Annotated in this window: 45 protein-coding genes and 1 pseudogene; 18 read left to right on the top strand and 28 right to left on the bottom strand. The window is 59.7% G+C overall.

The window, feature by feature from the left end; all coding sequences use genetic code 11:
• On the top strand, window positions 1-704 hold a 704-nt coding region (locus tag G113_RS03760), incomplete at its 5' end, for an RT0821/Lpp0805 family surface protein (protein WP_236611713.1).
• Between the two features lie 3 nt (window positions 705-707).
• Here the strand turns inward: G113_RS03760 and G113_RS03755 are convergent.
• On the bottom strand, window positions 708-1,346 hold the full coding sequence (locus G113_RS03755) for a YtjB family periplasmic protein (protein ID WP_040318873.1): 639 nt from the start codon (window positions 1,344-1,346) through the stop codon (window positions 708-710).
• A 118-nt stretch (window positions 1,347-1,464) separates the two neighbouring features.
• Between G113_RS03755 and serB the strand changes: the two genes are divergently transcribed.
• Together serB and G113_RS03745 are read left to right on the top strand one after the other, a co-directional pair.
• Window positions 1,465-2,490, top strand: coding sequence for a phosphoserine phosphatase SerB (gene serB / locus G113_RS03750; RefSeq protein ID WP_005893710.1), 1,026 nt, complete (start codon window positions 1,465-1,467; stop codon window positions 2,488-2,490).
• Complete coding sequence (locus G113_RS03745) at window positions 2,490-3,401, top strand: alpha/beta fold hydrolase (protein ID WP_005893708.1); 912 nt, start codon at window positions 2,490-2,492, stop codon at window positions 3,399-3,401. Before serB ends, G113_RS03745 begins: the two co-directional genes overlap by 1 nt.
• A 122-nt stretch (window positions 3,402-3,523) precedes the next feature.
• Here the strand turns inward: G113_RS03745 and G113_RS03740 are convergent.
• A pseudogene (locus G113_RS03740) lies at window positions 3,524-5,916 on the bottom strand (PilZ domain-containing protein).
• A gap of 100 nt (window positions 5,917-6,016) precedes the next feature.
• Between G113_RS03740 and radA the strand changes: the two are divergent.
• Entirely contained in the window at window positions 6,017-7,381 is a 1,365-nt protein-coding gene (gene radA, locus G113_RS03735) for a DNA repair protein RadA (RefSeq protein ID WP_005893706.1), read from the top strand.
• A 74-nt stretch (window positions 7,382-7,455) separates the two neighbouring features.
• Here the strand turns inward: radA and G113_RS03730 are convergent, their stop codons facing one another.
• Window positions 7,456-7,836 (bottom strand): PilZ domain-containing protein, encoded by a 381-nt coding sequence (locus G113_RS03730; RefSeq protein ID WP_005893704.1) that lies wholly within the window; start codon window positions 7,834-7,836, stop codon window positions 7,456-7,458.
• Window positions 7,837-7,921: 85 nt separating this feature from the next.
• Complete coding sequence (locus tag G113_RS03725; protein WP_005893701.1) at window positions 7,922-8,407, bottom strand: Rsd/AlgQ family anti-sigma factor; 486 nt, start codon at window positions 8,405-8,407, stop codon at window positions 7,922-7,924.
• 337 nt (window positions 8,408-8,744) lie between these two features.
• Between G113_RS03725 and hupA the strand changes: the two genes are divergently transcribed.
• Both hupA and G113_RS03715 read left to right on the top strand, forming a co-directional pair.
• On the top strand, window positions 8,745-9,017 hold the full coding sequence (gene hupA, locus G113_RS03720) for a nucleoid-associated protein HU-alpha (RefSeq protein ID WP_005305063.1): 273 nt from the start codon (window positions 8,745-8,747) through the stop codon (window positions 9,015-9,017).
• Window positions 9,018-9,119: 102 nt separating this feature from the next.
• Window positions 9,120-9,545 carry a hypothetical protein gene (locus tag G113_RS03715; protein WP_005893686.1) on the top strand — a complete coding sequence of 142 codons (426 nt, stop codon included), beginning with the start codon at window positions 9,120-9,122 and terminating at the stop codon, window positions 9,543-9,545.
• A gap of 70 nt (window positions 9,546-9,615) precedes the next feature.
• On the opposite strand, the gene G113_RS03710 is transcribed toward G113_RS03715, so the two are convergent.
• The 5 genes from G113_RS03710 to G113_RS03690 form a co-directional block, all read right to left on the bottom strand.
• A complete protein-coding gene (locus G113_RS03710; RefSeq protein WP_005893685.1) occupies window positions 9,616-10,032 on the bottom strand; it encodes a DUF4426 domain-containing protein in 417 nt (138 codons plus the stop codon).
• A 21-nt stretch (window positions 10,033-10,053) separates the two neighbouring features.
• On the bottom strand, window positions 10,054-10,356 hold the full coding sequence (yggU, locus tag G113_RS03705) for a DUF167 family protein YggU (protein WP_005893684.1): 303 nt from the start codon (window positions 10,354-10,356) through the stop codon (window positions 10,054-10,056).
• On the bottom strand, window positions 10,356-10,907 hold the full coding sequence (locus tag G113_RS03700; protein ID WP_005893683.1) for a YggT family protein: 552 nt from the start codon (window positions 10,905-10,907) through the stop codon (window positions 10,356-10,358). Before G113_RS03700 ends, yggU begins: the two co-directional genes overlap by 1 nt.
• 13 nt (window positions 10,908-10,920) lie before the next feature.
• Window positions 10,921-11,745, bottom strand: a complete 825-nt coding sequence (gene proC, locus G113_RS03695; protein ID WP_005893682.1) for a pyrroline-5-carboxylate reductase — start codon at window positions 11,743-11,745, stop codon at window positions 10,921-10,923.
• Between the two features lie 109 nt (window positions 11,746-11,854).
• The gene (locus tag G113_RS03690; RefSeq protein WP_005893680.1) at window positions 11,855-12,556 is read right to left on the bottom strand and encodes a YggS family pyridoxal phosphate-dependent enzyme; all 702 of its coding nucleotides are present in this window, start codon (window positions 12,554-12,556) and stop codon (window positions 11,855-11,857) included.
• A 39-nt stretch (window positions 12,557-12,595) separates the two neighbouring features.
• Here G113_RS03690 and tapT point away from each other — a divergent pair, with 39 nt between their 5' ends.
• Genes tapT through yaaA form a run of 3 tightly spaced genes read left to right on the top strand, consistent with a single transcriptional unit; the run spans window position 12,596 to window position 15,555 of the window.
• A complete protein-coding gene (gene tapT, locus G113_RS03685; protein WP_005893678.1) occupies window positions 12,596-13,630 on the top strand; it encodes a type IVa pilus ATPase TapT in 1,035 nt (344 codons plus the stop codon).
• 8 nt (window positions 13,631-13,638) lie between these two features.
• A complete protein-coding gene (locus tag G113_RS03680) occupies window positions 13,639-14,748 on the top strand; it encodes a PilT/PilU family type 4a pilus ATPase (RefSeq protein WP_005893676.1) in 1,110 nt (369 codons plus the stop codon).
• A 33-nt stretch (window positions 14,749-14,781) separates the two neighbouring features.
• A complete protein-coding gene (gene yaaA / locus G113_RS03675) occupies window positions 14,782-15,555 on the top strand; it encodes a peroxide stress protein YaaA (RefSeq protein WP_005893675.1) in 774 nt (257 codons plus the stop codon).
• A gap of 221 nt (window positions 15,556-15,776) precedes the next feature.
• On the opposite strand, the gene srmB is transcribed toward yaaA, so the two are convergent.
• Window positions 15,777-17,000, bottom strand: coding sequence for an ATP-dependent RNA helicase SrmB (gene srmB, locus G113_RS03670; protein ID WP_005893674.1), 1,224 nt, complete (start codon window positions 16,998-17,000; stop codon window positions 15,777-15,779).
• Between the two features lie 119 nt (window positions 17,001-17,119).
• On the opposite strand from srmB, the gene G113_RS03665 reads away from it, so the two are divergent.
• Both G113_RS03665 and brnQ read left to right on the top strand, forming a co-directional pair.
• Entirely contained in the window at window positions 17,120-17,830 is a 711-nt protein-coding gene (locus G113_RS03665; RefSeq protein WP_005893672.1) for a tRNA1(Val) (adenine(37)-N6)-methyltransferase, read from the top strand.
• 190 nt (window positions 17,831-18,020) lie between these two features.
• The gene (gene brnQ / locus G113_RS03660) at window positions 18,021-19,331 is read left to right on the top strand and encodes a branched-chain amino acid transport system II carrier protein (protein WP_040318879.1); all 1,311 of its coding nucleotides are present in this window, start codon (window positions 18,021-18,023) and stop codon (window positions 19,329-19,331) included.
• Window positions 19,332-19,420: 89 nt separating this feature from the next.
• On the opposite strand, the gene G113_RS03655 is transcribed toward brnQ, so the two are convergent.
• From G113_RS03655 to ytfQ, 10 genes are all read right to left on the bottom strand, one after another.
• Window positions 19,421-19,768: an AzlD domain-containing protein gene (locus G113_RS03655; protein WP_005893667.1), complete on the bottom strand. Its 348-nt coding sequence runs from the start codon at window positions 19,766-19,768 to the stop codon at window positions 19,421-19,423.
• Window positions 19,761-20,492, bottom strand: coding sequence for an AzlC family ABC transporter permease (locus tag G113_RS03650; protein WP_005893666.1), 732 nt, complete (start codon window positions 20,490-20,492; stop codon window positions 19,761-19,763). Before G113_RS03650 ends, G113_RS03655 begins: the two co-directional genes overlap by 8 nt.
• Complete coding sequence (locus G113_RS03645; protein WP_005893665.1) at window positions 20,489-21,019, bottom strand: helix-turn-helix domain-containing protein; 531 nt, start codon at window positions 21,017-21,019, stop codon at window positions 20,489-20,491. Before G113_RS03645 ends, G113_RS03650 begins: the two co-directional genes overlap by 4 nt.
• Before the next feature lie 175 nt (window positions 21,020-21,194).
• A complete protein-coding gene (locus G113_RS03640; protein WP_005893664.1) occupies window positions 21,195-21,419 on the bottom strand; it encodes a hypothetical protein in 225 nt (74 codons plus the stop codon).
• Between the two features lie 5 nt (window positions 21,420-21,424).
• Window positions 21,425-21,886: a chemotaxis protein CheX gene (locus G113_RS03635; RefSeq protein ID WP_005893663.1), complete on the bottom strand. Its 462-nt coding sequence runs from the start codon at window positions 21,884-21,886 to the stop codon at window positions 21,425-21,427.
• Window positions 21,876-22,334, bottom strand: a complete 459-nt coding sequence (gene zur / locus G113_RS03630) for a zinc uptake transcriptional repressor Zur (RefSeq protein WP_005893662.1) — start codon at window positions 22,332-22,334, stop codon at window positions 21,876-21,878. Before zur ends, G113_RS03635 begins: the two co-directional genes overlap by 11 nt.
• 165 nt (window positions 22,335-22,499) lie before the next feature.
• Entirely contained in the window at window positions 22,500-23,513 is a 1,014-nt protein-coding gene (gene yjfF, locus G113_RS03625; protein ID WP_005893660.1) for a galactofuranose ABC transporter, permease protein YjfF, read from the bottom strand.
• A complete protein-coding gene (ytfT, locus tag G113_RS03620) occupies window positions 23,506-24,522 on the bottom strand; it encodes a galactofuranose ABC transporter, ATP-binding protein YtfT (protein ID WP_005893657.1) in 1,017 nt (338 codons plus the stop codon). The genes yjfF and ytfT overlap by 8 nt, the downstream gene beginning before the upstream one ends.
• Before the next feature lie 8 nt (window positions 24,523-24,530).
• Complete coding sequence (locus G113_RS03615; RefSeq protein WP_005893655.1) at window positions 24,531-26,033, bottom strand: sugar ABC transporter ATP-binding protein; 1,503 nt, start codon at window positions 26,031-26,033, stop codon at window positions 24,531-24,533.
• A gap of 90 nt (window positions 26,034-26,123) precedes the next feature.
• Window positions 26,124-27,083 carry a galactofuranose ABC transporter, galactofuranose-binding protein YtfQ gene (gene ytfQ / locus G113_RS03610; protein WP_005893653.1) on the bottom strand — a complete coding sequence of 320 codons (960 nt, stop codon included), beginning with the start codon at window positions 27,081-27,083 and terminating at the stop codon, window positions 26,124-26,126.
• Window positions 27,084-27,635: 552 nt separating this feature from the next.
• On the opposite strand from ytfQ, the gene dusA reads away from it, so the two are divergent.
• Window positions 27,636-28,619, top strand: coding sequence for a tRNA dihydrouridine(20/20a) synthase DusA (dusA, locus tag G113_RS03605; RefSeq protein WP_040318876.1), 984 nt, complete (start codon window positions 27,636-27,638; stop codon window positions 28,617-28,619).
• Window positions 28,620-28,621: 2 nt separating this feature from the next.
• On the top strand, window positions 28,622-28,777 hold the full coding sequence (locus G113_RS21445; protein WP_005893651.1) for a hypothetical protein: 156 nt from the start codon (window positions 28,622-28,624) through the stop codon (window positions 28,775-28,777).
• Between the two features lie 130 nt (window positions 28,778-28,907).
• Here G113_RS21445 and G113_RS03600 read toward each other — a convergent pair whose 3' ends face one another.
• Together G113_RS03600 and G113_RS03595 are read right to left on the bottom strand one after the other, a co-directional pair.
• On the bottom strand, window positions 28,908-29,234 hold the full coding sequence (locus G113_RS03600) for a hypothetical protein (protein ID WP_040318872.1): 327 nt from the start codon (window positions 29,232-29,234) through the stop codon (window positions 28,908-28,910).
• A 147-nt stretch (window positions 29,235-29,381) separates the two neighbouring features.
• A complete protein-coding gene (locus G113_RS03595) occupies window positions 29,382-30,986 on the bottom strand; it encodes a peptide ABC transporter substrate-binding protein (RefSeq protein WP_005893649.1) in 1,605 nt (534 codons plus the stop codon).
• 163 nt (window positions 30,987-31,149) lie between these two features.
• Between G113_RS03595 and G113_RS03590 the strand changes: the two genes are divergently transcribed.
• On the top strand, window positions 31,150-31,851 hold the full coding sequence (locus G113_RS03590; protein WP_040318871.1) for a ParB-like protein: 702 nt from the start codon (window positions 31,150-31,152) through the stop codon (window positions 31,849-31,851).
• Between the two features lie 91 nt (window positions 31,852-31,942).
• Here the strand turns inward: G113_RS03590 and G113_RS03585 are convergent, their stop codons facing one another.
• The 5 genes from G113_RS03585 to G113_RS03565 form a co-directional block, all read right to left on the bottom strand.
• Entirely contained in the window at window positions 31,943-33,346 is a 1,404-nt protein-coding gene (locus tag G113_RS03585; protein WP_005893643.1) for a TRAP transporter large permease, read from the bottom strand.
• 5 nt (window positions 33,347-33,351) lie between these two features.
• Entirely contained in the window at window positions 33,352-33,888 is a 537-nt protein-coding gene (locus G113_RS03580) for a TRAP transporter small permease (RefSeq protein ID WP_005893642.1), read from the bottom strand.
• Between the two features lie 56 nt (window positions 33,889-33,944).
• Window positions 33,945-34,931 (bottom strand): TRAP transporter substrate-binding protein, encoded by a 987-nt coding sequence (locus G113_RS03575; protein WP_005893640.1) that lies wholly within the window; start codon window positions 34,929-34,931, stop codon window positions 33,945-33,947.
• Window positions 34,932-35,272: 341 nt separating this feature from the next.
• Window positions 35,273-36,631: a sigma-54-dependent transcriptional regulator gene (locus G113_RS03570; RefSeq protein ID WP_005893639.1), complete on the bottom strand. Its 1,359-nt coding sequence runs from the start codon at window positions 36,629-36,631 to the stop codon at window positions 35,273-35,275.
• An 88-nt stretch (window positions 36,632-36,719) separates the two neighbouring features.
• Complete coding sequence (locus tag G113_RS03565) at window positions 36,720-38,498, bottom strand: ATP-binding protein (protein ID WP_152435940.1); 1,779 nt, start codon at window positions 38,496-38,498, stop codon at window positions 36,720-36,722.
• Between the two features lie 171 nt (window positions 38,499-38,669).
• On the opposite strand from G113_RS03565, the gene G113_RS03560 reads away from it, so the two are divergent.
• Window positions 38,670-39,146: a DUF2753 family protein gene (locus tag G113_RS03560; protein ID WP_005893637.1), complete on the top strand. Its 477-nt coding sequence runs from the start codon at window positions 38,670-38,672 to the stop codon at window positions 39,144-39,146.
• A 39-nt stretch (window positions 39,147-39,185) separates the two neighbouring features.
• On the opposite strand, the gene G113_RS03555 is transcribed toward G113_RS03560, so the two are convergent.
• A complete protein-coding gene (locus G113_RS03555; RefSeq protein ID WP_005893636.1) occupies window positions 39,186-39,935 on the bottom strand; it encodes an enoyl-CoA hydratase-related protein in 750 nt (249 codons plus the stop codon).
• An 89-nt stretch (window positions 39,936-40,024) separates the two neighbouring features.
• Between G113_RS03555 and G113_RS03550 the strand changes: the two genes are divergently transcribed.
• The 3 genes from G113_RS03550 to G113_RS03540 all read left to right on the top strand — a co-directional run.
• Window positions 40,025-40,468 carry a copper chaperone PCu(A)C gene (locus G113_RS03550; RefSeq protein ID WP_005893633.1) on the top strand — a complete coding sequence of 148 codons (444 nt, stop codon included), beginning with the start codon at window positions 40,025-40,027 and terminating at the stop codon, window positions 40,466-40,468.
• 99 nt (window positions 40,469-40,567) lie between these two features.
• Window positions 40,568-41,197 carry a TIGR04219 family outer membrane beta-barrel protein gene (locus G113_RS03545; protein ID WP_005893630.1) on the top strand — a complete coding sequence of 210 codons (630 nt, stop codon included), beginning with the start codon at window positions 40,568-40,570 and terminating at the stop codon, window positions 41,195-41,197.
• 23 nt (window positions 41,198-41,220) lie between these two features.
• The coding region (locus G113_RS03540) for an SDR family NAD(P)-dependent oxidoreductase (RefSeq protein WP_005893629.1) at window positions 41,221-41,880 on the top strand (660 nt) is incomplete at its 3' end.

Below are 41,880 nucleotides of genomic sequence, written 5' to 3'. Positions count from 1 at the left end.
TGGATGGCAGACACCAGCCGAGAGCACAGCAACACCGGCCAGCGCATCCTCAGGTAACGAAACCGCACGCGGTGCAGCGCAGGGCGGCAGTGCCTCACAAGGCCCAGCACAGGGAGGCGGTAAAATTCAATGAGGGTTGGGGCAGCGTCAGAGCGAGAGACAAGGCTGGACGCCCAGTCAACACCCATGTGCAGGATCATCCGCTCGACGGCAACCACAAGGTCAACAATCGCCACGTCGACAACCGCCGCGACATCAAAGGCAACAATGTGGTCATCAACAACAATCACAATCACATAGTGGTGCCGCCCAATAGACGCAGGGTCTATCACGATGTGGTGGTGGTGCGCCCCTATGGTCACTGGTATGGCGGTTATGGCAGCTACTATGACGACAATGATGCCTGGAAATGGCTGGCCTTCACTGCCATCACATTGAAAATACTCGATAACATCAATGAGGAGCAGCAGCGGGAACACGAGGCGGCCCAAGTCAAGGCGACCACTGCTCCCCTGAATCAGCCTATCACCTGGAATGATGGCAACGCCTCAGGCTCGGTGACCGCAGTGCGGGACGGCACCAGCAACAATGGCCGCTACTGCCGCGAGTTCCAGCAGAGCATCACTGTGGGCGGCAAGAAAGAAGATGCGTTTGGCACGGCATGCCAGAATCCGGATGGAGCCTGGGAAATAGTGTCAGACTGATCGTCAACTTAGCCCGGGAGGGGGATCGTTGGCACCGGGAGCGCTCACAGGGGCGCTCTTCTTTTTGTGCTTTCGTACCCGCATATAGTTGCGCCGTACCCCGTAGGAGATGAGCAATCCCGCCATCAGCATCACCAGCAGCATCAGCCGCTGCTTCTCCTGATTGACCTTGAGCTGGTTGTCTTGCTTGGCCAGCATCTGCTGCTCTTCCAGCGTGATCCTCAGATAGCCGAGGGTCTTGTCACCGTCGAGGATCTCCTCGACATAGGGCAGGCGTCCCTTGCCCTGGTTCGGTGGCGTGGCGTTATCCGTCCCGATGGGGAGCAGGCTGTCGATAGGAAGCGCATTGTCCGATTGGGCCAAGGGGACGCCACGGGCATCATAGAGGGTGACATCGAGGATCTCGGGGGATTGAGCCAGCTCCTGGGCGAGGCGTTCCAGCTCATTCTCGTTGTCCTCCTTCAGCCAGCGGCGCATGTCGCGGCTGGCATAGCTGACCAGAGCCTGGGCCCGGGTGCGCGCCTCGTCATGCAAGGCCGCCTGACTGGCACTTTGCATGTGGATCAGCAAAGCCAGGACCCAGGCGCCGAGGGCGACTCCGGCGCCGAGACTCAGCAGGCGTTTGACGGGCATATGACGCAAGGGGGCTCTCCTGATTGCGGGTGCTGGCGGGATCTTGGCGCTTGCCTGTATAAAAAGCAATAAGCTACTCTGGCCCGCACTGCTTATCCCCCCGACATCCAAGGAAGGTTCTTCGCTCATGTTGTTGTCCAACTTACCTCAAGCCCCTACCGATTGGGCCGCCCAGCTCGCCTCGTTTCCCCTGTGGGATCTGCGTCTCGATAGCCTGCATGGCACCACCCATCCCTTAACGGGGGGCTGGCTGGTACTGTTCGGCCATGACCTTGGCGCCCGGCACCTGCAACAACTGGCACCCCTGTTGGCGCTGGAGGGGATACCGGCCTGCCTCTATCCTGTGGCCCGTATTGCCGGTGTGCCCTTGTTGCTGATAGGCACCGACAGCTTTTCCACCGTCCTGGCCGATATCATCCGAAGTGAAACCTGGACCATAGACATCTGTCATCTGGCAGCCTTGCCTAGCCTCACCGAGCCGGGTCTGCTGGTGATGGACATGGATTCCACCGCTATACAGATGGAGTGTATCGACGAGATTGCCCGCCTGGCCGGGGTGGGGGAGCAGGTGGCTGCCGTCACCGCCGCCGCCATGCAGGGTAAGCTGGAGTTTGCCGACAGCCTGCGCAGCCGGGTGGCGCTGCTGGCCGGGGCCCCGGTCAGCATACTGGATGACGTCGCCGTGAACATGCCCTGGATGCCGGGGCTCAAGTTGATGGTTGATACTCTCAAGCAGGCAGGCTGGACGCTGGCCATCGCATCGGGCGGCTTCACTCGTTTCGCCGGTGAGTTGCAAGGGGCCCTGGGCCTGGATGCGATCTTTGCCAACGAGCTGGCAGTCGCGGATGGCAAGCTGACCGGTCAAGTGGCCGGGGCAATCGTGGATGCGCAGGCCAAGGCACGGGTGCTCAGCCAGCTTGCTGCCGAGTGCGGTATCGCCCCCTCCCAGACGGTAGCTGTGGGGGATGGCGCCAACGATCTCAAGATGATGGCGGTAGCCGGGCTCGGGATTGCCATTCACGCCAAGCCGCTGGTGCGCGCCCAGGCGAGTGCCTGTCTGGATCATCACGATCTGGAGGGGGTCATCTGTCTGCTGGGGGCACGTGCCTGTGCCGACACTCGCTGGAGTGGCTCCACACCAAGGCTGTCATGATGGAACTGCTCCAACACTCTCACTTCGTCTCTTGCGGAGAGCACAAGCTGCACCTGCGCCAGATAGGCCCCACGCTGGTCACCCAGGCCGAGCCTGTGCTCATGGTGCATGGGGCCATCGAGAATGGCCGTATTTTTTACACCGAGTCGGGCAAGGGGCTGGCCTGCTTCCTGGCCCGGCACGGGTATCAGGTCTACGTGGCCGATTTTCGCGGCCGTGGTCGGAGTGAGCCTAGTATCGCCAAGGTCCAGGATCATGGTCAGCATGAACTTATCACCGAGGACTTGCCTGCCTTGCAGGCCTGGATAAGGGCCCGTCACCCCGGTCACAAGGTACACTGGGTGGCGCACTCCTGGGGCGGGGTCCTGATGGCCTCGACCCTGGTCCGTTTTCCCGAGCAGGCGGCGGGGGTTGCGAGCCTGCTGTTCTTTGGCAGCAAGCGCGGCATCTCTGTCCATAGTCCGGAGCGCTGGTTCAAGGTCGATCTTATCTGGAATCGGCTGGCCCCCTGGCTGGCTCGACGCCGTGGTTTTCTGGCGGCGCGCCGCTTGAAGATAGGTGCCGACGATGAGCCGCTGCGCTATCTGGAGGAGACGATCCCCTGGGTCAAGTGTGGCCCCTGGCAGGATCCCTATGATGGCTTTGCCTATGATGAGGCGGCCGAGCGGGTCGCCTGGCCACCCCTATGGCTCATCTCGGCCAAGGCGGACCGGGTGCTGGGTCATCCCGAGGACGTGTATCGTTTCGGTGCAGAATTGGGGATCCGAGCCCAGCCCCGTCACACCCGGCTTGGCCGGGACAGGGGAAATCGGCTCGATTACGACCACATCAACATGCTGACGGCGCCCCAGGCCATCGAGGATCACTTTCCCGAGGTCCTCCGTTGGCTGGATCACCCGCCTGCCGGCTGAGCGGCGTGTTTACGCGGACAATGGGATGCAGATAAGAAAGAACGCCCCAAACATAAAACGCGGATCAGTTAGCTGATCCGCGTTCTCTTATCTCATCTTAACGCGGGCGCCTGGGCCCCGCACTATCCTGCTTGACCAGGATCCAGCCCCAGACGCAGCAAGGTGGCCTGGGTGGTGTCGGTCAGCTCGCCGACCCCGACCACGCTCCACAGCTCATCTTCCAGCCGCTTGGCCTTATGAATGGCGAACTTGGCGATGTAGTCCAGTTCGCTGGCGATGAAGTTGGTGTCCGGCCGACCGGTACGCGACAATCCCATCTGCACCGAGTAGAACTCCCCCTTCAGTCTGGCGTGGCGAATAAAGTCCCGCTTGGCACCAATGTCTACTAGTGTGCGGGTCGCCACACTGTGGAATTGCGGCGCACCATTGGCCAACCGTTGCCAGCTGATGTAGATCTCGACCTCCTTGGGCAAATCTTCCCGCGCCATGGCACGCAGGGGATCCAGCAACAGCTGGCGCAACAGATCGCCTTGTAGCAGAGGGTAGAGATTACCCCTGCTCGGGGGCTTCGGCGCAGGCTTGCAGCAGGCGAGCCAGGGAGCGGTGCCGCGGTGCCAGCGCCAGGGTCGCTGGTTTGATGCTGTTTTTGCCCTTGTTGATATAGATAGGGTTGCTGAACACGTGGTGGCTGTAGATGTTGCGCAGGGCACGGGCCAGGCCACGATACCGACGCAGCCCCTGTGCCGTTTTCAGCTTGGTGCGATTGCTCTCGATCAGCAGGCTGAAAAACTGGCGACCACTGTGGCGCTCCGGCTCTCCCTCGATGCAGAGATGCAGCACAGTTCGGCTCTGATTGAGGTTGACCAGTCGATAGCGCAAAGTCTGCAGATCCAGCTGCTTGGTGAGGGGTTGCAGCCTGGGCAGGGAAACCGTGACCAGATCGCCCTTGCTGCCGGGGAAGGGGCTTTCCAGTTCGACTTGCATGCCGTGGGCTGAGATGTCACGGGTCCAGCCGACACAGGCTTGTTCGTCCAGGCGCAGGGCGACCGCGGTTTTGTGCAGGTAGCGGGCCTCGCGCCTGAGCTGGACATAGTGCAGCGTCTCTACTTCGAAGAGGGGAGGGGTTGCCTCGTGGCCGAAGCGCTGCAAGGCATTGGCATTGTGCTGCCCCTGGGGTTGGGCCATGTATTCATCCCGCACCGATTCGCTCGGGATCTCCTGCAACAGCCCGACATAGCCGAGTCGCTCCAGCCTGGCATGCAGCAGCTTGTCCTGGCTCAAGGGAAGCTCCTGGGTCGGCAGACTACTGATGTCTGCCTCGGTCAGGGTGCAGGGGTCGAGGGAGAACTTGTAAACCCGGAAGCTGGGCCTCTTGGCGGCCACCTGAAAGAAGAGGTCGCGCAGTCCGCTTTCGACCAGTTCCTCGGCGGTGGCAGAGAAGAAATAGAGGTGGCTGCGTACCGCGTGGGTGAAGCTGTAGATCAGGGTCTCGCGGCACTCATCACCACTGGGCAGCAGAGCGCTCAAGCGATGGGGTGGGAACAGGCCCGCCAGGGTCCCTTGATTCTTCTCGTCACGCCAATATTCGAGCAGGTGCAGGTTGTTCTCGCTCTTGAGCACCACCTCGAGCCTGGGCGGCTCCCCCTGACTCTCTTTGCTGAAAAAGAGTGGCAAGCCACTCATCCGTGGCAGGAAGAACTGCTCGTAACCCTTGATGATGGCCGCCGACAGCAGGTGATCCACGCTGACTCTATAACGGCCCTTGTTGTTGTCGATAAAGCGGGCCAAGTACTCATCGAAGGGGGCATTCTCCTCCTCACGTACCAGACGCAGCCAATACCTCTCATCACGGCTCTCCTGACCCAGGATGCGATAACCTATCCCTGTGGCGAGGCAGGGGTGGGGGGACTCCTTGTCCAGGCCATGGAAGTACACCAGCACCTTATCCCCGGACTCGAAACGTGGCAGATAGGGCACCGAGACCCGGATACCGCCGATGGAGAGGTCCGAACTCTTTGCGCTGAGCCGCTCACCGCTGACCAGCGCCAGCTCAAGGGGAGAACTGAAGTGCATCCTGTCCTGGCTGCGGCCCACATAGCTGGCGAAGGTGATGAGATTGACATCGAGTTGACGCAGCTGGCCCGGCTGATGCTGGCTTGGCGGCAGGCTCCGGCTGTGGGCCTTGCGCTGCCACTCCTGCATCGCCTCGTAGACCCCCAGGGTATAGCGATCTCGGTAGAGATAGCAGTGGGACTGGAACTGGGCGATCGCCTCATCCGGCATGAAGTCGGGTGACTCCGGCAAACTCAAACACCCGGCAGGCCTGCGGCCAGTCGCTGCGCATGTCGAGCACCCGGCGGCTGTCGGCGCCACGCCGATTGAGCTCCATCTTCAGTAGAAAGCGGGTGTTGCTGCTCTGTTCCGCAGTGAGACGCAAGAAGAGCTCTTCAAAATCGGCTTCCCGCTGCAGGGTAATGAGTTGATCTATCAGTGGTTGCTGTTGGGCTAGGTCCATGTGTTCCTGCTACGGAAAGTCAATTTTCCGGTTCCGGGTTTGATCTGTCGGGCTGAACCGAGTATATCAAGCAGGCATTCATCCTGTCCCCGAGTTATCCATGGCCAAAAATAAAACAGCTTACGTCTGCTCCGAGTGTGGCGCCGCCTTCAGCCGCTGGCAGGGCCAGTGCGGCGAGTGCAAGGAGTGGAACACCATCACAGAGGTGCGTCTTGGCACCGCGACCCCAGGCACAGGGGCCCGCTACGGCGGCTATGCCGGTGCCGTCGGCAGCAAGGTACAAACTCTGGCCGAGATCGCCACCACCGAGATCCCCCGTTTTAGCTCGGGTTTCAAGGAGCTGGATCGGGTATTGGGGGGCGGCGTAGTGCCGGGATCGGCGGTATTGATCGGTGGCAGTCCTGGGGCGGGCAAGTCGACCCTGCTGCTGCAAACCATGTGCGGTCTGGCGGAGCGGATGAAGACCCTCTATGTCACAGGGGAAGAGTCCTTGCAGCAGGTTGCGATGCGGGCCAGCCGCCTCGGCCTGCCCACCGACAAGCTGCGTATGCTGTCCGAGACCAGCGTTGAGCAGATCTGCCTCATCGCCCAGCAGGAGCAGCCTCAGTTGATGGTGATCGACTCCATCCAGGTGATGCATGTGGCGGACGTGCAATCCGCACCGGGATCTGTCTCTCAGGTACGAGAGTCTGCCGCGCTCCTGACCCGCTATGCCAAGCAGAACCATGTGGCCATCTTCATGGTGGGTCACGTCACCAAAGATGGCACCCTGGCGGGCCCCAAGGTACTCGAACACTGCATCGACTGCTCCATCATGCTCGATGGTGGCCACGATTCGCGTTTTCGCACCCTGCGCTCCCACAAGAACCGCTTCGGCGCCGTCAATGAACTCGGTGTGTTCGCCATGACGGGGCAGGGAATGAGGGAAGTAAGCAACCCTTCCGCCATCTTCCTGAACCGGGGGGAAGAACAGGCCCCTGGTTCTATCGTCATGGTTATCTGGGAGGGAACAAGGCCGTTGCTGGTGGAGCTGCAGGCGCTGGTGGATTACTCTCAGCTCTCCAACCCGCGTCGGGTAGCCGTCGGTATGGATCACAACCGTCTTGCCATGTTGCTGGCCGTGCTGCACCGTCATGGCGGGTTGCAGATGGCGGATCAGGATGTCTTCATCAACGTGGTGGGCGGCGTCAAGGTCGAGGAGACCAGTGCGGATCTGGCCCTGCTGCTGGCCATGGTGTCGAGTTTTCGCGATCAGGCCCTTCCCAAGGATCTGGTGGTGTTCGGCGAGGTGGGACTCTCTGGCGAGATCCGGCCAGTCCCCTCAGGTCAGGAGAGGCTGCAAGAGGCGGTCAAACACGGTTTTCGCCGTGCCATAGTGCCCTTTGCCAATGCCCCCAAACACCCTATCGAGGGGATGGAAGTGGTGCCGGTCAAGAAGCTGGCGGATGCGTTGGAAGCGCTCTGAGTGAACGAAGAGATGAAAAGAGGGCACCTGATGCCCTCTTTTCATCTGCGCAGCTGCACCTTGACTCTTGGGGGTCAGGGGTGGGGGTGGGCCAGGTGTTCGGCCAGCAACTGCTCCAGCTCCCGGTGCAGCAGGGCCTCATCGCCGACATTGAGTTCGATCATGCGCTTGAGGTGGCTGGCGCTGTCGATGTCGATGTGATGGCAGTAAAACCCAAGTCGCTGGTCATCCTCATGACTCAGTTCTACGGCCATGGTCAGCACTATGTCACTGTCGGCCAAGGAAAAACTCAGTTGATAGTCCCGATCCTGGCCTGGATGCCAGTTGGCGGGACGATCCAGCAGGGCCCCCTGCAAGGAGACATCGACCAGCTGGGTCGTCCAAGTGTGTGAGCCCTGACTCAGGTTGGCCTGGGCTGCATAGAGTACGCGTGAGAAGCGGCGACGCTCTGTCATTATCAATTCCTGCCTTGTGGTATCCCGCGCCTGAGTGTAATCCACTCTACCTGTCTTGAATTTGCGCTGGCTCCGATATTGCTACTCAGCCTGGCTGAGAGCTCAGGGTTTCGACCACGTGCAAGGCGGTGATCAACCTGTCTTCGTACTTGAACCTGTCTTCCAGTACCGGCCCCAGCTTGTTGAGGTCTTCATCCAGACTCAAGAGCTGGGCTTCGTCGGCATCGCTGTACTTGTCGTTGAACTCGAGGGCAAACTCGGTGCAACTGCGAATATGGGGATAGATGCGTTTGGCTAACTCCAGGCTGTCGCCGCTGGCTTGCTCGAAGGCGTTGACGACATGGTGATAGATCTCGAAGTGGCCGGCACTGACATAGTCGACCAGCTGTTCGCAAAATTGCTGTAGTTCGGGACAACCGGGTAGGCAGCGCTGCTGTTTGCTGCGTGAGGGGCTGAGCCCGGCAAGACGGATATATTCAACCAGCAGGGCTTGCCTTGCCTCGAGCCAGTCATCGATCGCCTTGTGCTTTCCTGCCAGCGCGTCTTTGGTCTTTTCCAGTTCAGTTAACATAGTCCCTCCATGGGGCATTAGCTGGGAGCACTCTGGCTCCGGCCTCCTGAGTGACGACAGCAACGGCCATCAGGAAAGTAGATCTAAGCTCGACCTCAATGTAAGGATATTGTTACCTCATCCGGGGGGACTGTGACAAGCACCTTCCATGGTCTGCTCATCTTTGGTGCTGCTGTGGTCAGAATAAGCCGTACCCTGACTGGTTCTGTGACTTTTTTCGCACTTCTTGATGAAAAGCCCAGCATTTGAGTCCAGCGTCGGGATAAAGCCTTTGCCTGAGTCTTTTTTTTTGCATAGAGTGACCAAGTGCTAAATGCCCGATCATAAAGGAAATGTTATGAACAAAGCTCAACTTGTCGATGCAATTGCCGCCAAAGCGGATCTGAGCAAAGCTCAGGCTAAAGTGGCCCTGGAAGAGATCATCAACGGTATCACCCAGAGCCTGAAAGAAGGTGATGCAGTCCAGTTGGTAGGTTTTGGTACCTTCAAGGTGAACCATCGCGCTGGCCGTACCGGTCGCAACCCGCAAACCGGTAAAGAGATCCAGATTGCTGCCGCGAATGTGCCCTCCTTTGTGGCTGGCAAGGCGCTCAAAGACGCCGTCAAGTAATCTCCCAAAACCCGGCGCTCGCCGGGTTTTTTCTTCCCGCTGTCACCGCTTTTCGTTTCGGATACACTCAAGTTATACAGTTCGCTGTAGTGGAGGTAGACGATGGAACAGAAAAACGCCATTCGGCAGGTCGCCGTCCCCTGGGCTCCGTCCCGTCAACTTCCCCCGGGTCTTGTCGTCGCCGAACTGCATCAGGATATCTGGGGTGACTCATTGACCGTGGTGCTTGGTCGCGCCCGCAGCATCGACTTGCCTCCTCTGGCCCTGTGTCGCGTGCACTTTCGCCATATCCTGGCGGTGCGGGTGATGGAAGATTGCGATCTGGCAGAGGGAAAAGAGAGTCATAGCATCGAGGAGCAGATCCAGCTCATCACGCCGTCGTGCTTTGCCAGCTGGTTTCATCAAGAGTCCGATGGTCTGCATCTGGATGACGACATTCAGCACTACCGTATCTCGACCTGGGACTATTGCGCCGATGTACTCACCTCACATTCCCCCGAGTTGCAGTTCGTCGATCCCGAGCCTTGATGGCAGGAGCTCGATAGAAAAAGGGGCATAAACGGATGCCCCTTTTTGTCTATGATGTGCAACCAGCTGGTCAGTCTACGTAGAAGGTCTGCTGGAACTTGAGGATCTCGTGCCGACCGTCCGCCATGATGTTGATGGTGAACTGGTAGGTATCTTCATTGCGATAAGGCAGTACCGCCAGATAGTAGATGGCTTCCCCCTCCTTCACTTGCTGGAAGTTGAGGGTGCGAATGGTGCCGATCAGGTTCTTAGCCTCACCGGTCAGACCCGCCGCCAGCGCCTTGCCGTTCTTGTCCTGCACCGCAACGTTGATAATGCCGTTGTAACGGCTGCGCTCCAGTCCGTAAGCCTTGGCGACCTCGGGGGTCAGGAAACTGGAGTTGAAGGCGTTGTAGTGAACCTGCCAAGGGCCGAGCGCCTGCATCTGCTCCGCGTGCAGCGGTAGCGTCATCAGGAGGGCCAGCAGGCAACCCCATGCTGTTTTCATCGTGTCATCCTTCTCATCGAATTAGCTTGGGATCGCAAGGAGCAGGGCGGCTATTTCGGCCGGGATCTGCCTGGGCGTATCGATCGCCACCGTCTTGTGTCGACCCAGTTCGCCCCGCAGCAGTTGTACCTGCCCCTTTGCGACCCTGAATTGCTTGGCCAGAAACTTGATGAGATGGGCATTGGCCTGCCCATCGACCGGCGGTGCCGTAATGGCCACTTTCAGCTCCTCACCATGCAGACCCACTATCTGATCCCGGCTCGCCTTGGGTTGAATGACCAGGTGCAGCACCAGGGCGTCATCCTGCCAGGCGACGGCAGGCATTAGATCATCCACCACAGCTGACCAAACAGATCACCTAACAGATAGTTTATGGCCTGCAGGCCAATAAAGGCGACCAGTACGGAGAGATCCAGGCCGCCGAGTGCTGGCAAGATGCGGCGAATGGGGGCCAGGAAGGGCTCGGTGAGCTGATGCATCACGTATTCGATGGGGTTGCGACCCTGGCTGACCCAACTCAGGATGGCGCGGATCAACAGGATCCAGAAGATCATGGAGCCTGCTTTCTTCAGCACGGTCAGCAGGGCAAACAGGCCCAGGGTCAGCCAATCGGCGACCATGACGTTCATGGTCTTGAGCAGGGCCAGCTTGGCGAAGGCTATCAGCAGTGCCAATACCACCGAGGCGAGATCCAGGCTACCCAGACTCGGGATGAGCCGGCGCATGGGCACGACCAGCGGGTTGGTCAGCTTGACCACCATCTGGCTCATGGGGTTGTAGAAGTCGGCCCGCGCCCACTGCAGCCAGACGCGCAGCAGTACCACCATGAGGTAGAGATCGAAGACGGTGTTAATCAAAAAGTAAGCAGTGTTCATCTGGACTCCTGGTTTAGAAGAGGTTTTCCATCTCGGCGGCGCGGGTAACGGCGGCCTGCATGGCGTTGGCGGTGAGCGGCAGCAAGCCTTGCTCCTGGAAAGTGCGTACGGCCTCGGCCGTTGTACCACCTTTGCTGGTCACCTGTTCACGCAGGCTTTGCAGCGACAGCTGAGGATTCTGTTCCACCATGGCTGCGGCACCAAGGGCTGTCTGCTGCACCAGCAAACGAGCCTGCTCCGGACTAAAGCCCATGGCCTCGGCCTGTTCGGCAATGGCCTGCATAAACAGGAAGAAGTAGGCAGGGGCACTGCCGGCGGCGGCGATGACGCCATTGATACCAGACTCCTGTTCGACCCAGAGGGTCTTGCCGACCGCTTGCATCAACTGCTCGGCATAGTGGCGATCCTCTGCGTCTATGCCAGCCGGGGCATAGAGGCCCGTCATACCCAGCCCCAACAGAGAAGGGGTGTTGGGCATGGTGCGGATGATTCGGGTATGACCGCCGGCCATTTCGCTCAGGCGCTCGACTCGGATGCCGGCCGCGATGGAGATGAGCAGCTTGCCGCCCAATGAGCCCAATTCGCTGACCAGGCCCGCCAGCATGGCAGCCATCAGTTGCGGCTTGACCGCCAGTACTATGACGTCACTCATTCTGGCGACCTCGGCGTTATCCTGGCTGATGCCGATCCCAAATTGTTGGGCCAGCGCATCGAGTTTGGGGCGACTGGGGTTGGCGGCCAGGATCCTATCTGCCGGATAACCCGATTGATGGAGCCCGGCAATGATACTGCGGCTCATGTTGCCCGCCCCGATAAAAGCGATGGTTCTGTGTTGCATCAAGCTCTCCTGCTGATGATGTCTGTGGGCCTGCCGCAGCAATGAGCCCCATTTTGGCTCATGTGACCAGGCGCCAGGCCCTCTTGCGAGTGATGTGCCAGGGCGCCTGTCAGGGGTAATCGCGGGCACCGAAGATGGCGGTACCAACCCTCACTATGGTACTGCCGTGCAAGATGGCGAGATCCAAATCTTCCGTCATGCCCATCGAGAGGGTATCTACAGTGGGGTATTGTTGCGCAAGCCGGGTGAACAGAGCCTGCATACGCAGCATCTGCTGCGCCAATATGTCGTGATCTTGAGTGTGCTGTGGAATGGCCATCAGACCACGCAACACCAGACGTTCTGATTGATTGACCAGCTGAGCCAGCCGGAAAATCTCTTGTTCTGACGTACCGGATTTGCTGCTCTCTCCGCTAATATTGATTTGCAGACAGATATTTAGCGGCGCAAGCTGCGCCGGTCGCTGTCGGGAGAGCCGCTCGATCAGCTTGTCGCGATCGATGCTTTGGACCCAATCGAAATGCTCTGCCACCTGCTTGGACTTGTTCGACTGCAAGGGGCCGATAAAGTGCCATTCTATATCGGCATAGCCCGTCTGGTCGCGCAGGGAGTCTATCTTGGTGCAGGCTTCCTGGGCGTAGGATTCACCGAAGCAGCGCTGTCCGGCATCATAGGCATCCTGGATGGCCGCGAGGGGTTTGGTCTTGCTGACGGCGAGCAGGCGGATCAGGTTCGGATCCCGTCCGGCCGAGTCGGCGGCCAGCTGAATGCGTTTCCTGACCTGAATAAGCTGTTGGGAAATCTGGCTCATATTTCGTTAACGATCTTGTGATGGGAGAATGACAAGTCTATGGATATCACAGAGTTATTGGCCTTTAGTGTAAAACATAATGCCTCGGATCTACATCTCTCGGCCGGGGTCCCACCGATGATCAGGGTTGATGGCGAGGTGCGCAAGATCAATTTGCCAGCCCTGGATCAGCGGGAAGTACACGCCCTTATCTATGACATCATGAACGACCATCAACGCAAGGAGCTGGAAGAGCATTTCGAGGTCGATTTCTCGTTCGAGGTGCCCAACATGGCACGTTTTCGGGTCAACGCCTTCCAGCAATCCCGTGGCGCTGGCGCCGTATTCCGCACCATCCCCAGTACAGTGTTGAGTCTGGAAGAGCTCGATGCCCCCGATATTTTCCAGAAGATAGCTGAGTATCCGCGCGGTCTGGTGCTGGTGACCGGGCCAACCGGTTCGGGCAAGTCCACCACGCTGGCGGCGATGGTCAATTACATCAACGAGAACTTCCATCACCATATCCTCACCATCGAAGACCCCATCGAATTCGTCCATGAGAACAAACGCTGCCTGGTCAACCAGCGTGAGGTGCACCGGGATACCAAGAGCTTCTCTAATGCCTTGCGCTCGGCACTGCGGGAAGATCCGGACATCATTCTGGTGGGTGAGATGCGCGACCTCGAGACCATTCGCCTTGCCATGACGGCAGCCGAGACAGGTCATCTGGTGTTCGGCACCTTGCATACCTCGTCGGCGGCCAAGACCATAGACCGCATCATTGACGTCTTTCCCGGCGCGGAAAAAGACATGGTGCGATCCATGCTGTCCGAATCCCTGCGGGCCGTCATCTCCCAGACGCTGCTCAAGCGGATCGGCGGCGGGCGGGTGGCGGCTCACGAGATCATGCTGGGCATACCTGCGGTGCGCAATCTCATCCGCGAAGACAAGGTGGCCCAGCTCTACTCCGTGATCCAGACCGGCATGATACACGGCATGCAAACCATGGATCAGAGCCTCAAGCAGCTGGTGAGCCGCGGCACAGTGGCCTCCCTGGATGCCAAGGCCAAGGCGGTGGACCCCAACTCTATCTAGGAGCGATTATGAAACTCGAGGCGTTGTTGGCACATCTGGTGGAACGACAAGGTTCGGATCTGTTCGTCACAGTGGGCAGTCGCCCCATCGTCAAGGTGGATGGACGCCTCTCTCCGGTGGAGGAGACTGTGCTCGATGAGGCGCAGACTCTGGCACTGATCCGGGAGACGCTGAGCCCGGAGCGCCTTGAGCATTTCATGATGACCCAGGAGGCGAACTACGCCATTCACAGGCCGGACCTTGGGCGTTTTCGGGTCAGTGCCTTCTGGCAGCAGGCCTTGCCTGGCATGGTATTACGGCGTATCGAGACGCGGATCCCGACCTTCGAGGAGCTGGGGCTTCCCGACATCCTCAAAGAGATCGGTATGGCCAAGCGGGGGCTGGTGCTGTTTGTCGGGGCGACGGGGACCGGCAAGACGACCACCCAGGCGGCCATGATAGGATTTCGCAACCAGCACAGCACTGGCCACATCTTGACGGTGGAAGACCCGGTGGAGTTCGTGCATCAGCATGGCCACTGCCTCATCACCCAGCGGGAGGTGGGCATAGATACCGCTTCGTTCGATGCCGCGCTCAAGAGTTCGCTGCGCCAGGCTCCGGACGTGATCCTGATCGGCGAGATCCGCAGTTCAGAGACCATGGAGTTCGCACTGCAGTTTGCCGAGACGGGTCATCTCTGCCTCGCCACCCTGCACGCCAACAACGCCAACCAGGCCATAGACCGTATCTTGCACCTGGTGCCGACCGAGAAGCACCGCCAGCTGCTGTTTGATCTCTCCTTCAACCTGCGCGGCATCATAGCTCAGCAGCTGCTGCCGGCCCTCGACGGCCAGCGGCGTTGCCCTGTGTTCGAGGTGATGCTCAATACCCCCATCATCACCGACATCATCCGCAAGGGGGAGTTGCACAGGCTCAAGGAGGTGATGACCAAATCGCCCGAGCTGGGCATGCAGACCTTTGATCAGGGGTTGTTTCAGCTGTTCATGGCCGGTCGCATCGGCTTTGACGAGGCGCTGGCCCATGCGGATTCCGCCAACGATCTGCGCCTGCAGATCAAGTTGTCGGGCAAGGGTGACCGGGATTCTGGTACGCTGGAGGGCGTGACTGTGGATGAATAGGGGCCTGGGCCCCTCCCTTGAGATAGGACCGTTATGCTGATTGTGGTTTCCCCGGCCAAGACGCTGGATTTCGAGTCGCCGCTGGCGACCCCCCGTTTTACCCAACCCGAATTGCTGGATCACTCCGCCCGCCTTATCGAGCGGGCCCGGCAACTGAGCCCGGACCAGATAGCGAGCCTGATGAAGATCAGCGACAAGCTCTCCGGCCTCAATGCCGCCCGCTTTGCCGACTGGCAACCCCATTTCACTCCGGCCAATGCGCGCCAGGCCATTCTGGCATTCAAGGGCGATGTGTATACCGGTCTGGCAGCAGAAGATTTCGAGGAGGGAGACTTCGAGTTTGCACAAGCGCATTTACGCATGCTGTCCGGTCTGTACGGCGTACTGCGCCCCCTGGATCTGATGATGGCGTATCGCCTCGAAATGGGGATCCGGCTAGACAACGAGCGGGGCAAGGATCTTTATCAGTTCTGGGGAGAGATCATCACCAAGCAGCTCAATGGTGCTTTGGCCGCGCAGGGGGATAACGTGCTCATCAACCTGGCGTCTGACGAGTACTTCAAGTCGGTGCGTCCCAAGGTGCTCAATGGCCAGATAGTGACACCCGTCTTCAAGGATGAGAAGAACGGCCAGTTCAAGATCATCAGCTTCTATGCCAAGAAGGCGCGAGGCATGATGGCCCGCTACATCATCAAACACCGCCTGACCCGGGTCGAACAGCTGACCGGTTTCGATAGCAATGGCTACCGCTTCGTGGCCGATGAGTCGGACGAACGTACCCTGATGTTCAAACGTTCGGAAAATTAATTGAATTAAGGGGGAACCAATCATTAGACCCCGGGTCTTAATATGTGAATCCTCTGTTGTAAGCACTTTTTATTAGCCGACGTCTATGCGTCGGCTTTTTTCTTGTCTGTGGGTCACCCATCGCGTATGTGGCTGGATCTGAATCGGCAATATCCCCAGCCATCGGTAAGCGGATAGACAAGCGGCCATCCGAAGATGGCCGCTGGGAAGCTGGCGCTGGATTATTTCTTTTTCTTCTTCGCCGATTTCTTCTTGGCATCCTTGGGCTTTTTCTTTTTCACTGGCACCCGAGCTTCTTTGTGCTTGGGGCGCAGTTCGTCGATCACCCGGCGCTTGAGGCGCTCTTCGGTGTAGCGTTCAATTTTGGCGACGATGGCCATGTCATGGGCTTCAACCAGACTGATGGCGCAACCACGGTTGCCCGCGCGGCCGGTACGGCCGATACGGTGTACATAGACGTCGGTGCCGTAGGGCATGTCGTAGTTGATGACATGGCTGACGTTGGGCAAGTCTATGCCGCGGGCGGCGACGTCGGTGGCGATGAGGAAGGGGACTTCGCCCGCGTGGAATTTGCGGATCGACTCGATGCGCTTGCTCTGTTCCATCTCGCCACGGATCCAGGCACAGGAAATGCCGGCCGCCTGCAACTGGCCAGAGAGTTCGGCCAGGCGCTCGCGGGTGCGCACGAAGACGATGGCCTTCTGGGTTTCCGGATCTTTTAGAATGTGGATCAGCAGCGCCAGCTTGTGGTTGGCGTCATCGGCCAGATGCACCCACTGGGTGATGGGACGGCGCTCGCTGCGCGGCGGCTCGGCATGCAGCTCGACCGGATCCTTGAGGATCTCGTTGGCAAACTTGGTGAGACCGGCCCCTTCCAGAGTGGCGGAGAAGAGCATGCTGTGTTTGCGATAGCGCGCCTCTTCGACGATGCGATTTACATCCTTGATGAAGCCCATGTCCAGCATGCGATCTGCTTCATCGAGCACCAGGATCTCGATGTCGTGCCCCTCGAACTCTTCCCGCTCAATGTATTCGAGCAGGCGTCCCGGGGTGGCGACCACGATGTCGGTGGTCTTGGTCAGGGCAGGCAGCTGCTCGTCATGACTGACACCACCGATGATGGTCTCGATACTGATGTGAGTGTGCACCGCCAGGGCCTTGGCGTGGGCCGTGATCTGCAACGCCAGCTCGCGAGTCGGGGTGAGGATCAGCATGCGGCAGGGGCCCGGCTTGCGGCGCGGGAAGTCGAGCAGGTGCTGCAGGGCTGGCAGCAGGAATGCGGCAGTCTTGCCGGTACCGGTCGGTGCCGAGGCCAGGATGTCACGACCCTCCAGTGCGGGTTCCAGCACCATCTGCTGAATGGTGGTTGGACGGGTAAACCCCATCTCGGCCAGGGCCCGGTTGAGGGCGGGATTCAGGTCGAAATCATCAAAGGATTGGCTCATGGCAATGCTCGGTCATTAAGGAAACGGCAGATTATAGGCGATTATGTCGTCGTCTCCTATGGCTGGCGGCGGGAACTGGCTATAATCGCCGACCCTTTTTTCCCAGAGCAGGGGGCCATATGGTCCGGAGCCGTGGTTTTACCTTCAAACAGTTTCATATCGACCATGACCGCTGCGCCATGAAGGTGGGCACGGATGGCATATTGCTCGGTGCCTGGGCTCCGCTCGACGGGGTGCGGCGGGTGCTGGATATCGGCAGTGGTAGCGGCCTTATCGCCCTGATGCTGGCCCAGCGCAGTGGCCCTGATTGCGAGATAACCGGGGTAGAGCTCGACAGGGACGCCGTGACTCAGGCGCGGCATAATGTACTGTCCTCGCCCTGGTCTGCCCGGGTGCGGATGGAGGAAGGCGCCATACAGCTGCATGAAGCGGAACCCTATGACCTCATCGTCTCCAACCCCCCCTATTTTGGGGCCGGCCAGACGTTTGCGGATCCCGCCAGGGCTCAGGCCAGGCACAGGGGGGCGCTCGATAGTCAGGACCTGCTCGATACCTGTGCTCGTCTGCTTGCACCCCGGGGACGGGTTGCACTGGTGCTGCCGACGGCGTTGGCTGATGAAATAATATCCATTTTGCCGAACTATGATCTGCATGAACTTTGTTATGTAGCTGTTATCACCAAAGATGGAAAAGCGGCAAATCGTGTTTTACTGCTGCTAAGCAGAGAATTAAACAGGTATGAGCGAGATGAAATTGTGATCCATTCTGCTGATGGAGGCTATTCCAACAGATATGTCCAACTGACGGCCTCCTTCTATTTGAAGATGTAAATTTCGTCTTGAACTATTTTTCCACATCATTATGCTGACACTTAAATGAGCACCCGCGCCAGACCAGCTAAAACCACTGGTTATGATGAAAAAACAGGCGGGGCTCCTTTTTTTGCCCAGGGAAAACCTAGGCAATGACCAATAGAAAAACTATAACAAGCAATAGTTTACAAGACAGACGAGGTTGAACTTGACGAAATCACTGACATTGTCCGATGTACTCGGATTAGGCTTTATGACCTTCGCCTTCTATCTGGGCGCCGGTAACATCATTTTCCCGCCCCTGGCGGGCTTCCTCGCTGGCGAGAACATGACCCTGGCCATGTTTGGCTTCCTGGTCACCGCCGTTGGCTTGCCGCTGATCACCATCCTGGCCGTTGCCAAGGCCGGTAACGGCTGGGCTGGCATGACCAAGTTGCTGCCAGCCGGCATTGCCACTGCGCTGGCGGTTGCCATCTACATCATCATAGGCCCGGCTTTTGCCGCTCCCCGTACTGGTCTGGTTGCATACGAGATGGGCCTCAAGCCTTTCTTGGGTGAGATGGGTGCGCAAGGGTTGATGGTCTATACCATCATCTTCTTCGGTGTTGCCATTCTGGTCTCCCTCAACCAGGGTCGGTTGATGGATGCCATCGGCAAGTTCCTGACCCCGCTGCTGATGCTGTTGCTGATCGTCTTGGCGGTCGGTGTATTTGTTGCGCCCCAAGGCACCATGCCGAGCGCTGTTGCCGACTACCAGCAAGATGCCTTCGTCAAGGGGATCCTGGAGGGTTACAACACCATGGATACCCTGGCATCGCTGATGCTTGGCGCCTTGATCGTCGATATTCTGCGCAAGAAGGGCATTCATGATTACCAGAGCCAGTTCAAGTATCTGGCCATCGCTGGCATCATCTCTGCCATCGGTCTGTCCGTGGTCTATATCTCCTTGTTCCAACTGGGTAATACAGCAGGCGGTGTCGCCATGGATGCCAGCAACGGTGGCGCCATTGTCAGTGCCTATGTGCTGAGCCTGTTTGGCCACCCTGGGCAGTTCATCCTGGCTGGTATCATTACTCTGGCCTGCTTCACCACGGCAGTGGGTCTGATCTCCGCCTGTGCCGACTTCTTCCACAACCTCACCGGCATGAGCTACCGCAAGCTGGTGGTCATTCTGGGAGCGGCCTGCGCCCTGGTGGCCAACGTGGGTCTGGCCCAGCTGATCAGCCTTTCCATCCCTGTGCTGGTGGCTATCTACCCGGTCGCGGTTGCCCTGGTGCTGGTGACCTTCCTGAAGAGTTACTTCGGTCGTCCGCGTCTGACATTCCGTCTGGTGCTGACCGTGGCCTTTGTGTTCGGTTGCCTGGATGGCTTGGGTGCCGCAGGCATGAAGATGGATGCCTTCGCCTTCCTGCCGCTGTTTGACAAGGGACTGGCCTGGTTGTTGCCAACCCTGGTTGCCTGTGGCCTGGGAGTCATGGCACGGGGTAACGCGAGCCAAGTGAGCGACGCTACCGCCTGATCCCGACCGTTTCTCCGTTTGAAAGAGCCAGCAGCCATTGCTGGCTCTTTTTATTGGGGGTCTGATCAGCCGCCTTTCGCTCCTTCTCTCTATCGATAGAGAGTGGCCAGTATCTCGACGACGCCGTACATGGCCACGCCGGCAAACACGGGCCAGCCCAGGGAGCGGGTGCGATACCAGACAGCCAGGGTCAGCGCCCCGCCGAGCAGGGTAGCCAGCCAGGAGGTGAAGGTGAGGGTGGCCGGGACCACGGAGACGCCGAACATGGCCGCTATCATGGCCGGGCCCAGCACCCTGAGCCAGATCGGCATGGATTCGACGCTCTCCTGATTGTCGCGGCGATCCAGGTGTCGCTGCATCCAGAGCAGGGGCAGCATTCGCAGCAAGAAGGTGCCTGCCGCCGCGGCGAGCATTGCGAGCCAGAGGGCGCTATCCATGTTGTGTTTCTCCCGTCTTCGAGTTGGCTTCCATCAGGTAGAAGAGGATGGCGCCGCAGATGGCCGCCAGGGGAATGGCCGCGTTGGCAAAGCCCATCATCTTGAGCAGCATGGCCCCCAGGATGGCGCTACCCAGGGTCAGTGACCACTGGCGTGAGGTAAAGCGTGGCGCCAGCAGCACCAGGAACAGGGCAGGGAGTGCGAAGGGCATCACCTCGCCGAGCAGGGGCCAGCGCGCTGTCAGTTGACCGCCCGCGATGGCCCCGAGGGCCGTGCCCCCAATCCAGCTGGCCCAGGCGAGCAGCATGGCCCCCGTGAACCAGCCCAGGCGCTCTGCCGGTGCCAGCTGCGGCAGGCGAGTGTGGGCCAGGGCGAAGATCTGATCCGTCAGGCCGTGCATCAGCCATGGCCACCACCGGCTGCGGGGCAGATAGGGGGCCAGATTCGGTCCATAGACCAGGTGGCGGGCATTGATCAGCAGGGTCATGACCACCACCAGCCAGAGCGGTGCCCCCGAGGCCACCATGGCCACGAACAGGAACTGCGATGCCCCTGCATAGATGAGGGTGGAGACGATCACGGCTTCCCATGGGCTGAAGCTGGCCTGGATGGCGATCAGGCCGAAGGAGATGGCGACCGGGATATAGCCTCCCAGCAGGGGTACTGCCTCGAGCAGCCCCCTGACGAAGGGGCGCTTGTCGCGAGTCTTGATTTCCTGGGTCATTTGGCGTTCCCCTTGCTTGCATAGACGATGGTGACCAGCAGGGTGACCCAGGTCTCCCCGGCGCGATAGAGATGGGGCTGATCGGCGGGGAAGGTGTGGCTCTCCCCCGGTTTCAGCAGCCTGATGTTCCCTTCCGTGCCCACCTCAAGCTGGCCGCTGATGATGGTGATGGATTCGGACGACCCTGGTGAGTGAGGCTCGGCGCGTCGCTGTGCGTGGGGGGCGCAGGACATCCAGTAGACATCCACATGGGGGTCATCCGTGCCCTGATCGATCAGCCTGACCTGCATGCCGTCGTCGAAGACGGGGGCGCAGATGGGGGCTACCAGGTTACCGAACGGCACATTGAGCTGAATGGCGATGCGCCAGACGGTATCCAGGGTGGGGTTGCCGCACCCCTGCTCCAGGCGCGACAGATTTGACTTGGCGATGCCGGCATCCTGGGCCAGTTGGGAGAGAGACAGGCCCCGGGCCAGCCGCAACGCCTGGAGGTGGCGTCCCAGGGTATCGAGAAGGGGTTTATCCATGACAGGTTCCTGTTCGTTATATAGAACGTTCCATATATTGAACGTTCTATATAACGAACGATAAGATGTCAAATGCTTTGGCGCGGCCATCCCCATCTGGGAGAGGCAAGGGGGCGGGGCTTTCGAAATGAGAGAGACCGGCATGGGCCGGCCTCTTTTTGTCAGCGGTACGCGTTCAGAGCGGGTCGGTGGCGGGCTTGCCCGCCAGACCATACCAGTGGAACTGAGTCTCACCGGCGTGCCAGGAGAAAGTGGCCCAAGGGTGCTTGCTCTCCCAGCGTGGGAAGCTGATGTCCACCTTGTTATCCTGGTAGCGATAGATGGAGGTGCTGAGCTCGATATCCGAGAGGATCAGCAGCAGGATCCAACCGATAAGAAACCACTTCAACAGTGTCCACATGGTCGTTACTCGAAGCAGATTTCGATGGTGGCCCGGCCATACTCGGACTCGAAAGGCATCATGATCTTGCTGCCATCCGCCTTGTGAGTGATGGTGTGATTCGGGCCTGAAACGATCACCGGGGTGGCCATGTCGAACTCATAACCTTTTTCGCCCAGCATCCGCTTGGCGCCACCTGTGACCATGTTGGTTATCTCGCCGACCATGTCGGTGATCTCTTCATTGATATGGGTCGGGGCTTCCCCCAGCATGCGGCGCATGATCTCAAGCGCCAGTCCCTTCTCGAAGCTGATGGAGAGTGACCCCCGAGTCTGGGGACCTACCATGCCGATGAGGCCTGAGACATCACCGCGGGCCAGCTCATCAGTCTTGCGCTTGGGTTTACCCGGAGTCAGCTCGAGCTGGGCCATGGTAGAGAGCACATTGAGCAGGGAAATCAGGAACGGATTGACAAAATCAGCCTTCATGTTGACTTCCTACAGGAGGCGCGCAGCGAACGCATTGCCCGTGGGCCTCGATGGTTTTGTTGGTAATAATAAAGCCGTGCTGACGAGCCTGCTCGGAGAATGCATGGTCGATGGCATCATCATGCAACTCGACCACATCACCGCAGCGATCGCAGATCAGCAGCTGCATGGGGTGGGCATGGCCGAAATGGCAACAGAAGATGAAGGCATTGAGGGACTCCACCTTGTGGGCAAATCCCTGCTCGAGCAGGAAATCCAGGGCTCGGTAGACGGTTGGCGGCTTGGCATTGGCTTCAGTTTTTTGCAACTGGGCCAGCAGGTCATAGGCGCTGATGGCGTTGCCATGGGCGGCCAGCAGACGAAATACCTGGCGTCGGGTCGGAGTAAAGCGGATGCCCCGTTGTTGGCAGAGACGCTCGGCTGCTTGTAGGAGTTGGTCTTGATTCATGATCACGTTAATGCCCTGTATCGTCTGCGGATACTAACATAGGGGCTCTTGGCGCGTGGCGTCAAAATTGATTTTGTGATGGCTGCCACGTCCTGACGCTGACACTGCCAGCGCCACACTGATGACCTGTGGCAGATTCAACTGGCGCAGGTCATCAGGGGGTCATCAGTCACTGGCGTCGGCAGCAGGGGCTTTTCGGGTGAACGGACTCGGTTTGTTGGCTTTCCGGTGCTCCGAAAACAGGATCAACATGCGTTGCAAGCCAATGAAGCTGAACAGCAATACCCCGATGATGATCTTGGTCCACCAGGAGCTGAGGGTGCCGTCGAAGTTGATATAGGTCTGGATCAGGCCCTGGATAAGGACGCCAAACAGCGAGCCAAACACGGTGCCCACACCGCCACTGAGCAGGGTGCCGCCTATCACCACGGCGGCGATGGCATCGAGCTCGACGCCGACGGCTGCCAGTGGATAGCCTGCCGAGGTGTAGAGCGCAAAGACTATGCCCGCCAGGGTGGCCAGGGTGGTGGAGAGCAGATAAATGCGGATCGTGGTCTGGCGCACCGGGATCCCCATCAGGGCCGCCGAGGCTGCATTGCCGCCGATGGCATAGACATTGTTGCCAAAGCGGGTGCGGTGGGCGAGCAACATGCCAAGCAAGACCACGGCCAGCATGATCAGGGCGAGCAGGCTCAAGCGTCCGCCGCCGGCCAGCTTCCATGAGAGACCGGACAGATAGGTGAAGGTCGGGTGATCGATGGGCAGGGACTGCTCCGAGATGAGAAAGCTGGCCCCTCGCAGAAAGAACATGCCCGCCAGGGTGATGATGAAGGCGGGGATCTTGAGGGTATCAATCAGCCAGCCCATACAGGCACCAAAAGCGGCGCCCAGCAGCAGGATCAGGGGAATGGCCAGATAAGGGCTGACCCCCAGATCGCCGATGAGCTTGGCCAGCAAGACCCCGGTGAAGGCGATCACGGCGCCGACCGAGAGGTCTATGCCGCCAGAGAGGATGACGAAGGTCATGCCTACCGCCACTATCCCGAGAAAGGCATTGTCCGTCAGTATGTTGCAGATGATGCGAGTGGACAGAAAGGCGGGGAAGGCGAGCAGACACACCAGATAGCCCACCACAAATACCAGGATGGTCACCATCAGGGGGAGGTTGCGTTTAAACATGGCGAGGCCCTCGCTGGAACAGGTGGCCGAGGGAGGGGGATTGCATGATGAGCACGGTCAGCACCACGATGGCTTTGACGATCTGATTCCACTGCGGCTGATAGCCGGAGAGCAGGATCCCCGTGTTGACTCCCTGAATGATTAAGATGCCCACTAGGGAAAGGGCGAGATTGAAGCGCCCGCCCATCAGCGAAGTACCCCCAATCACCACCGCCAGTATGGCGTCCATTTCCAGCCAGAGGCCGGCATTGTTGGCATCTGCCCCCTTGATGTCTGCCGCGACTATCATGCCGGCAACGGCAGCCAGCATGCCGCTGACGAGATAGGTGGATATCACCACCATGGCCGTGTTCAGGCCCGCATTCTTGGCTGCCTTGATGTTGATCCCCACTGCCTCGATGAAGAGCCCGAGGGCGGTGCGTTTGGTCAGCAACCAGATCAGCAGCGCCGCCATCAGAGTGATGACCACGGGGGTGGGCAGATAGCCGAAGGAGCCGCTGCCGAGCCAGGCCAGGGCCTCGTTGTTGAAGGTGATGATCTGCCCCTCGGTGATGAGTTGGGCAATGCCACGGCCCGCCACCATCAGGATCAGGGTTGCGACTATGGGCTGGATCTGGAAGATGGCCACCAGAATGCCATTCCACAGGCCGCACAGCAGACCGACGCCGATCACGGAGCAGAGAATGACGGGGATGCTGTGACCGCTGGCGGCCATGCTCGCCATGGTTGCTCCACTGATTGCCATCACGGCCCCGACGGAGAGGTCGATGCCGCCCGTGGCAATGACCAGGGTCATGCCAAGGGAGAGCAGGGCAACCGGGGCGCAGCGGTTGAGGATGTCGATCAGGCTGCCAAAGAGGCGCCCATCCTGAATGTGGACGTTAAAAAAGTTGTCGGCGACCAGGGCATTGATCAGCAGCACGCAGAGCAGGGCGCCGCATTGGGCCGTACCGGTTGGCAGGCGCTTGTGCGTTCTCTTGCTGGGCAGCGGGAGTATGGATGACGTCATATCGAGCCTCACATGGCGATGGCGGTCATGATGGCGGGCACGGAGAGTTGATCCGTCGCCAGTTCTGCCACCTGCTTTCTGTCTCGTAATACGATCACCCGATCGGCATACCCCACCAACTCCTCCAGCTCGGACGAGATGACCAGCAGGGCCAGGCCATTGGCGCAGAGTGACTCAATCAGACGGATGATCTCGGCATGGGCCCCCACATCTATGCCCCGGGTGGGCTCGTCCAGGATCAGAAATTGCGGCTTGGTCAGCAGCCAGCGGGCCAGCAGCACCTTCTGCTGATTGCCCCCGGACAGATACTGAATGGGTTGCTCCGGCCCCGGGGTCTTGATCGCCAGCTGTTCGATGAAGCGTGCCGTGATATCGTCCTGCTCCTTGCGAGAGAGGGGGCGCAGCCAGCCGCGCTGGGCTTGCAGGGCCAGCACTATGTTTTCTCGCACCGAGGCCGAGGCGATGATGCCGGCGTTTTTGCGATCCTCCGGGCAAAAGCCAAACCCATGGGCGGAAGCGCTGCGAGCGGAGCGGATCGAGACGACCTTATCCCGCACCCTGCACTCGCCACTGTCTGTTGCCTGAATGCCAAAGAGCAGCTCTGCGGTTTCGGTGCGACCGGAGCCGAGCAGACCGGCCAAGCCGACTATCTCCCCCGGCATCACTGCCAGGTCGAAGGGGGCCACCACCCCCTTCTTGCCATAATTTTTGAATGAAACCATAGGCTTGTTGCTACGCAGAGTCTTGCCGGCACGCTGGAGAGCGTTGTCTGCCAGCTCGTGGCCCAGCATCATCTTGACCAGTTCCAGCTGTGGCAGCGCGGCGGTCGGATGTGTCCCGACCAATTCGCCATTGCGCAGCACTGTGATGCGGTCGCTGACCTCATACACCTGATCGAGAAAATGGGTAATGAAAATCAGGCTGACCCCTCTCTCCCTGAGGTCGCGCATGATGGCAAACAGCATCTGCACCTCACTGGTATCCAGGCTTGCCGTCGGCTCATCGAGGATCAGGATCTTGACCGATTGGGAGATGGCTCGCGCGATGGCGACAATCTGCTGCATGGCAACCGAGTAGTGCCCCAGCGGCAGCGAGACATCCATCTCGAAGCCGTAGCTGGCCATGATGGCGCTGGCTTGCCTGGCCATGGTGGCACGGTCGATGAGGCCGAACCGCCGGGGTTCGTGGCCGATGAACAGATTGTCGGTCACCGACATGTTGGGCAGCAGATTGACCTCCTGGTAGACGGTGCCAATCCCCAGGCGCTGGGCGTGGGCCGTATCCGTGGGGATTATCTGGTGGCCGTCGAGCAGGATGCGTCCGGCATCGAGTGGATAGACGCCGGTGAGGGCCTTGACCAGGGTCGATTTGCCCGCCCCATTCTCGCCAAGCAGGGCCATTATCTCCCCTCGTCTGAGGGAGAAATCGACCTTGTGCAGTGCCCTGACTCCCGGAAAGGCTTTGCAAATTCCGATGGCGTTCAATACTGCGGTGTCATTGTTCTCTGGCATGGAAATATGTGCTCCAACATAAAGCGCCATATAAGGTGCGATGCTTATATGGCGCCCTATAAAAATAACCACATCATCATGCTGGTCGTATTAATAACCCATGCTCTTTTTCATCTCGAGCTGAGCCTGTGCGCTGTCAGGTTGGAACAGAATTGATTTGGTCTTGATGTTCTTTGGCGGCATGCTGCCATCTTTTTTATAGGCGAGCAGTGCATCAAAGGCGGGGCCAGCCATATTGGGGGTCAATTCAACCGAAGCATTGGTTTCGCCAGCTATCATGGCCTTGAATATATCTGGTACGCCATCGATGGAAACAATTTTGATATCTTTACCCGGTTTCAGTCCGGCCTCTTTAATGGCCTGAATGGCGCCTATCGCCATGTCGTCATTATGGGCATAGACGGCGCAGATATTCTTGCCATTGCTCTCGGCTTTGATGAAGCTCTCCATGACCTCCTTACCCTTGCTGCGGGTAAAGTCGCCGGACTGGGTGCGGATGATCTTGATGGTCGGCACCGCCGCTACCGCATCGAGGAAACCTTTCTTCCTGTCTAGGGCCACGCTGGCACCGACAGTGCCTTGTAATTCAACGACATTGCAGGCCTGGCCATTGAGCTGCTTGATAAGCCACTCGGCCGCTACGGCCCCTTCATGCACGCTGTCTGCCGCCACGCCCGTCATGAAGAGGGAGTCGTCCTTGGTCGTGATATTTCTATCAAGCAAAAAGACGGGGATCTCTGCCTCTTTCGCCTCCTGAAGAACAGGGTCCCAGCCGGTCTGGACGACGGGGGCAATAAAAATGGCATCCACACCCTGTGCAATAAAAGAACGAATTGCCTTGATCTGGTTCTCTTGTTTTTGCTGGGCATCGGCAATTTTCAGTGTAATGCCACGTTTTTCTGCTTCACTCTTGGCGACGGAGGTTTCTGCCGCGCGCCAGCCTGATTCGGATCCAATTTGTGAAAACCCCACCGTCATGTTGGCAGAATACACAGTACCCGAGAGTAGAATGGCACTAATGACCCCAGCCAGCTTTATCTTCTTATACATATGACACTCCTTTGCTATGCGCTATGAAATAAACAGGGTTGGGTTATTTGTTATTGTGAAACTCAAGGGTAGAGACTCCCTGAATTGGTGACGGGAGGTGGCTCACAGAAAATTTTCAGCAGCATAATCCTTCATACAAACAGCAGGTAAGTTCATATATCCAGCAGGCCCCCCTTTGATTTGTTTGCATATTAATTCCAACCGCCGACCATGTTGTCCACACTGGGCCTGCCAGCATGACGACGGCAGGGAGAAGGGGCATCTGGGCTGGCCGCCTCTTCGACGCCCTTCTCCATCTGCCCAAAGCGGGCCTTCCCCTGTATACTCTCACCTCTTCAAGGCACCCAAGGGTGCGCCAAAAGAGCGCAAGCCAGCTTTTGCTGGCTTCGTTCGTTGCATGGATACGCCGTCAGTCGCGACGCCTGGCGCCTGAATCGCTCCTTTGGGTGAGCTGCAGATATAGATACATCACTGGATATGCCGTACATGACTCAGCAACAGCACAATGATCAACACCCTCGTTCAGCTAGCCTGGCAGAGCCTGCCAAGGCGCTGACAGCCCAACGGTTTTCCATTGCGCCCATGCTGGACTGGACCGACCGGCACTGCCGTTACTTTCACCGCCTGATGAGCCGCCAGACCCTGCTCTATACCGAGATGGTCACCACGGGGGCCATCATTCACGGCAAGGGTGATTATCTGGGTTATAGCGAGCAGGAGCATCCACTCTCCCTGCAACTGGGTGGCAGCAATCCGGTGGATCTGGCTCATTGCGCCAAGCTGGCCCAGGAGCGCGGTTATGACGAGATCAACCTGAATGTGGGTTGCCCCTCGGATCGGGTGCAGAACGGTCGCTTCGGGGCCTGCCTGATGGGTGAACCTGCCCTGGTGGCCGATTGCGTCAAGGCGATGCGCGACGTGGTGGACATTCCAGTGACGGTGAAGACCCGGATCGGCATCGACGATCAGGACTCTTACGAGTTTTTGCAGGCTTTCATCGAGCAGGTGCGGGATGCCGGTTGCGAAACCTTCATTGTCCATGCCCGCAAGGCTTGGCTGAGCGGTCTTAGCCCCCGCGAGAACCGCGAGATCCCGCCACTGGATTACGAACGGGTCTATCGGGTCAAACGGGATTATCCCGAACTGACCATCGCCCTCAACGGCGGCGTCACCACGCTGGAAGATAGCCTGAACCATCTGGCCCGGCTCGATGGGGTCATGATGGGTCGTGAGGCTTATCAGAATCCTTATATCCTGGCCGACGTTGACAGCCAGCTGTTTGGCCAAACGGGAGCCGTGCCTTCCCGTCATCAGGTGGTGCATATGATGTTGCCCTACATAGAGCAGGAGCTGGCCAAGGGCAACTATCTCTCCCATGTGACTCGCCATATGTTGGGGCTGTTCCAGAACATGCCGGGCGCCCGCGCCTGGCGTCGCCACCTGAGCGAGAATGCCTGCAAGCAGGGGGCCGGCATCCAGGTCGTGCTGGATGCCATGGCCAAGGTACCGGAATATCGCGCCGAAGGGGTGGTGTGAGCATGGGTCGCCCACGCTTTACTGGATCCTGGCTGCACAAGGCGCTGGTCCGCCTCTGTGTCGGCATGCTGGCTATTCTCGGTATCAAGCTGAGTGCCCTCTACCTGCTAGGCGCCGCGCTGGTATTTGGCTTGCACCGGGATCACTTCTTCGATTAAGTGCCAGCACGCAGACAAACCCCGCCTTGAGCGGGGTTTTTTATTGCCGCCAACCATCAATTTGTCCAGCGGAGTTGGGTTTGAGTCTATGCGGCATGGGGGAGGGGGACGGGTCGACAGCGAGAGGGGATCAGCCTTGATCGGGTATGAAGTCGTGGACTTCGCCGCGTCTGGGTTTGAAGCGGGGATCGGTTCCATTGCTCTGTTTGGCCAAGTCCATGCTCTGGCAGAAGCTTTCGCCCTTCTCATATTCGGCACGCACCAGATCGATGGCACGCTCCGCCTGGCGGCGATCTTGTTTGCTCGCCTTGCGATTGCTGAACAGCTGCTGTTGATCCAGCATCCAGTGCTGGAAGGCCTGGCGACACTCGTCCTCGTTATTATTTTGAGGCGCGCCATGGGTGACAGCCTGAGCGAAGGGGCTGAGCAGGGATAAGAGCAGGAGAATACGAGGCATGTTGGCTGAGTAATTTATCACTAAGTTGCTGATTAACGGCTATTTTATGAGGTAATTTTGCCTGGGTACAGGACAAAGACAGCAAGAGGCTGGCTGATGTCTGTCCAACGGGGTGGCCGCGCAGTGGCGGCCACCGGGCCGGGCTGCTTAGTGGGCAAGCAGATAGAGCTGGCGACTGTAGGCCACATCTTCCGGGTTGTTGATGGGGTACCCCTTGAGCCAGGGTTTGATCAGCCTGGCATTGGTGTACTGGTAGATGGGAGCTATGGGTGCCTGCTCCTGCAACAGGGTTTCGGCTTTGTCGAATAGCTGGCTGCGGCTGGCCTGATCCCGGCTGTGTGATGCCTGATCCAGCAAGGCGTCGTAGTCCGGGCTGGCGAAGCGGGCCATGTTGCCGCTGTTACTGCTGCGCCACAACTCGAGGAAGGCGGAGGGGTCGTTATAGTCGGCGACCCAGGAGGAGCGGATCACCTGGAACTGGCCGCTTTGACGGCTGTCGAGATAGCTTTTCCACTCTTGATTGGTGAGTTGCACCTTGGCGCCGAGTTTCTGCTTCCACATGCTGGCAACGGCCAGTGCCAGCTTCTTGTGCACCTCGGCCGTGTTATAGAGCAGGGTCAGCTCCAGGGGATGGGCCGGGCCATAGCCTGCTTCGGCCAATAGCCGTTTGGCCTGGGTATCGAGCTCGTCCTGGCTCAGGGTCGAGAGCGGATTCGGCTTGGGGCTGAAGTGGGCAGTCACATCCGGGGTGAAGTGATAGGCCGGCTTCTCCCCGGTGCCCAGTACCTTGCTGGCGATGAGCGGCCTGTCGATGGCATAGGAGAGCGCCTTGCGCACTCGCACATCATCGAGGGGAGCCTGGCGGGTATTGAAGGCGTAGTAGTAGGTGCCGAGCTGCTCCGGTGTGTAAACCTCGGCCGGGATCTCCTTGATAAGCTTGGCGTAGCGCTCCTTGGGGAACGACTCTGTGATGTCGATGTCTCCGGCCAGGTAGCGTTGGGTCGCCGCGCTCTCCTGATTGATTGGCAAGAAAGTCACCTTGGTCAGCACTGTGTGGGCGTTGTCCCAGTAGTGGGGATTGGGCCGCAGATCGAGCCGCTCGTTGACCACGCGCTCAGCCAGCACGAAGGCGCCATTGCCGACCAGCTTGCCGGGCTGGGTCCAGGCGCTGCCTTCGCTCACTATGCTGGCCTCATGCAGGGGGGAGAGGCTGGGGTGGGTCAGCAGATTGAGGAAATAGGGCACAGGTTGGGAGAGGGTCACCTTGAGTGTGTGATCATCGACGGCCTCGACCCCGAGCCGGTCCGGGTTCAGTTCACCGGCCACTATCTTGTCCACGTTGTCGAAATGGGCCAGCTGGGCAAACCAGGCGAAGGTCGCGGCCTCCTTGGGATCGACCAGACGGCGCCAGCTGTAGACAAAATCGCTGGCGGTGACCGGATCTCCGTTTGACCAGGCGGCGTCCTTGCGCAGCTCGAACAGGAAGTGCTGGTTGTCATCGCTGCGCCAGTGCTGGGCTACCCCGGGCTGGACGCTGCCGTCAGCCCCCTGGGTCAGCAATCCTTCGAACAGATCCCGCACGACCTGCAATTCGGGCAGGCCGACCAGTTTGAGGGGGCTCAGGCTGCTGGGTTCATCCTTGAGATGGCGCACCAGACTCTGATCGGCGGCGAGTTTGGCATCGGATGGGATATCGGCGGCCTGGGCCGAGCCCATGGCCAGCAGTAACAGCAAGGGGCGCCATCCTGTCATGGTCGGATCCTTAAATGTGAAGCGGGGAGAAAAGTCGGCGATAAATGCTCGCCTGTTGCTGGGGAAACATGATATCCCCAATGCTGGTCAGACCGCCAGCGGTCGGCAAGGCGCTTATGGACCCTTTTTATCGGGTGTGAACAGGATAGGGTGAGGGAAGAGGATGAGACTAGGGTGGTTGTTACTGGGGTTGCTGAGTCAGGGCGCCTGGGCACTGGATACCTGTCAGTCGAGCAGCCCGGTGGGAAGCTGGTGTCAGGTGAGCATAGCCAAGCTGCACCCGACCCAAGCGGGCGTAGGCCAGTTGCAGGTGGACGAGACAGCGCGCGAACTGGTGGGCAAGTCTGCCAAGCAGCTCGACAAGTTGATGAAGAAGAAGGAGATCCCCGTCGTCATCGCCCCGGATGGCGGCTATTGGCTGGTGGACCGTCATCACCTCACCACGGCACTCTGGCAATCGGGCATCAAGGAAGCTCGGGTCAAGGTGATAGCCCGGCTGCAAGACAAGGGCTCATTCTGGAGTCAGATGCAGAACAATCATTGGGCCTGGCTCAAGAATGAGCAGGGCCAGCCCATCACTCCCCAGCAGTTGCCGACCCGTATAGGTACTCTGCCTGACTATCCTTATCGCACCCTGGCGGGGCTGCTGCAGGACGCCGGTTACTTCCAGAAGAACAAGCGGGCCTACTTCGTCGAGTTTGCCTGGGCGAGCTGGCTGGGTCAGCAGATGCAGTGGCAGCCCGTCACGCAAGCCAACTTGGCCGCCAGTCTGCAGCAGGCCAAGCGGCTTGCCTGCAGCCGGGGTGCAGATGCGTTGCCCGGCTATCCTGGCAAGCAGTGCAGCACCAATCCACCGCGCAGCTGAACTGCCCTGACTGGTCGCCCTCGGGCGGTTTTGCCTTGAAAAAAAGCGCCACCCCTGGGGTGGCGCTTGGCATTGGTGGCATGGGCGCCTGTCAGGGCGCCGGCAGACTGGGGCCATCCAGATATTCGGGCAGGAACAGGGTTATCTGGGGCACATAGGTGATGAGCATGAGGAACAGCAGCAGGAAGCCAACCCAGGGCAGGCAGGCGCGGATCACCCACCCCATGCTCTGCCCCGTGATGCCGGCCGTCACGAACAGGTTGAGCCCCACCGGTGGCGTCAGCATGCCTATCTCCATGTTGATCACCATGATGATCCCCAGATGGATGGGGTCTATGCCCAGTTGCATGGCGATGGGGAACAATATCGGCGCCATGATCAGCACTATGGCCGAGGGCTCCATAAAGTTGCCTGCCAGCAGCAGCAAGATATTGACCACAATGAGGAAACCCCAGGCAGGCAGACCCCAGGCGATGATGGTCTCGGCGATGGCGTGGGGGATCCGCTCGGAGGTGAGCACATGGGCAAACAACATGGCATTGCTGATGATGAACAGCAGCATGATGCTTACCTTGGCGGCATCACGGACCACATGACCCACTTCCCCGTTGAAGGGGGACTTGAGCAAGGAGAGCGGCAGCAGCACCAGATTGCGCAGGCTGGCGGCGACCAAGGATTCCCCCTCGTTGCGCCAGGCCACCCCCTTGAGCGGACCTATGTCGCGATAGCCATAGACGGCAATGAAGAAGGCGTAGACTGCCGCCACAGCGGCGGCCTCGGTCGGGCTGGCGATGCCCCCGTAGATGGAGCCCAGCACCAATATGATGAGGAAGAGACCGCCGAGGGCCTTGCCACCGCTGCCAAGCAGGGTGACGACCCCCGGGAAGGGCTGGCTCGGCAGCCCTTTGATGCGGGCCACTACATAGATGACCACCATGATGAGCCCCCCCATCATGAGCCCGGGCAGGAAGCCCGCCATGAACATGCGCGATGCCGATACTTCGGTCGCCGCCGCATAGACCAGCATGACGATGGAGGGAGGGATCAGTATCCCCAAGGTGCCAGCATTGGCGATCACTCCGGCGGCAAAGGCCTGGGGGTAACCGGAGCGGACCATGCCCGCGATGACGATGCTGCCGATGGCGGCCACGGTCGCAGGGCTCGAGCCGCACACGGCGGCGAACAGCATGCAGGCCATGACGGAGGCCATGGCGAGGCCACCACGGATATGGCCGACGGAGTCCATGGCGAAGTTGATGATCCGCTTGGCCACGCCACCGGTCGACAAGAAGGCTGACGACAGCACGAAGAAGGGAATGGCCAGCAGGGTGTAGTGCTCCGAGGTCGCCTCGAACAACTTGAGCGCCAGAGAGGCGAGGGAGTCGTTGGAAAAGAGCAGTATGGTGGTGACGCTGGAGAGGCCGAGGGCCACCGCGATGGGCATGCCGAGCAACATGGTGAGGATCAGCAGGGTAAACAGGGTCAGGGTTGCCATTGTGCTTATACCTTCTGATTCGGGTCATTGTCGATGAGGTGCATGCTCTCGCGCGCCTCATCGGCCAGGGCGAAGCCCTGCATCTGGCCGCGCCATACCATGACACCGACCCCGAAGAAGCGGAAAAACAGCAGCGCCAGACCAATGGGCAGAATGCTCATGGCCTGCCAGCGCAGAATGGGCAGATCCTCCATCTCGATGCCGATCATCTTGAGTTTGGTCAGGTAGACCCAGGCGCCGTAGAAGTAGAAACCGCAGTAGAGCAGGCAGAGGCCAACGGCCAACAGGGTGAGGCGGCGTTGCCAATGGCTGGGGAGCACCTTGATGAAGGCATCCACCCCGATATGAGCCCCGACTCGCACTCCCCATGAGGCGCCAAACAGCACCATCCATGCGCAGAGGTTGAGGGTCAGCTCCTGTGCCCAGAGCAGGCCGGTGTCGAAGAAGAAGCGCAGCACCACTTCGATGAAGACCAGCAGTGTTGTGCTGACCAGGAGCAGACCTATGATGGTCTCCTCCAGCTGATAAATGAGTTTTTTCATAGGATGATTCCTGAGAGAGCCCCCGCCTTTGGTGGCAGGGGCCTTCTGGTTCCTGACTACTGATTGGCGGCGACGGCGGCGTCGATGAGTTCCTTGCCGATGGCCCCTTCAAACTGCTTCCAGACCGGCTTCATGGCCTCCACCCACTGGTTGCGTTCGGCATCGGTCAGAGTTATCAGCTGGCTCTTGCCGGAGGCGAAGATGGCCGTCTTGTCTTCACTGTCTTTCTCGGCGGCAATCTTGTTGCCGAAGGTGACGGATTCATCCAGCGCTTTTTTTAGCTCGCTACGCACATTGTCTGGCAGGCCGTTCCAGAACTCGGCGTTGGTGACTATCAGGTAATCCAGCACCCCGTGGTTGGTCTCGGTGATATAGGGCTGCACCTCGAAGAACTTCTGGGAGTAAATGTTGGACCAGGTGTTCTCCTGGCCATCGATGGCCTTGGTTTGCAGCAGGGTGAACACCTCGGCGAAGGGCTTTTTCACCGGCACGGCATGGATGGCTTCAAACTGGGCGGCCAGCACGTCCGAGGTCTGGATGCGGAACTTCTTGCCCTTGGCATCCGCCGGGGTCTTGAGGGGGTTGCTGGCGGAGATCTGCTTCATGCCGTTGTGCAGGTAGCCCAGACCCACCAGGCCATATTTTTCGAGGGAGCCCAGCATGGCCTGGCCCTCCTTGCCCTGCTGGAATCGGTCGACGGCGGCCATGTCGTTGAACAGGAAGGGCAGGTCGAAGATCTGCAGCTGATCCGTGTATTTCTGGAACTTGGAGAGGGAGGGGGCGATCATCTGCACGTCACCGAGCAGCATGGCTTCGAGCTCCTTACCATCCCCGAACAACTGGGAGCTGGGATAGACCTTGACCTCCACCTGCCCCTTAAGGCGCTCATCCACCAACTTCTTGAAGTGGTTTGCCATCTGGCCTTTGGGGGTGTTGTCTGCCACTACGTGGGAGAACTTGAGTTCTATGGGGGCGGCGATGGCCGAGGAGATGCCAAGCGCCAGGGTGAGGGCTGCGGTCAGGGCGCGGGTTCTGAAAGTCATTGTGGTCATCCTTGTGTGTGGGTTCAGGTCATTCCCATTAATCATGGCAACTTGCGTGCCAAAAGGATCAATTTAGCAACATTCCATTAACCGCGGGCCGTGGCTGGTCATGGCCGGGTGAGAGGAGGGGCGAAAAGGGGGTGGGAATCCCCCCATAGGCGGGATGGCGCGGGTGGGGATCCGCCCATGAGGGGGGGGATGCGACAGCCCGAATGGTGAAATGTGGGGGGAGAAGGGGCCGCAATGCCTCGACTATCCCCTCTCTCCTGTCTTCTCTCGGCGAAAGCAGGGGCGCGGCGAGAGAGGCCAGGCAAGTGCTCGCTCTTTGCACATTCTGAGGTTCAAGACGCCTCGCCTGTGTCGTCTCCGAGCTTGTAATCCTGCTTGTCGAGGCCATATTTGCGCATCTTGTCGTACAGGGTCTTGCGCGGCAGGCCGAGCACCTCCTGAACCTCTTTCAGGCGCCCGCGATGCTGGCTCAGGGTGTCGGTCAGCAGGATGCGCTCGAACCGGTCGACCTGTTCGGCCAGGGTCAGGGCCTCGCAACCCAGGCTGAGATCGGCAAAGGCCCCCTCTTCTCCCATCAGCACGCAGCGCTCGGCCAGGTTGCGCAGCTCGCGCACGTTGCCCGGCCAGTCGTGGGCCAACAGCCAGGCGCGTTGCTCTGCACCCAGGCGCGGCGGCGCCAGCTGGTAGCGGGTAGCGGCCACCCGCAGGAAGTTCTCGAACAGGAGGGGCACATCCTCCTTGCGTTCGCGCAATGGGGGGATATCCACCCTCACTACGTTGAGTCGGTAATAGAGGTCGGCGCGAAAAGTGCCCTGCTCGACCAGCTTCTTCAGGTCCATCTTGCTGGCAGCCAGTACCCGTATGTCCAGGGTGATCAGCTGGTTGGTGCCGAGCGGTTCTACCTTTCTGTCTTCCAGCACCCGCAGCAGCTTGATCTGCAACGCCATCGGCATGCTCTCAATTTCGTCGAGGAAGAGGGTGCCCTTGTCGGCCCAGACTATCTTGCCGACCCGTCGCTTCTGGGCACCAGTAAAGGCGCCAGCCTCGAAGCCAAACAGCTCGCTCTCTATCATGGTCTCGGGCACGGCACCGCAGTTGATGGCGACGAAGGGCTCGGCGGCGCGCACCGAATGGTCGTGCAGGAAGCGGGCGACCAGCTCCTTGCCGCACCCCGTCTCGCCCATGATGAGCACGTCGGCGGGGGCATCCTTGATGTGGGTGAGGATCTGGCGCAGCCGCTTGATGGCCGGGTGGGCGCCGAGCAGTCTGGGGCCCGGTCCGCTCTGGGCTTCCAGTTCGCTGCGCAGTTCGCGATTTTCCAGCACCAGGCGCCGCTTGTCACTGGCGCGGCGCACGACTTCCAGCAACTGTTCGGTGCCAAACGGCTTCTCGATGAAGTCGTAGGCACCCAGGCGAATGGCCTGCACCGCCGTCGAGATATCCCCATGGCCGGTGAGCAGTATCACCGGCAGCTCGGGGTCACGGCGCATGATCTCTTCGAGCAGGGCGATGCCGTTCATGCCGGGCATGTTGATGTCGCTGATGATGATGCCGGGCCACTGCGCCCGGATATGGGGCAGGGCCTCGGTGGCGCTGGCGAAGGTGGTGACCTGCCACTGGGCCAGCTCCAGGGTCTGGCCGAGGGAGAGCCGCAGGTGATGTTCATCGTCGATCAGCATGACTTGGTTCATGTCGGCCTCCTCGAGGGCGTGGTGAGCAGGGTTGTGCGGGTAAGATGGCAACGGGGGATCACGACATCATGGTGGGAGCGGAGTTGCTTCACAGGGGACTTCTCCGGCTGGGGTCAACCGCGGGCAGCGTGATGGTGAAGCGGGCTCCGCCCCTGGGATCATTGGTGGCATCCAGGCTGCCGCCAAAGGCGTTAATGATGCGCAGCGATATGGTCAACCCCAGCCCCAGCCCCTGGGATTTGGTGGTGTAGAAAGGGGCAAACAGCTGCCTGGCCTCGACGGCCAGGCCTGGGCCATTGTCGATGATGGCAATGGTCACTTGCTCCGCTTGGTTTTCCACCTCGAGCCAGACCCGGGGGGGGCCGCAATTGGTACAGGCCTGCAGGGCGTTGTGCAGCAGGTTGACCAGCACCTGCTCAAGCTGGACCGCATCGGCGCGCACATAGAGGAGGTCTGCTGGCAGGCGAGTTTCGACCAGCAGTCCCTGCTTGATCATCTGGCCGTGCAGGAGGGAGAGGCTGGCATGAATCACGGGTTGCAGCGCCACCGCCTGCAGCGTCTGCTCCCCCTTGCGGGCGAACACCTTGAAGCGGGCCACCAACTCGCTCATGTGGTGGTTGAGGTCATTGATTTGCAAAAGATTGTCGCGGCAACTGTCGAGGCGGCCCTTGTCGAGCAGTTGCAATGCATTCTCACCGTAGGCCCGCATGGCGGCCAGAGGTTGATTGAGCTCATGGTTGATACCGGCAGACATCTCGCCGAGCAGGGCCAGCTTGGCAGTCTGTACCAGCTGTTCCTGGGTATCGACCAGCTCGCGCTGGGTCTGGCGGAACTTGTCCAGGGTGGCGACCAGATCCTGGTTACTGGTGGAGAGGGCCCGGGTACGCTGGTTGACCTTGTGTTCCAGCAAGTTGTTGAGCCGGGCCAGCCGGGCGCGACCGAGCAGCACCTGGCGCCAGTAGAGCCAGATCATCAGCAGTAACAGGGAGATCAGGGCGAAACTGGCCAGGGCCTTGGCAATGATGGGCCGCAAGTCATGGAGTGGCTCCAGGGTATAGAGGTGCCAGCCAGCCGTCGGCATGGCGGTGCCGGTAAAGAGATAGCCCTGGCCCCAGTGCCACTCGTTCTGACTGCGCAGCAGGCCGAGGGAGGCAAGGTCGCTCAAGGGGGCGCCCAGTCTGTCTCCGTATTTACGCTCTTCGGCCAGGATGTTGCGGGTGGCCTGATCGAGCTGGACCAGGGGACGATAGAGCCAGTCGGGCTGAGAGGCGAAGAAGACGACACCGTATTCGTCGGTGAGCAGGTAGTCGAGATCGCTGCGGGCCCAGCGCTCATCGATCAGAGAGAGCGCCACCTTGACCACCACGACGCCGAGGCGGCGATCGCCATCCTGCACCGGATAGGAGAAGTAGTAGCCCCGCCGCCCCGAGCGCTGGCCGAGGGCGAAGTAGCTGCCGGGCTTGCCCTGCATCGCCTGGCGGAAATAGGGGCGAAAATGGTAGTTGTCCCCGACGAAGCTGTCGGACTGGCGCCAGTTGCTGGCGGAGATCACCTCCCCCTTGTCCGTCATGAGATAGATGGCATCCGTGCCCAGGATCTCGTTGTACTGCTCCAGCAGGGGGTGGAGCCGATAGGGGGGGAATTGCTGCAGCAGCGCCTGCTGCAACTCGGTGCGGGTTGCGATGAGGGCCGGCAGGCGGCGGTACTTGTCGAGCTCGATCAGCAGGCGACCCGCCAGGCGCTCGTTGTCTATCCTGGCCTGCTGGCGCAGGCTCTCCAGCCCCCACTGACGTGCCGTGAAGGCGACCACCACCATCAAGGTGACCCAGAGGCCGATCAGCAGGCCCCGACTTCCATTGTTCATCATGCCCTTCCTTAGGTTGGCATCATCTTAACCTGTCCCGGCTTGAGAGGGGGCGACGCCGACGACAGAGTGTGATGGGGGCGACAGGAGAAGAGACCCTGCACAATCTGTCAGCTTGATATTCATTCTCGTTTAGGCATCATGATAGGCCTCATTCAAGTAAGGAGGTCTCTCATGGCACAGGCATTCACCAGGCCGGACAACACAGAGGCGCACTGGCAGCGTTACATGATAGAAGCCGAGCACTCCTTGGATCAGGGGGCGCTCGGCTCAGCGGTCTGCCTCTATCAGCAGGCCCTCGGCGTCATCTCTGAACCCGTCGACGAGCAGAGCAGGCCCGTCACCATCGACCTTGAAGGGCTGGCCACCATGCGGGTTGCTACCTGCCATCGTCTCGCCGACTTCTGGCGTGCTATGGGGGAGCCCAACTATGAGTTGCGTTATCTCAAGCTTGCCGCCGAATTGGTGACGGCTCTGGTGCCCCAGTGCCCCCACAAGGGGTGCCAGTCCCTCATCAGCGAGCTGGGTTGCTGTCGTGCCGCCCTGCTCGGTTTTCTGCGCCGTCATCCCAATCCCGAGATAGCCAGGCTGATCCAGAGTCAGGACATCATGCAAGGCTGCGAGCTGATTGGCCGGTTTCGCCTCAACTGATGGGTCTGAACCAAGCTGGCCGGCAGCGCGGCGGCCCGTTTATCCCCTGGGGGCCAGCTTGCGGGCGATGCGCGCTTGCGCCTCTTCCCCCTGCAGCGCCAGGGAGAAGGCGCGCGCCTCTGTGTCTATCACGAAATGAACCGCCTGCCTGAGCTCCTGCTTGAGCAGAGCCTTGCTGCGCTGCAGGGCCAAGGGGGGCTTGGCGGCGAGTCGCTCGGCCTGGTGTTTGGCATGGGCCAATAGATCGTCAGGGGCCAGCACCTGGTTGGCCAGGCCGAGGCTCAGCGCTTCCTGGGCCGAGATGGGGTCTGCCAGCAAGAGCAGCTCGCAGGCCTTGAGGTGACCCACGGCCCTTGGCAGCAAAAGGCTGGAGGCAAACTCCGGCACCAGACCCAGCTCGACGAAGGGCAGTTGCAGCCTAGCGTTATCCGCCAGATAGACAAGATCGCAGTGCAGCAGCAGGGTGGTGCCAATGCCGACCGCCGCTCCGGCGACGGCGGCAATCACCGGCTTTGGGAAATCGGCAAGGGTGTGCAGGAACTGCAAGATGGGATCGTCCTCGTCGAGGCTCTCCTTGCCGATGAAGTCGGCAAGATCGTTGCCAGCGGTGAAGCAATCGTGCTGGCCCTGCAGTAGAACCACCCGCACTTCCGTATCCAGCGCGGCCTCGCGCAACTGATGGGTCAATGCCTGATACATGGCGCCATTGAGGGCGTTTCGTTTGGCGGGGCGATTCAGGGTCAGGGTCAGTACCCCTTGCAGGCGCTGACTGATGACGGGGTTGTTCATGTCGCAATCCTTGGCTGGTGATCTGTTCAAGCTTGGCGCTTGGCAGTAAACTTTTCCTTTCTTAACAAGTTCATAAAAGGATTTCAACCATGTTAAAACGCATGTTTTATGCCGCTGTCTCCTTGGTATTGGCGGCCCCGGTGCTGGCGAACGTCACGGCCAGTGACGGCTATGTGCGTCTGCTGCCCCCTGGTTCCCCCAACACGGCGGCGTTCGTGGTGCTGAAAAATGATGGGGATACGCCGGTCAAACTGACCGGCGCCAGCTCGCCCGAGGTGGCGCGTGCCGAGCTGCATACTCACCTCCATGAGAATGGCGTGATGCGTATGCGCCAGGTCGAGAGCATCGATATCCCGGCCAGGGGCGAGGTGGCACTCAAGCCGGGCAGCTTTCACATCATGCTGTTCGAACTCAAGGATCAACCCAGTCAGGATACCCCCTTCCCGCTGACCCTGAGTCTGGACAATGGCCAGACCCTGAGCCTGATGCTGCCGGTGAAACCGGTCGCGCCTTCGGCGGGTATGCAGCACTAATCTGGGTCAGGTTTGGTCGCTGTGCGGATAATCTTGCTAGGTATTGGGGATAAGCGAGGTAAAATGCGGGTCTAATCCCGCATTCTCTGGAGTTTAATAATGAAAAAGACACTGTTGGCCTCTTCCCTGCTTGCCCTGATGAGCACCTCCGCCATGGCCGCCGACGACTGGCGCTTTGCCGCCGGCAGCGATATTTGGAATGCCGAAGGTAGCGGTCACGTCAACGACATCGGTGCCAACGGCAGCTTTGATGACAAGAACAACTGGAGCGGTTACCTGCAACTGGAACATGGCATCATACTGCTGCCCAACGCCAAGTTTGAAATGTCCGATCTGAGCTCCAGCGGCGGAGCCTTCGACAACGATATGCAAGCCTATGATCTGAGCCTCTACTACCGCTTGTTCAACAACGATCTCTTCCAGATCGATCTGGGTCTGACCGGTCGTCGTTACGAGGGTGATTTCAACACCCAGCACTACTCCTATGACAAGGACGTGCTGATGGCCTACACCGGTGCCGAAGTACGTCTGCCGGGGACCGGCTTCTCTGCCTTTGGCGATGCCCGGGTTCAGGATGCGGACAACTATGACTACCGTCTGGGTGGTGCTTACAAGTTCTCCTCCCTGCCACTCAAGCTGCGCGCTGGCTGGCGTCAAGTCGATGTCGACTTTGACAAGGTCGATCAGCGCATAGATGGCTGGTTCGCCGGCGCCGAATTCAGCTTCTAATGTCACGGTAACGAGGGTTCTTCATGGGCAACATTATTGTGACGGGAGCGGGGTCAGGTCTGGGCCGCGCCTTGACGAGCGGGCTGGTGGCTCGCGGTCACCGGGTGGCCATGATGGGACGCCGTTACCAGAAATTGCAGGCACTGGAGGCCGAGTTTGGTGAGGCCGTGACCGGTATCGCGGTGGATCTCTCCCACCATGAGGCGGTGGAGATGGCCTTCGCCTCCGCAGTGGAGTGGGGCGGTCTGCCGGATCTGGTGATCCATTGCGCCGGGGTGGGCGAGTTTGGACCCATCGGGGTGTATACCGCCGCACAGGTGCGCCGGGTGGTGGAGAATAATCTGATCTCCACCATTCTGGTGGCCCAGCAGACGGTGCGGCTCATCGGGGAGCGGGGGGGAGTACTGGCCAACGTGCTCTCTTCGGCTGCCCAGGTTGGCAAGGCCAACGAAAGCCTCTATTGCGCCTCCAAATGGGGCATGCGCGGTTTTCTCGAATCTTTGCGCGCCGAGACCAAGAGCAGTCCGCTGCGATTGGTCAACCTCTATCCAAGCGGCATTCGCAGTGAATTCTGGGACAACTCGGATCATGTGGACTCGAGTGATTTCATGACCCCGGAGGACGCTGCCGAATATATGCTCGATGCCCTGGCGGCGCGCAGCAGCTGCCATGTGACCGACCTC

Source organism: Aeromonas molluscorum 848 (genome assembly GCF_000388115.1).
In the GTDB taxonomy this organism is placed as follows: domain Bacteria; phylum Pseudomonadota; class Gammaproteobacteria; order Enterobacterales; family Aeromonadaceae; genus Aeromonas; species Aeromonas molluscorum.
This window is presented reverse-complemented; position numbering and strand designations above follow the sequence as displayed.

What these genes read in the sequence shown, in the direction of transcription:
- serB (WP_005893710.1), top strand. Translation starts at nt 1,465, where the DNA reads ATGTTGTTGTCCAACTTACCTCAAGCCCCTACCGATTGGGCCGCCCAG.
- G113_RS03745 (WP_005893708.1), top strand. Translation starts at nt 2,490, where the DNA reads ATGGAACTGCTCCAACACTCTCACTTCGTCTCTTGCGGAGAGCACAAG.
- radA (WP_005893706.1), top strand. Translation starts at nt 6,017, where the DNA reads ATGGCCAAAAATAAAACAGCTTACGTCTGCTCCGAGTGTGGCGCCGCC.
- G113_RS03730 (WP_005893704.1), bottom strand. Translation starts at nt 7,836, where the DNA reads ATGACAGAGCGTCGCCGCTTCTCACGCGTACTCTATGCAGCCCAGGCC.
- G113_RS03725 (WP_005893701.1), bottom strand. Translation starts at nt 8,407, where the DNA reads ATGTTAACTGAACTGGAAAAGACCAAAGACGCGCTGGCAGGAAAGCAC.
- hupA (WP_005305063.1), top strand. Translation starts at nt 8,745, where the DNA reads ATGAACAAAGCTCAACTTGTCGATGCAATTGCCGCCAAAGCGGATCTG.
- G113_RS03715 (WP_005893686.1), top strand. Translation starts at nt 9,120, where the DNA reads ATGGAACAGAAAAACGCCATTCGGCAGGTCGCCGTCCCCTGGGCTCCG.
- G113_RS03710 (WP_005893685.1), bottom strand. Translation starts at nt 10,032, where the DNA reads ATGAAAACAGCATGGGGTTGCCTGCTGGCCCTCCTGATGACGCTACCG.
- yggU (WP_005893684.1), bottom strand. Translation starts at nt 10,356, where the DNA reads ATGCCTGCCGTCGCCTGGCAGGATGACGCCCTGGTGCTGCACCTGGTC.
- G113_RS03700 (WP_005893683.1), bottom strand. Translation starts at nt 10,907, where the DNA reads ATGAACACTGCTTACTTTTTGATTAACACCGTCTTCGATCTCTACCTC.
- proC (WP_005893682.1), bottom strand. Translation starts at nt 11,745, where the DNA reads ATGCAACACAGAACCATCGCTTTTATCGGGGCGGGCAACATGAGCCGC.
- G113_RS03690 (WP_005893680.1), bottom strand. Translation starts at nt 12,556, where the DNA reads ATGAGCCAGATTTCCCAACAGCTTATTCAGGTCAGGAAACGCATTCAG.
- tapT (WP_005893678.1), top strand. Translation starts at nt 12,596, where the DNA reads ATGGATATCACAGAGTTATTGGCCTTTAGTGTAAAACATAATGCCTCG.
- G113_RS03680 (WP_005893676.1), top strand. Translation starts at nt 13,639, where the DNA reads ATGAAACTCGAGGCGTTGTTGGCACATCTGGTGGAACGACAAGGTTCG.
- yaaA (WP_005893675.1), top strand. Translation starts at nt 14,782, where the DNA reads ATGCTGATTGTGGTTTCCCCGGCCAAGACGCTGGATTTCGAGTCGCCG.
- srmB (WP_005893674.1), bottom strand. Translation starts at nt 17,000, where the DNA reads ATGAGCCAATCCTTTGATGATTTCGACCTGAATCCCGCCCTCAACCGG.
- G113_RS03665 (WP_005893672.1), top strand. Translation starts at nt 17,120, where the DNA reads ATGGTCCGGAGCCGTGGTTTTACCTTCAAACAGTTTCATATCGACCAT.
- G113_RS03655 (WP_005893667.1), bottom strand. Translation starts at nt 19,768, where the DNA reads ATGGATAGCGCCCTCTGGCTCGCAATGCTCGCCGCGGCGGCAGGCACC.
- G113_RS03650 (WP_005893666.1), bottom strand. Translation starts at nt 20,492, where the DNA reads ATGACCCAGGAAATCAAGACTCGCGACAAGCGCCCCTTCGTCAGGGGG.
- G113_RS03645 (WP_005893665.1), bottom strand. Translation starts at nt 21,019, where the DNA reads ATGGATAAACCCCTTCTCGATACCCTGGGACGCCACCTCCAGGCGTTG.
- G113_RS03640 (WP_005893664.1), bottom strand. Translation starts at nt 21,419, where the DNA reads ATGTGGACACTGTTGAAGTGGTTTCTTATCGGTTGGATCCTGCTGCTG.
- G113_RS03635 (WP_005893663.1), bottom strand. Translation starts at nt 21,886, where the DNA reads ATGAAGGCTGATTTTGTCAATCCGTTCCTGATTTCCCTGCTCAATGTG.
- zur (WP_005893662.1), bottom strand. Translation starts at nt 22,334, where the DNA reads ATGAATCAAGACCAACTCCTACAAGCAGCCGAGCGTCTCTGCCAACAA.
- yjfF (WP_005893660.1), bottom strand. Translation starts at nt 23,513, where the DNA reads ATGTTTAAACGCAACCTCCCCCTGATGGTGACCATCCTGGTATTTGTG.
- ytfT (WP_005893657.1), bottom strand. Translation starts at nt 24,522, where the DNA reads ATGACGTCATCCATACTCCCGCTGCCCAGCAAGAGAACGCACAAGCGC.
- G113_RS03615 (WP_005893655.1), bottom strand. Translation starts at nt 26,033, where the DNA reads ATGCCAGAGAACAATGACACCGCAGTATTGAACGCCATCGGAATTTGC.
- ytfQ (WP_005893653.1), bottom strand. Translation starts at nt 27,083, where the DNA reads ATGTATAAGAAGATAAAGCTGGCTGGGGTCATTAGTGCCATTCTACTC.
- G113_RS21445 (WP_005893651.1), top strand. Translation starts at nt 28,622, where the DNA reads ATGGGTCGCCCACGCTTTACTGGATCCTGGCTGCACAAGGCGCTGGTC.
- G113_RS03600 (WP_040318872.1), bottom strand. Translation starts at nt 29,234, where the DNA reads ATGCCTCGTATTCTCCTGCTCTTATCCCTGCTCAGCCCCTTCGCTCAG.
- G113_RS03595 (WP_005893649.1), bottom strand. Translation starts at nt 30,986, where the DNA reads ATGACAGGATGGCGCCCCTTGCTGTTACTGCTGGCCATGGGCTCGGCC.
- G113_RS03590 (WP_040318871.1), top strand. Translation starts at nt 31,150, where the DNA reads ATGAGACTAGGGTGGTTGTTACTGGGGTTGCTGAGTCAGGGCGCCTGG.
- G113_RS03585 (WP_005893643.1), bottom strand. Translation starts at nt 33,346, where the DNA reads ATGGCAACCCTGACCCTGTTTACCCTGCTGATCCTCACCATGTTGCTC.
- G113_RS03580 (WP_005893642.1), bottom strand. Translation starts at nt 33,888, where the DNA reads ATGAAAAAACTCATTTATCAGCTGGAGGAGACCATCATAGGTCTGCTC.
- G113_RS03575 (WP_005893640.1), bottom strand. Translation starts at nt 34,931, where the DNA reads ATGACTTTCAGAACCCGCGCCCTGACCGCAGCCCTCACCCTGGCGCTT.
- G113_RS03570 (WP_005893639.1), bottom strand. Translation starts at nt 36,631, where the DNA reads ATGAACCAAGTCATGCTGATCGACGATGAACATCACCTGCGGCTCTCC.
- G113_RS03565 (WP_152435940.1), bottom strand. Translation starts at nt 38,498, where the DNA reads ATGATGAACAATGGAAGTCGGGGCCTGCTGATCGGCCTCTGGGTCACC.
- G113_RS03560 (WP_005893637.1), top strand. Translation starts at nt 38,670, where the DNA reads ATGGCACAGGCATTCACCAGGCCGGACAACACAGAGGCGCACTGGCAG.
- G113_RS03555 (WP_005893636.1), bottom strand. Translation starts at nt 39,935, where the DNA reads ATGAACAACCCCGTCATCAGTCAGCGCCTGCAAGGGGTACTGACCCTG.
- G113_RS03550 (WP_005893633.1), top strand. Translation starts at nt 40,025, where the DNA reads ATGTTAAAACGCATGTTTTATGCCGCTGTCTCCTTGGTATTGGCGGCC.
- G113_RS03545 (WP_005893630.1), top strand. Translation starts at nt 40,568, where the DNA reads ATGAAAAAGACACTGTTGGCCTCTTCCCTGCTTGCCCTGATGAGCACC.